General features: G+C 35.9%; 60 protein-coding genes and 1 tRNA gene (2 of these 61 cut by a window edge). 50 read left to right on the top strand and 11 right to left on the bottom strand.

The features are described from left to right. The 12 genes from BUB48_RS06170 to BUB48_RS06115 form a co-directional block, all read left to right on the top strand. Positions 1 to 1,551: the 3' portion of a bifunctional diguanylate cyclase/phosphodiesterase gene (locus BUB48_RS06170; RefSeq protein WP_073025381.1), read on the top strand. 1,110 nt of this gene lie to the left of the window's left edge; the window shows 1,551 of its 2,661 coding nt (coding positions 1,111-2,661); its start codon lies off the left edge, out of view; it ends in the stop codon at positions 1,549 to 1,551. Positions 1,552 to 1,709: 158 nt separating this feature from the next. Further along, positions 1,710 to 2,333 carry a DUF4230 domain-containing protein gene (locus BUB48_RS06165; protein WP_073025380.1) on the top strand — a complete coding sequence of 208 codons (624 nt, stop codon included), beginning with the start codon at positions 1,710 to 1,712 and terminating at the stop codon, positions 2,331 to 2,333. A gap of 261 nt (positions 2,334 to 2,594) precedes the next feature. Beyond that, positions 2,595 to 4,166 carry an ABC transporter substrate-binding protein gene (locus BUB48_RS06160; protein WP_073025379.1) on the top strand — a complete coding sequence of 524 codons (1,572 nt, stop codon included), beginning with the start codon at positions 2,595 to 2,597 and terminating at the stop codon, positions 4,164 to 4,166. A gap of 29 nt (positions 4,167 to 4,195) precedes the next feature. Beyond that, positions 4,196 to 5,206, top strand: coding sequence for an ABC transporter permease (locus tag BUB48_RS06155; RefSeq protein ID WP_073025378.1), 1,011 nt, complete (start codon positions 4,196 to 4,198; stop codon positions 5,204 to 5,206). Between the two features lie 10 nt (positions 5,207 to 5,216). After that, on the top strand, positions 5,217 to 6,113 hold the full coding sequence (nikC, locus tag BUB48_RS06150) for a nickel transporter permease (RefSeq protein WP_073025377.1): 897 nt from the start codon (positions 5,217 to 5,219) through the stop codon (positions 6,111 to 6,113). A 13-nt stretch (positions 6,114 to 6,126) separates the two neighbouring features. Beyond that, positions 6,127 to 7,905, top strand: a complete 1,779-nt coding sequence (locus tag BUB48_RS06145; protein ID WP_073025376.1) for a dipeptide ABC transporter ATP-binding protein — start codon at positions 6,127 to 6,129, stop codon at positions 7,903 to 7,905. An 85-nt stretch (positions 7,906 to 7,990) separates the two neighbouring features. After that, on the top strand, positions 7,991 to 9,094 hold the full coding sequence (locus BUB48_RS06140; RefSeq protein WP_073025375.1) for a DUF917 domain-containing protein: 1,104 nt from the start codon (positions 7,991 to 7,993) through the stop codon (positions 9,092 to 9,094). A gap of 102 nt (positions 9,095 to 9,196) precedes the next feature. Next, complete coding sequence (locus BUB48_RS06135) at positions 9,197 to 10,384, top strand: PucR family transcriptional regulator (protein WP_073025374.1); 1,188 nt, start codon at positions 9,197 to 9,199, stop codon at positions 10,382 to 10,384. A gap of 267 nt (positions 10,385 to 10,651) precedes the next feature. After that, positions 10,652 to 10,727, top strand: a tRNA-Lys gene (locus BUB48_RS06130). 214 nt (positions 10,728 to 10,941) lie between these two features. Continuing rightward, a complete protein-coding gene (gene cheB / locus BUB48_RS06125) occupies positions 10,942 to 12,087 on the top strand; it encodes a chemotaxis-specific protein-glutamate methyltransferase CheB (RefSeq protein ID WP_073025373.1) in 1,146 nt (381 codons plus the stop codon). A 66-nt stretch (positions 12,088 to 12,153) separates the two neighbouring features. Then, positions 12,154 to 14,067, top strand: coding sequence for an anaerobic carbon-monoxide dehydrogenase catalytic subunit (cooS, locus tag BUB48_RS06120; RefSeq protein ID WP_073025372.1), 1,914 nt, complete (start codon positions 12,154 to 12,156; stop codon positions 14,065 to 14,067). 238 nt (positions 14,068 to 14,305) lie between these two features. Then, on the top strand, positions 14,306 to 15,535 hold the full coding sequence (locus tag BUB48_RS06115) for a DUF438 domain-containing protein (protein WP_073025371.1): 1,230 nt from the start codon (positions 14,306 to 14,308) through the stop codon (positions 15,533 to 15,535). A gap of 163 nt (positions 15,536 to 15,698) precedes the next feature. Here the strand turns inward: BUB48_RS06115 and dpaL are convergent, their stop codons facing one another. Continuing rightward, positions 15,699 to 16,910, bottom strand: a complete 1,212-nt coding sequence (dpaL, locus tag BUB48_RS06110; protein ID WP_073025370.1) for a diaminopropionate ammonia-lyase — start codon at positions 16,908 to 16,910, stop codon at positions 15,699 to 15,701. Positions 16,911 to 17,194: 284 nt separating this feature from the next. On the opposite strand from dpaL, the gene aroA reads away from it, so the two are divergent. The 6 genes from aroA (at position 17,195) to BUB48_RS06080 (ending at position 23,309) form a co-directional block, all read left to right on the top strand. Further along, positions 17,195 to 18,487 carry a 3-phosphoshikimate 1-carboxyvinyltransferase gene (gene aroA / locus BUB48_RS06105; protein ID WP_073025369.1) on the top strand — a complete coding sequence of 431 codons (1,293 nt, stop codon included), beginning with the start codon at positions 17,195 to 17,197 and terminating at the stop codon, positions 18,485 to 18,487. An 88-nt stretch (positions 18,488 to 18,575) separates the two neighbouring features. Then, positions 18,576 to 19,655 (top strand): chorismate synthase, encoded by a 1,080-nt coding sequence (gene aroC / locus BUB48_RS06100; protein ID WP_073025368.1) that lies wholly within the window; start codon positions 18,576 to 18,578, stop codon positions 19,653 to 19,655. 2 nt (positions 19,656 to 19,657) lie between these two features. Then, the gene (locus tag BUB48_RS06095; protein WP_073025367.1) at positions 19,658 to 19,939 is read left to right on the top strand and encodes a chorismate mutase; all 282 of its coding nucleotides are present in this window, start codon (positions 19,658 to 19,660) and stop codon (positions 19,937 to 19,939) included. A 255-nt stretch (positions 19,940 to 20,194) separates the two neighbouring features. Beyond that, the gene (locus BUB48_RS06090; protein ID WP_073025366.1) at positions 20,195 to 21,382 is read left to right on the top strand and encodes a glycine C-acetyltransferase; all 1,188 of its coding nucleotides are present in this window, start codon (positions 20,195 to 20,197) and stop codon (positions 21,380 to 21,382) included. Between the two features lie 35 nt (positions 21,383 to 21,417). Then, positions 21,418 to 22,374 (top strand): L-threonine 3-dehydrogenase, encoded by a 957-nt coding sequence (locus BUB48_RS06085; protein ID WP_073025365.1) that lies wholly within the window; start codon positions 21,418 to 21,420, stop codon positions 22,372 to 22,374. A 77-nt stretch (positions 22,375 to 22,451) separates the two neighbouring features. After that, entirely contained in the window at positions 22,452 to 23,309 is an 858-nt protein-coding gene (locus tag BUB48_RS06080) for a DUF4438 domain-containing protein (RefSeq protein ID WP_073025364.1), read from the top strand. Positions 23,310 to 23,464: 155 nt separating this feature from the next. Here the strand turns inward: BUB48_RS06080 and BUB48_RS06075 are convergent, their stop codons facing one another. Both BUB48_RS06075 and BUB48_RS06070 read right to left on the bottom strand, forming a co-directional pair. Then, the gene (locus BUB48_RS06075; RefSeq protein ID WP_073025363.1) at positions 23,465 to 23,935 is read right to left on the bottom strand and encodes a DsrE/DsrF/DrsH-like family protein; all 471 of its coding nucleotides are present in this window, start codon (positions 23,933 to 23,935) and stop codon (positions 23,465 to 23,467) included. Positions 23,936 to 23,985: 50 nt separating this feature from the next. Further along, on the bottom strand, positions 23,986 to 25,317 hold the full coding sequence (locus BUB48_RS06070) for an aminotransferase class V-fold PLP-dependent enzyme (protein ID WP_073025362.1): 1,332 nt from the start codon (positions 25,315 to 25,317) through the stop codon (positions 23,986 to 23,988). A gap of 194 nt (positions 25,318 to 25,511) precedes the next feature. Between BUB48_RS06070 and BUB48_RS06065 the strand changes: the two genes are divergently transcribed. From BUB48_RS06065 to BUB48_RS05990, 16 genes are all read left to right on the top strand, one after another. After that, positions 25,512 to 27,218, top strand: a complete 1,707-nt coding sequence (locus BUB48_RS06065; RefSeq protein WP_073025361.1) for a sigma-54 interaction domain-containing protein — start codon at positions 25,512 to 25,514, stop codon at positions 27,216 to 27,218. 298 nt (positions 27,219 to 27,516) lie between these two features. Beyond that, positions 27,517 to 28,695 (top strand): acetyl-CoA C-acetyltransferase, encoded by a 1,179-nt coding sequence (locus tag BUB48_RS06060; protein WP_073025360.1) that lies wholly within the window; start codon positions 27,517 to 27,519, stop codon positions 28,693 to 28,695. Positions 28,696 to 28,952: 257 nt separating this feature from the next. Next, entirely contained in the window at positions 28,953 to 29,405 is a 453-nt protein-coding gene (locus BUB48_RS06055) for an Hsp20/alpha crystallin family protein (protein ID WP_073025359.1), read from the top strand. Between the two features lie 295 nt (positions 29,406 to 29,700). Further along, positions 29,701 to 30,432 (top strand): LytR/AlgR family response regulator transcription factor, encoded by a 732-nt coding sequence (locus BUB48_RS06050; protein ID WP_073025358.1) that lies wholly within the window; start codon positions 29,701 to 29,703, stop codon positions 30,430 to 30,432. Further along, complete coding sequence (locus BUB48_RS06045) at positions 30,425 to 31,720, top strand: sensor histidine kinase (protein WP_073025357.1); 1,296 nt, start codon at positions 30,425 to 30,427, stop codon at positions 31,718 to 31,720. Before BUB48_RS06050 ends, BUB48_RS06045 begins: the two co-directional genes overlap by 8 nt. Positions 31,721 to 31,907: 187 nt before the next feature. Then, entirely contained in the window at positions 31,908 to 32,141 is a 234-nt protein-coding gene (locus tag BUB48_RS06040; RefSeq protein ID WP_073025356.1) for a hypothetical protein, read from the top strand. 157 nt (positions 32,142 to 32,298) lie between these two features. After that, positions 32,299 to 32,601 (top strand): hypothetical protein, encoded by a 303-nt coding sequence (locus BUB48_RS06035; protein WP_073025355.1) that lies wholly within the window; start codon positions 32,299 to 32,301, stop codon positions 32,599 to 32,601. A 50-nt stretch (positions 32,602 to 32,651) separates the two neighbouring features. Continuing rightward, a complete protein-coding gene (locus BUB48_RS06030) occupies positions 32,652 to 34,502 on the top strand; it encodes a hypothetical protein (RefSeq protein ID WP_073025354.1) in 1,851 nt (616 codons plus the stop codon). Next, positions 34,483 to 35,901: a radical SAM/SPASM domain-containing protein gene (locus tag BUB48_RS06025; protein WP_073025353.1), complete on the top strand. Its 1,419-nt coding sequence runs from the start codon at positions 34,483 to 34,485 to the stop codon at positions 35,899 to 35,901. The genes BUB48_RS06030 and BUB48_RS06025 overlap by 20 nt, the downstream gene beginning before the upstream one ends. 27 nt (positions 35,902 to 35,928) lie before the next feature. Next, positions 35,929 to 37,059 (top strand): hypothetical protein, encoded by a 1,131-nt coding sequence (locus BUB48_RS06020; RefSeq protein WP_073025352.1) that lies wholly within the window; start codon positions 35,929 to 35,931, stop codon positions 37,057 to 37,059. A 49-nt stretch (positions 37,060 to 37,108) separates the two neighbouring features. Beyond that, positions 37,109 to 37,570: an ankyrin repeat domain-containing protein gene (locus BUB48_RS06015; protein WP_073025351.1), complete on the top strand. Its 462-nt coding sequence runs from the start codon at positions 37,109 to 37,111 to the stop codon at positions 37,568 to 37,570. A gap of 197 nt (positions 37,571 to 37,767) precedes the next feature. After that, entirely contained in the window at positions 37,768 to 38,022 is a 255-nt protein-coding gene (locus tag BUB48_RS06010) for a hypothetical protein (protein WP_073025350.1), read from the top strand. 777 nt (positions 38,023 to 38,799) lie between these two features. Next, on the top strand, positions 38,800 to 39,303 hold the full coding sequence (locus BUB48_RS06005; protein ID WP_073025349.1) for a hypothetical protein: 504 nt from the start codon (positions 38,800 to 38,802) through the stop codon (positions 39,301 to 39,303). Between the two features lie 115 nt (positions 39,304 to 39,418). Beyond that, the gene (locus tag BUB48_RS06000; protein WP_073025348.1) at positions 39,419 to 39,562 is read left to right on the top strand and encodes a cyclic lactone autoinducer peptide; all 144 of its coding nucleotides are present in this window, start codon (positions 39,419 to 39,421) and stop codon (positions 39,560 to 39,562) included. Between the two features lie 5 nt (positions 39,563 to 39,567). After that, complete coding sequence (locus tag BUB48_RS05995; protein ID WP_073025347.1) at positions 39,568 to 40,158, top strand: accessory gene regulator B family protein; 591 nt, start codon at positions 39,568 to 39,570, stop codon at positions 40,156 to 40,158. Between the two features lie 65 nt (positions 40,159 to 40,223). Then, positions 40,224 to 40,547 carry a hypothetical protein gene (locus tag BUB48_RS05990; RefSeq protein ID WP_073025346.1) on the top strand — a complete coding sequence of 108 codons (324 nt, stop codon included), beginning with the start codon at positions 40,224 to 40,226 and terminating at the stop codon, positions 40,545 to 40,547. A 561-nt stretch (positions 40,548 to 41,108) separates the two neighbouring features. Here BUB48_RS05990 and BUB48_RS05980 read toward each other — a convergent pair. The 8 genes from BUB48_RS05980 to BUB48_RS05945 all read right to left on the bottom strand — a co-directional run bounded on the left by BUB48_RS05980 (position 41,109) and on the right by BUB48_RS05945 (position 47,650). Beyond that, positions 41,109 to 41,540 (bottom strand): aspartate carbamoyltransferase regulatory subunit, encoded by a 432-nt coding sequence (locus BUB48_RS05980; RefSeq protein WP_073025344.1) that lies wholly within the window; start codon positions 41,538 to 41,540, stop codon positions 41,109 to 41,111. Positions 41,541 to 41,543: 3 nt separating this feature from the next. Then, a complete protein-coding gene (gene pyrB / locus BUB48_RS05975; RefSeq protein ID WP_073025343.1) occupies positions 41,544 to 42,458 on the bottom strand; it encodes an aspartate carbamoyltransferase in 915 nt (304 codons plus the stop codon). Then, positions 42,458 to 43,096 (bottom strand): orotate phosphoribosyltransferase, encoded by a 639-nt coding sequence (pyrE, locus tag BUB48_RS05970; RefSeq protein ID WP_073025342.1) that lies wholly within the window; start codon positions 43,094 to 43,096, stop codon positions 42,458 to 42,460. Before pyrE ends, pyrB begins: the two co-directional genes overlap by 1 nt. Before the next feature lie 12 nt (positions 43,097 to 43,108). After that, positions 43,109 to 43,807: an orotidine-5'-phosphate decarboxylase gene (gene pyrF / locus BUB48_RS05965; protein ID WP_073025341.1), complete on the bottom strand. Its 699-nt coding sequence runs from the start codon at positions 43,805 to 43,807 to the stop codon at positions 43,109 to 43,111. A 1-nt stretch (position 43,808) separates the two neighbouring features. Then, a complete protein-coding gene (locus BUB48_RS05960; protein ID WP_073025340.1) occupies positions 43,809 to 44,723 on the bottom strand; it encodes a dihydroorotate dehydrogenase in 915 nt (304 codons plus the stop codon). Continuing rightward, entirely contained in the window at positions 44,717 to 45,448 is a 732-nt protein-coding gene (locus tag BUB48_RS05955) for a dihydroorotate dehydrogenase electron transfer subunit (RefSeq protein WP_073025339.1), read from the bottom strand. Before BUB48_RS05955 ends, BUB48_RS05960 begins: the two co-directional genes overlap by 7 nt. Further along, positions 45,445 to 46,731 (bottom strand): dihydroorotase, encoded by a 1,287-nt coding sequence (locus BUB48_RS05950; RefSeq protein WP_073025338.1) that lies wholly within the window; start codon positions 46,729 to 46,731, stop codon positions 45,445 to 45,447. The genes BUB48_RS05955 and BUB48_RS05950 overlap by 4 nt, the downstream gene beginning before the upstream one ends. 298 nt (positions 46,732 to 47,029) lie before the next feature. Next, a complete protein-coding gene (locus tag BUB48_RS05945; RefSeq protein WP_073025337.1) occupies positions 47,030 to 47,650 on the bottom strand; it encodes a ribonuclease H1 domain-containing protein in 621 nt (206 codons plus the stop codon). Positions 47,651 to 47,931: 281 nt separating this feature from the next. On the opposite strand from BUB48_RS05945, the gene BUB48_RS05940 reads away from it, so the two are divergent. From BUB48_RS05940 to BUB48_RS05865, 16 genes are all read left to right on the top strand, one after another. Next, positions 47,932 to 49,203, top strand: a complete 1,272-nt coding sequence (locus BUB48_RS05940) for a GHKL domain-containing protein (protein ID WP_073025336.1) — start codon at positions 47,932 to 47,934, stop codon at positions 49,201 to 49,203. A 332-nt stretch (positions 49,204 to 49,535) separates the two neighbouring features. Next, positions 49,536 to 50,096, top strand: a complete 561-nt coding sequence (locus BUB48_RS05935) for a hypothetical protein (protein ID WP_073025335.1) — start codon at positions 49,536 to 49,538, stop codon at positions 50,094 to 50,096. A 12-nt stretch (positions 50,097 to 50,108) separates the two neighbouring features. Continuing rightward, on the top strand, positions 50,109 to 50,291 hold the full coding sequence (locus BUB48_RS05930; RefSeq protein WP_073025334.1) for a hypothetical protein: 183 nt from the start codon (positions 50,109 to 50,111) through the stop codon (positions 50,289 to 50,291). 85 nt (positions 50,292 to 50,376) lie between these two features. Beyond that, complete coding sequence (locus BUB48_RS05925; protein ID WP_073025333.1) at positions 50,377 to 51,186, top strand: ABC transporter substrate-binding protein; 810 nt, start codon at positions 50,377 to 50,379, stop codon at positions 51,184 to 51,186. Between the two features lie 39 nt (positions 51,187 to 51,225). Beyond that, positions 51,226 to 51,558: an extracellular solute-binding protein gene (locus BUB48_RS05920; protein WP_073025332.1), complete on the top strand. Its 333-nt coding sequence runs from the start codon at positions 51,226 to 51,228 to the stop codon at positions 51,556 to 51,558. A 134-nt stretch (positions 51,559 to 51,692) separates the two neighbouring features. Further along, on the top strand, positions 51,693 to 52,151 hold the full coding sequence (locus BUB48_RS05915) for an ankyrin repeat domain-containing protein (protein ID WP_073025331.1): 459 nt from the start codon (positions 51,693 to 51,695) through the stop codon (positions 52,149 to 52,151). Between the two features lie 220 nt (positions 52,152 to 52,371). Beyond that, positions 52,372 to 53,106 carry a LytR/AlgR family response regulator transcription factor gene (locus BUB48_RS05910; RefSeq protein WP_175548374.1) on the top strand — a complete coding sequence of 245 codons (735 nt, stop codon included), beginning with the start codon at positions 52,372 to 52,374 and terminating at the stop codon, positions 53,104 to 53,106. Then, positions 53,090 to 54,349: a sensor histidine kinase gene (locus tag BUB48_RS05905; protein ID WP_073025329.1), complete on the top strand. Its 1,260-nt coding sequence runs from the start codon at positions 53,090 to 53,092 to the stop codon at positions 54,347 to 54,349. The genes BUB48_RS05910 and BUB48_RS05905 overlap by 17 nt, the downstream gene beginning before the upstream one ends. A 170-nt stretch (positions 54,350 to 54,519) precedes the next feature. Further along, positions 54,520 to 55,389, top strand: a complete 870-nt coding sequence (locus BUB48_RS05900) for a CPBP family intramembrane glutamic endopeptidase (RefSeq protein WP_073025328.1) — start codon at positions 54,520 to 54,522, stop codon at positions 55,387 to 55,389. 153 nt (positions 55,390 to 55,542) lie between these two features. Continuing rightward, a complete protein-coding gene (locus BUB48_RS05895) occupies positions 55,543 to 55,914 on the top strand; it encodes a hypothetical protein (protein ID WP_073025327.1) in 372 nt (123 codons plus the stop codon). Then, complete coding sequence (locus tag BUB48_RS05890) at positions 55,914 to 56,237, top strand: hypothetical protein (RefSeq protein WP_073025326.1); 324 nt, start codon at positions 55,914 to 55,916, stop codon at positions 56,235 to 56,237. Before BUB48_RS05895 ends, BUB48_RS05890 begins: the two co-directional genes overlap by 1 nt. Next, positions 56,230 to 56,484 (top strand): hypothetical protein, encoded by a 255-nt coding sequence (locus BUB48_RS05885; protein ID WP_073025325.1) that lies wholly within the window; start codon positions 56,230 to 56,232, stop codon positions 56,482 to 56,484. The genes BUB48_RS05890 and BUB48_RS05885 overlap by 8 nt, the downstream gene beginning before the upstream one ends. Positions 56,485 to 56,607: 123 nt before the next feature. Beyond that, positions 56,608 to 56,931 (top strand): hypothetical protein, encoded by a 324-nt coding sequence (locus BUB48_RS05880; protein WP_139249929.1) that lies wholly within the window; start codon positions 56,608 to 56,610, stop codon positions 56,929 to 56,931. A 13-nt stretch (positions 56,932 to 56,944) separates the two neighbouring features. Beyond that, a complete protein-coding gene (locus BUB48_RS05875) occupies positions 56,945 to 57,244 on the top strand; it encodes a hypothetical protein (RefSeq protein WP_073025323.1) in 300 nt (99 codons plus the stop codon). Between the two features lie 44 nt (positions 57,245 to 57,288). Then, positions 57,289 to 57,480, top strand: coding sequence for a hypothetical protein (locus BUB48_RS05870; RefSeq protein WP_073025322.1), 192 nt, complete (start codon positions 57,289 to 57,291; stop codon positions 57,478 to 57,480). A 123-nt stretch (positions 57,481 to 57,603) separates the two neighbouring features. Continuing rightward, positions 57,604 to 57,671: the start of a type 2 periplasmic-binding domain-containing protein gene (locus BUB48_RS05865; RefSeq protein ID WP_139249928.1), read on the top strand. It continues 592 nt past the right edge of the window; only the first 68 of its 660 coding nucleotides appear in the window; the start codon lies at positions 57,604 to 57,606; its stop codon lies beyond the right edge, outside the window.

Raw genomic sequence — 57,671 nt, 5'->3', positions numbered from 1 at the left:
GATAACTATAACAAACTTATGGAACATATCAATAAGAATGAAGAGTTGGACAGCTTGGAATTATCTTTAAAGAATGCAGAGGGTACTGTAGTATATATGATATGGAGTTTGAATTTCATTGATGATTATGGCGATAAGTATATGGAATTAGTAGGCATGGACATAAGCCAAATAATGAAAGTTGAGAAAGAGCTGGTTGAAAGTCATGAAGAATTGACTTCTCTTTATGAGGAGTTATATGCCTCAGAGGAGACATTAAGACAGCAATATGAAGAATTATCAAGAAAGGAAAAAGAGATTCATAAATTGGCTTACTACGATCATTTGACGGGATTAGCCAACCGTACCAATGTAGAACAGTACTTTGAAGATAATATAAAAGACAGAAAAGATTGTGCAGCATTGCTTTTTATGGATTTGGATAACTTTAAATTTGTAAATGATACCTTCGGCCACTTTGTTGGGGACGAGCTGTTGATCAAAGTGGCAGAAAATATCAAGTCTGTCATAAATGAAAATCAAGTAGCAGCAAGACTTGGCGGAGATGAATTTATGATAGTGATGGATGAGTATAGAAATCTGCAAGAAGTTGAGGACTTAGCGGAAAAATTACTGAAATCCTTCGAAAGCAGTTTTAAAATAAATGATTCAATGATTAGCATATCCACCAGCATCGGTATTGCTTTGTATCCTGATAATGGAGATAATTTCAGAGAACTGTTGAAATGTTCCGATATAGCTATGTATGATGCAAAAGCATCAGGCAAAAACACCTATGCTTTCTTCGATGAGAAGATAAATGAAAAAATTGTGAGAAAGATGAAAATCCAGAACAGCATGAAAGATGCCATAAAGAATAATGAGTTTATGCTGTATTATCAACCTCAGTATTATATTTCAACAGGCAGGATTAAAGGCTTTGAGGCTTTATTAAGATGGAACAGCTCTCAACATGGATTTGTATCTCCTTCAGAGTTTATTGGAATTGCAGAAACTTCTGGGTTGATTATTCCTTTAGGTTATTGGGTACTGAATGAAGCTTGCAGTTTTATAAAAAGGGTTATTGATATGGGCTACGAAGATGTAAGCATTTCTGTAAATGTTTCTGTAATACAGCTTATGCAGGATGATTTTGTGGAAAACGTGAATAATGTATTGAGACAATATGGATTGAAGCCATCAAATCTTCAACTTGAAATAACAGAGAGTATATTGATGGAGAACATAGATTTCAATCTTAAGAGAATAAGAGAATTGAGGAGATTGGGAGTGGGATTATCCCTTGATGACTTTGGAAAAGGATATTCTTCTCTTACATATTTAAGGGATTTGCCTATAGATATTTTGAAAATAGATAAAACATTTATAGACAATATACTGGAGTCTAATGAGAAAAGTTGCTTGACAGGCAACATAATTACCCTTGCTCATGATTTGGGACTCTCTGTAGTGGCAGAAGGAGTTGAAGAAGAAGAGCAATTGAAGTATCTAAAATGTTATAATTGTGATATGGTGCAGGGATACCTGTTTAGCAAGCCATTGCCAAGATAGGAAGCAATAGAATTGCTGGTATCAGCATCTTCTAGTGATGAGAGGAGCTGTTAGGGTGTAAAAGTTACTGTAATCATAGTAAATGCAGAGATAATGTGGGGGGTATTGTAATATTATTTACTAAAATATATGTAGCATTTGTGAGGAGTTTTGAACAGATGAATTTAAAAAATATGACATTTGCGAAGATCGTAATAATTTTGGCTTTAATTTTGGCGATACTGTTTTTCGCTTATAAAATAGTTGATATACAGAGAATCCAAGAACCTGTTGTAACAATTGAGAACCAAGCAATTCAAGACTCTACGGTCATAATGGAAAGAGTTGAAAGACTCTGGGAAATAGCATCAAATAAATACTTTTACAGTAATGTGCTGGCATTTAAGGATAATGTGAAAATCAAAGATTTCCAAGTACCTTTTACGGAAAAATCATTTTTGATAAAATATGATGGATATTTGAAAGCCGGCATAAATGCTGAGGACATGGAGATATTGACTAATGAGGGAAAAACTATAAAATTAAAGCTGAAAAATTCAAAGATACTTGACCATGTAATAGATGAGAAAAGCATATATGTATATGATGAAAAGAATTCAATATTCAACAACCTAAGTATAAAGGATATTTTTGATCAACTTTCAGAGGAAAAGGCAAATATTGAATCTAAGCTTATAGAAAAAGGGTTTCTCACAGATACAAACAATAATATTAAGATGTTTTTGGAAGAGTTTTTGAGAAACCTTGGTTATGAAAAAATAGAAATAGAGTTTGAAGATTAAACGTGATATTTGGCAATTTGTTTGTTTAGACTTGTTAAATCGAAACTGAATAGACGATTCCAATGTAAAAAAATAAGGCAAAAACACAAAAGAATGTGTTTTTGCCTTATTTTATAAGTAAAAATATGCGCAAATATGAATAAATATAATAGAAAATTGTAAATATTACAAAGCTGAATGTATGATTTTGTAATATTTACAATTATTTGTTCAGAATTTTGTGATAATATAAAAATAATAATTATGAGAGGAGGAAAAATAATGAAAAAAACTATATGTATTGCACTCCTGGTATGCATTATGGGAGCGATTATTGCAGGATGTTCTGGTAATGGAAATGCTCAGAATACAGAAAAAAAGCTGAAGATAGCGTATTATGCTTATAACACAGAACCATACATTGATTTTGATCCAAGTGTTGAATACTCAAATGGAATAATTGTTCTTAACAATATTTACGAAACATTGACAAGATACGATATAAATACGGAAAAGATAGAACCTCTTTTGGCAGAAGAATGGACATCCAATGAAGATGGTACTGTATGGACCTTCAAAATAAGGAAGGGTGTTAAATTTCATGATGGAGCAGAGCTAAATGCAGACGCAGTGAAAAAGTCCATAGAAAGAACAATGGGCTTGAAGATGGGAGCAGCATATATTTGGGATTGTGTAAAGGAAATAAAAGTTATTGATGATTATACAGTGGAGTTTGATTTGAGTTATCCAGCACCTTTAGACTTAATCGCCAGCGCTGGGTACGCAGCTTTCATTATTTCTCCCAATGCCATAGACAAGGATAGTACATGGTTTAATGAAGGAAATGAAGCCGGTTCCGGTCCATATAAGGTTCAGCAGGTTACAAAAGGTGAGGAAGTTATATTGGCAAAATTTGATGATTATTGGAGAGGTTGGAATGATAATCAATATGAGAGAGTCATTATTAAGAAGATACCGGAAAGTTCATCAAGGAGGCAGCTGATTGAAAAAGGAGAGGCTCAAATAACTACAAGCCTTTCAGTGACTGATATCAAAGCATTAAGGGAAAATGCGGCAGTCAATGTAATTGAGGGTCCGAGCTGGAAGAATATAATAGGCTTTTATAACACAGAAAAAAAACCTCTCGATAATGTTGATTTCAGGCGAGCTTTAAGCTATGCATTTCCATATGACGAAGTCGTAAATGATGTTAAAGAAGGCATGGCATATAAATCATTCGGTTTAATACCTAAAGGATTATGGGGACATGATGAAAGCCTTATGCAATATGAAATGGATCTTCAAAAAGCAGAGGAATACTTGAAAAAATCAGGAGTGAACCCGGAAGGCATAAAGCTGGAAGTTACATTTACATCAGGTAGTGAGGCGCTAAGAAATGCTGCTCAGTTATATCAAGTGAATTTGAAAAAACTAGGCATAGAATTGCAGATACATGAGATGAACTGGGACAATGTATGGGAAAAATCTAAGAATACAAATCCGGAAGACAGGCAGGATATATTGTTTATGAATTGGTGGCCGGATTATGCAAGTCCTATGAGTTGGTTGTTCAGCTTGGTGCACTCGGAAGAAACAATACTCTTTAACTTATCTTATATTAAGGATAAAAATCTTGATGGGATAATTGAAAAAGCAGACAAGCTTAGCGCGATAGATAGAGCAGAAGCGGAAAAATCAGTTATTGAAGTTCAGAGGGATGTCTTAGATAAAGCATATTTTATACATGCATTCGATGATAAATCAGTATGGGCAGCAGATGCACATTTTAAAGGTTTTAAACCTAATCCTGCATATGAAGGCGTAGTTTTCTTCTATGATACATTTTATGAGTAAAGACGAAATTTAGTTTTGTGGAGGTTACTATGATATCCTATATTTTTAAAAGATTAGTATTAGGGATAGTAGTATTGTTTGGAGTTATCACAATAACATTTACAATCGCCAGAGTCATTCCTTCGGATCCTGCTGCCAAATGGGCAGGACCGAGGGCAACACAAGAGCAATTGCAAAAAGCCAGAGAGGAATTAGGTTTGGACAAGCCATTGATTGTTCAATTTGGAAAATATCTTAAGAATTGCCTAAAGGGGGATTTGGGCTATTCCCTTCGCACCCATCAGCCTATTACAGAGGAATTAAAAACATTTATTCCTGCAACTTTGGAACTGGTTATTATAGCATTTGTTTTTGCAACAATAGTCGGCATACCCTTAGGCATTTACTCTGCAAAAATGAAGGATCATCTATTGGATCATGTAAGTAGGCTCTTCTCAATAGGCTCAGTTTCTTTACCTACATTTTGGGTAGCTTTATTTCTTCAACTTATATTCTATAATTGGCTTGAGTTATTACCTATTGGAGGGCAAATTGGTACTGATATAAAAATTATGTATGAAGTTCCAAGAGTAACGGGTATGCTTCTTTTAGATTGTATTCTAACATCAAATTGGACCATATTTGGAGATGCATTGAAACACTATATCTTGCCATGTTTTACCATATCCCTTTACCCAATCGGTCTTGTAGCAAGGATGACAAGGTCAGCGCTCCTTGAAGTGCTTAATGAAGATTATATAACCGCTGCCAAATCATATGGACTAAAGGACAGAAAGATACTTTGGGTATATGCCCTAAAAAATACACTGGGACCTACTGCTATAGTTCTTACACTGTCCCTTGGATATACTTTGGTAAATACATTCCTGGTGGAAACAATATTTAGCTGGCCAGGCCTGGGTAGTTATGTAACTACTGCCGTTACTACCCTTGATTATCCGGCAATTATTGGAGTAACCATATTTTCAGCAGCCTGCTATGTGATACTCAATTTAATAGCAGATATAATAATAGCTTTAGATCCGAGAGTAAGGCTTTAGGGGGTGGATTATGATTCTGAAATCGAGCAATCTGACAGAAATAATTAAACCTAGAATAAAAGAGGTGGGTCTTTCCTTTTATCTCTTAAAGAAGAATAAGCTTACTTTGGCAGCCTTTTATGTAATTATTGCTATTATTGTACTTGCCATACTAGCACCTTTTATTGTTCCTTACCCTTCACATATAAGCGAAGAGGCAAATGCTGCAAATAAACTGTTACCTCCATCCCAGGAATTCATATTCGGGACAGATGAACTTGGAAGAGATATATTCAGCAGAGTCATTTATGGCACAAGAATATCATTGACTACTGCAGTTTTAGCAGTTGGTCTTGCTCTCCTTATAGGAGTGCCTATGGGAGCTATAGCCGGAACCATTGGGGGATGGGTTGATGAAACCATTATGAGGATTACTGATATTTTCTTGAGCTTTCCTCCTTTGCTTTTGGCAATAGCAATAGTATCTATTGTAGGACCGAGCCTCAATAATGCAGTAATTGCCATAGCTTTGTCATGGTGGCCTTGGTATACAAGGCTTGTAAGAGGACAAGCTGTTTCCCTTAAAGAGAGAAAGTTTATACAAGCGGCAGAAGCCATTGGAACATCGAAATGGAAGATTATATTTAGTCATGTAGTACCTAATACTATATCTCCTGTCATAGTTCAAGCTTCTATGGATATGGGAGGAGTTATACTCACAATTGCTTCACTCAGCTTTTTAGGCTTAGGAGCTCAGGCACCGACACCTGAATGGGGTCTTATGATAAGCACAAGCAGGAACTATTTCCTCAATGCATGGTGGTATAGCATATTTCCCGGTATTGCAATATTTATCACCGTGCTTGCATTTAATCTCCTGGGTGACGGTTTTAGAGAAATAATGGATCCTAAGACTAGAAAGAATTAGGGAGGTAATAGTTTTGAGTGCATATTTTGAAATCAGAAACCTTAAGGTTGATTATAGAACCTATGAAAAGCAGCAAACCGTATTGGACATAAAAAGAATAGCCATCGAAAGAGGAAAGACTTATGGAATAGTAGGAGAAAGCGGTTCCGGTAAAACGGTTCTGGCGTTAACCATAATGGGATTGCTGCAGTGTCCACCCGGAATAATTCAAGGCGGAGAGATAATCTTTGACGGACAGGATTTGTTGAAGAAAAACGGCAAAGAAATGGCAGAAAATTATAGAGGCAATAGGATTGCCATGATATTTCAAGATCCAATGTCAACATTGAACCCGGTTTTTACAGTAGGGTATCAGATGATACAGATCATTAAGCAAAACCAAAAGCTTCATAAAAAAGATGCTTACAAAAAGGCAGTTGAAATGATGCAAGTTGTCAAGTTGCCGGATGCTGAAGATATCATGCAGAAATATCCCCATCAACTAAGCGGTGGCCAGAGGCAGAGAATAATAATTGCGATGGCTTTAGCATGTGGAGCAGAATTCTTAATCGCCGATGAGCCTACTCGAAATCTTGATGTTACAATACAGGCAAGCATACTTAAGCTTATGAAAGAACTACAACATAAGTTCGGAGTGACAGTGCTTTTTATAGCAAATAATTTAAGCCTTGTGTCTGCTTTTTGCGATGAAATTGGCATTCTCCATGATGGCAGAATTGTAGAACAAGGGCCAGTTGAGAATGTAATCAGATCACCGCAGAACCTATATACTAAGATGCTTATTGATTCTATAACCAAAGGAGAAAATGCCAGAAAAAAGAAGCAGGAAAATGATGAAGTTCTGCTTGAAGTAAGATCATTGAAAAAGTATTTTCCTGTAAGGAAAAAGACATCTGAAAAGCTTTTTGTTAAGGCGGTAGATGATGTAAACCTGATAGTTAATAAAGGAGAAGTCCTCGGTATAGTAGGAGAGTCAGGATGTGGCAAATCCACATTGGTGAATACAATATTGAATTTGCATGAACCTACTTCGGGACAAGTGCTGTTTGAAGGCAAGAATATATTTGAGTTGGATAGAAGCCAACTGCGCAAAACAAGAAAGGATATACAAATAGTTTTTCAAGATCCCTATTGGTCTCTTAACCCAAGATGGCTTGTTAAAGATATCATTTCAGAACCTATTAAGGTTCATGAAAAGCTAGACGGTATAAGCATATTAAAAAGAGTGGAAGGATTACTGGAACTTGTAGGACTTCCGAAAAACAGCGCTTTTAAATATCCCCATGAGTTCAGCGGTGGTCAAAGACAGCGTATTGCTATAGCAAGAGCTCTTGCTGTAAATCCGAAGCTTGTAGTTTTGGACGAGCCTACATCATCCATTGATGTAATATCACAATCACAGATTTTGGAATTATTGGAGGGTCTCAGAGAAAAGCTTGGTTTGACCAATATTCTCATATCTCATGATCTAAGCGTTGTGAATTATATGGCAGATAAAATAATTGTTATGTATTTGGGAAAAGTTGTTGAATATGGAGATTCTGCCGAAGTATTTAAGAACCCGCTACATCCATATACAAAAGCACTTTTTAATTCAATACCGTCTTTGGAAGTCAACGGCATAGAGTCTTTAACAACATTGGAAGGCAATGTGCCAAGTGCGATTAATCCACCATCTGGATGCAGATTTCATACAAGGTGCAGCATGGCCAGTGAAAGATGCAGCAAAGAGGTGCCTACTATGAAAGTGCACAGCGATAATCACAGTACAGCTTGCTTTTTATATGAGTAACTAGAAAGTGAACTATACCATATTTCATTCTGTCAAGAATCTGGGTAATTAATATGCTTAAAATTTATATTTAAGGAGGAAGATTATGATAAAGCTTAACAAAAAAGATCTATTTGATATATTATATGGATGCGCTATTTTGGGAACCGGCGGTGGAGGTAGCCTTGAAAGAGGATTGGAAAAAGTCTATAAAGCTTTTGAGGAAGGAAAAGAATTTATATTAGTAGATTTTGATGAGTTAAAAGACGAGGATCTTATAGCGACTCCCTATTCTTGTGGAGCTATATCGCCTGAAACAGAGGAAGAACGAAAAAAATACCAAAGACTGCCTTTGCTGAAGGAATCTCCCCATGTTGCCGCTTTGCTGAAAATGGAGGAGTATTTGGGCAGAGAAATAAAAGCTGTCATATCTACTGAGTTGGGTGGAGGTAATACAGCTGCAGCCTTTGAAGTTGCAGCTCAAGCAGGGAAGTATATTGTTGACGGAGACCCTGCCGGCAGATCTGTGCCGGAGCTACAGCATAGCACATATTATCTTAACAATATTCCTATTCAGCCTATTTCCCTTGTAAATATCTTTGGGGAATCTGCTATCATAACTGATGTTGTGGATGATAGCAGAGCGGAAGATTTGGTTAGGGCTATGGCTGTAGCAAGTAAAAATACTATAGCGGTAGTAGATCATGTGAATACATCTAAAGTGTTAAAGAATGCTGTAATCAGAGGAGCCATATCCTATGCATGGAAGATAGGAAAAGCCTTTAATTCAGCAAAAGTTGAGGGGTACAATGTAGTGGATGCAGTGATAAAAGCAGGTGATGGAGTGAGGCTTTTCAGCGGCGTAGTGGAAAAAAATGAATGGGGCACTGTAAAAGGCTTTACGGTAGGAGAAGTTGAAATTGCCGGAGAAGATGAATACAAAGGGCATAAATATAAAATATGGTATAAAAATGAGAATATAATCGCATGGCGCGATGAAAAAGTTGATGTAACCGTCCCGGATTTAATCTGTGCAATGGATATGTCAAAGCAAGAACCAATATTGAATCCATATTTTGAAAAAGGAATGGATGTTGCGATTTATGCGTTACCTGCACCGGCAGAATGGACTACTAAAAGAGGCTTGGAGGTATTCGGACCAAGGAGCTTCGGATTTGAGACAGATTGGTTATCCCCCTTTGAGAAATAAATTAAGTGGCTTTAATTAAAGCCACTTAATTTGCTTTTGCAATCATTTTTTATATAATAAAATGAATAATATTATATTTTTATTGATGAGGGGATGTGATCTATGTTTATTACAGTAGAAGATGCACTTAAACTACCATCATTTAGTACTGCAAGCGTTATTGCAGGGGCAAAAGGCTTGAATCGCAGAATATACAGAGTCAGTGTGGTAGAATGTCCTGAATTTCCTATCGATGTAAGTATTGCAGGGAGAAATAACCTGCTTTTTATGGATGGTGATTTTCTTATAACCAGCTTTTATGCTATAAAAGACAGTATTGGAGATATGCTTGAGACAATAAAGTTATATAATCAGTTCAATTCAAGCGGTATATGCATTGTTAGAAGATATATAGAAGAAATTCCTCAAGAAGTTATAGATTATGCCAATGAAAATGCATATCCGGTTTTATTTATTAGTAAAGAAGTGGCCTATGCAAGCATGATAAGCGATATAATGAGATCTATTTATGGACAATACAATCAGCAGGCCGTGTTTGAACTTATGGATAAAATATTATCAGGCAGCTATCATGGCGATGAGCTTAAAAAGCTGGCTTATTCATTATATTCGGGATTTAAAAACCATATTATGGCCTTTTGTATAAAAATATTGAAAGATGAAGATGTTAAACATGGAAACTATCTAATCAGAAGGATAAACAGCAATCAGTTGTTTTATTGTGTGAGATACTATGATAAGATAATTGCCTTTTCAACCCAAGCAAAAAAGTTCAAAGATTCTTTAAAAGACAGCATAAAAAATGAGATCACAGAAATCATTGATGCATGTAAGCTGGATTATTGCATGGGAATCAGTGGCCCGTATAATGGTCTCCATAACATAAAAAAAGTTATAGAAAGCGCTATAGATGCATGTGATATGTCTGGTATACTTGAACAGAAAATAGTTAATTATGAAGATATTGGAATGTACAAATTGATTATGAAGGTTAAAGATAAAGATTTCCTGTTGGAATTGTTCGAAGGTCTGATTAAGCCCATTACTGAATATGACAGAAAAAATAACTCAAATCTTCTTGAAACTTTGATATGCTTTGTAAAAAATGATGCAAGTATTAACAATACAGCTAAAGAATTGTACCAGCATAGCAATACTATAAGATATAGAGTTGATAAGATTAGGGAATTGTTGGGTGTAAAGGATAATAATATAAAATTTTATGAAGATATCAATATGATATACAAACTTTACATAATGTATAACAGAGAAGAGAAATTATTGATCTAAATAAGATGATTAGTCGGAAAGAGAATTCACCAGTATATCATATCATTTTGAAAAGCTGATACATCTGTGAACTTAAAACATTGACTTCTACTTACCTTTTTCTCGTAATCTGCAAAACTAAATTCCACTATCTGCATATTTGGGGTGGAATTTGCTTTTTAAATTAACCCAATGAAAAATTTTATAAAAATGTTTTTTATACAGTTGACATATTATTATCTATTTTGTATAATGTAAGAGTCGGTTGCGACAAGATGAAATTTAAATGCGCCATTAGCTCAGCTGGTAGAGCAACTGACTCTTAATCAGTGGGTCCTGGGTTCGAATCCCCGATGGCGCACCATATGGTTACATAGCTGCAAGTAGTTGCAGCTTTTTTGTTTTGTAAGAGTATGATTCATAAAGAAAAAAGAATGCAACCCACTAAGTAGTGTTCATAGGATGGAAAAATCTGAAGATTAGAATATAGTGCTTCTTTGTGAAAAAGAGTTGCAAAGTGGCCTTTTTTGTTTTATGTTTAATATAAAATCACAATATATAAGCAGGTGTAGTAAGATATGAAAAAGTTAAATGTAATGATAGTTGATGATTCTGCTCTGTTTCGTAAATTTTTAAGTGATGCAGTGGAGAAAACCGGTATAGCAGAAGTTCAGTCAGCAGTTGCCAATGGAAATGAATGTTTGAGTATCCTTAAACAAAACACTCCCGATGTGGTTTTGCTGGATATAAATATGCCGGGCATGAATGGCTTAGATGTTTTGCGAAGCATAAAAGAAAATTATGAAAACACTAAAGTAATAATGATAAGCTCTGCTGACAATTCTGACAATGTGCTTACCGTTACGGCTTTGGAAATTGGAGCGATAGACTTTATATCAAAACCTAAAGGAAATGACTGGCAAAGAAATATGCTTAGCATATCCAGTTATTTGAAGGTGCTTTTTAACTATATAATTATCAACAAGTATTATAGAAGAAGCAGTAAGGAAACAGCTGCAACCGCTGCAAAAAGCAAAGTTGAGAGGGAGAGTCCAACAACTCCGAAGCAATCCAATATTGAAAAGGAAACAGAGTCGGCTCCTACAACTCCCAATATAGAAAGACAGGCAGCAAGGTTCAAAACCGATTTGGTGCTTATAGCTTCTTCTACAGGAGGGCCTAAAGCTTTATATGATGTTTGCAGCAAACTGCCTGCTGATTTGGGCGTTCCTGTTCTCATTGTCCAGCATATGCCCGCCGATTTTACAAAGATCTTTGCCAACTCACTGAACAATATTTCCAAACTGGAGGTATCTGAAGCCAAAGATGGTGATATACCCAAAGCAGGTCATATTTATATTGCAAAGGGTGGCAAGCACATGATAGTGACCAAATCTTCTTCAAATACAATGACCATAAAGTTGGAAGATGGTCCTACAGTAAATGGAGTTCGTCCTGCCGCCGATATTTTGTTCGCATCCGTAGCCGATGAATTTCCCAATCTAAGCATGTTGGCGGTAGTCCTGACAGGCATGGGCAAGGACGGTACGGAAGGTATAAGAAAGCTAAAGGAAAAGACCAAATGCTATGTTATAACCCAGAGTGAAAAAACCTGTGCAGTATATGGCATGCCTAAGAGCGTTTATGAGGCAAATTTATCTGATGAGGTGTTGGACATACAGGATATTGCTGGAGGTATAGTTCGCAGAGTCAAGAATAAATAAGAATTAGAATAAGAAAACCCCTTTATTGGTAAACTTATGTTGAATACTAATGAAAGGGGTTTTTTTATGGGCGAAACAATATTGGAAAAAACTGAGGGTAGAGTCAGCTATCATGATTCTGTAGAGGAGATGTTAATTAGGATCAGAGAAGATGGTCTATCAAATGTTTTTGACCGCTATGCATTGCAGGAGAAAATACGCTGTAAATTCTGCCTGGAAGGATTAAGCTGCAAGCTTTGCTCTCAAGGTCCCTGCAGGATAAGCGAAAAAGGAGGCCAGACAAGAGGGGTCTGCGGTATAGGTCCCGATGCCATGGCCATGAGAGAATTTCTATTGCATAACATTATGGGAGCAGGTACTTATGGTCATCATGCATATCAGGCATTCAGAACATTAAAGGCTACGGCTAACGGAGAAACTCCTTTTAAAATAACCGATGTTGAGAAGCTCAGATGGATGTGCAAGATGCTGGATATCGACACAAATCTGGATACAAATAAGATGGCAATAAAGCTTTCTGACTTGCTTCTGGAAGAACTTCATACAGATTATGACAGACCTAACAGGATGGTGGAGGTCTTTGCGCCAAGAAAGAGAAAAGAGGTATGGAAGAGCCTGGATATATATCCCGCAGGAGTCATATATGAGGTACAGGATTGTGTAGCCAGCTGCTTGACTAATGTTGATGGAGATTATGTATCTCTAGCTACAAAAGCCTTGAGGCTCGGCTTATCTACCATATACAATGCCCAGATAGGTCTTGAGATGGTACAGGATATCCTATTTGGTACCCCCAAACCCCATGAAGTTGAGGTTGATTTGGGCATAATGGATCCGGATTATATAAATATTGTTTTCAACGGACATCAGCCATGGCTTGGAGTAGCTACAATGCAGAAAGCAAAAAGCCAGGAAGTTCAGCAAAGAGCCCGAGAGGCGGGGGCAAAGGGACTGCGCATAGTAGGATCTATAGAGACAGGGCAGGAATTGCTCCAAAGGTTCGATATGGACGATGTGTTTGTAGGGCTCATAGGAAATTGGCTGGCAATAGAACCACTGTTGGCGACGGGTACTGTGGATGTATTTGCCATGGAAGAAAACTGCTCACCACCGCACATAGACACATATGCAGAAAAGTATCAATGTACTTTGGTAAGTGTAAACGATATTGTGAGAATACCAGGTTTGAAATACGGATTTGATTATAATCCAAAAGAAGTAGATACGGTTTCCGATTCATTAATCAATTTGGCAATAGAAAACTTCAGGAAGAGGCACGGCAAGATACAGCCAAAAGTTCCAAATGTGAAACAGAAAGCCATAGCTGGATTCTCTACAGAAGCTGTATTAAATGCGCTGGGTAACAATCTTGATGCCCTTGTGAAGGTTATCGGCGAAGGAAAGCTTAAGGGAATTGTCGCATTAGCAAATTGCACGACTTTAAGAAATGGACCACACGACTGGAACACAGTAAACCTTACAAAGGAACTTATAAGGAGGAATATATTGGTAGTAAGCGGCGGTTGTGGAAATCATGGTTTGGAAGTGGCAGGTCTATGTAATCTGGATGCAATCAAGCTTGCCGGTGACGGATTGGCTGAGGTTTGCAGCATGCTCAAGATTCCTCCCGTATTAAGCTTTGGTACCTGCACAGATACTGGAAGAATCTCCATGCTGGTGACAGCATTGGCGGATCATATGGATCTGGATATACCAGAGCTTCCTATAGCTGTTACAGCACCTGAATGGATGGAACAGAAGGCTACAATAGATGGTGTATTTGCCATAGCCTATGGAACCTATACTCATTTGTCTCCGGTACCCTTCATAACAGGCGCTCCGGCTCTTGTCAAGCTCCTTACAGAGGATGTGGAAGCCATGACAGGAGGTAAGGTTGGGTTGGGAGATAATCCAAAGGAAGCCGCCGATGGCATTGAAACTCATATAATGAAAAAAAGGAAGGCTCTTGGATTGAAGTAGTGATTTTTGAGGCTGTTGCAAAGTTCATTTCATTTATCATTCTGAATATGTAAATTACTGATGGTTTTTCCCAGAGTTCAGTACGTAAAAGTTGAAATGTGGCAACAGCCTCTCTAAATGGTAACATATGTTACTGAAAAATGATTTTCCATGGGATACTATATAATTAACATAATTGGCCGGCAGTTATTGAACACCAATAAATCTGTTAATGAAAAATATGATGGGAGGGTTACAAATGAGCGAAATCATCAACAACAGAGAGTACAGAAAGAAAGTTCTTAAGGAATTGATAATGGAACTGCATGATGGGAAAAGCGTAGAAGAGGTAAGAGAAAGGTTTGCAGAGCTAATAAAGGGTGTATCGGCCAGTGAAATATCTGAGATGGAAGCAGCTTTAATTGCTGAAGGCATGCCGGTACAGGAGGTCCAGAGGCTATGTGATGTCCATGCTGCAGTATTTAAAGGCTCCATAGAAGATATACATAAGGAAGATATACAAGAAATTGAGAGAACTCCTGGGCATCCTTTGCATACCTTTATGCTGGAAAACAGAGAAATAGAAAAGTTGCTGAATGGTAAAATGAGTGAAGCATGGGAAGTCTTTAAAGCTGATGATAGCAACAGCAATATTGAAAAGCTCGTTGAAGCATTTAATTTACTATGGGAAATAGACAAGCATTACAGCAGAAAAGAAAACCTCATATTTCCCTATCTGGAGAAGTACGGCATAACAGCTCCCCCAAAAGTCATGTGGGGTGTAGATGATGAAATAAGGGCTGAGATAAAGGGTATAAAGATTGAACTGGAAAAGTATAAGGGTAACAAGGATGAAATCATAAAGAGAACAGAAACTTTGATGAACAAAGTCATCGAAATGATTTTCAAGGAAGAGAATATATTATTCCCTATGTGCAAAGATACTCTTACAGAGGATGAGTGGTTGACCATTGCAGAAGAAAGCGGGGAAATAGGATTTTGCCTCACTGAACCTGCCGGAGTGTGGAAGCCCAAGAGGGTAAATCTGGAGAAAAAGGAAGCAATTAAAGCATCAACGGAAGCAACTGGCTATGTGAAGCTTGAAACAGGCATCCTGAAGCTGGAAGAACTGGAGGCAATGCTGAATACCCTGCCTTTTGACATAACATTTGTTGATAAAAATGATGTGGTGAAGTATTTCTCCCAAGGCAGAGAGAGGATATTTGCAAGGACAAGGGCGGTAATAGGAAGATCCGTTCAGAATTGTCATCCACCGGCAAGTGTTCATGTTGTGGAAAAGATAGTTCAGGATTTCAAAGCAGGGGCAAAGGATCATGAAGATTTCTGGATCAAGATGGGTGATGTATATGCATTGATCAGGTACTTTGCAGTGAGAGACGGTGAAGGCAACTACCTTGGTACTCTGGAGGTTACTCAGAACATAAAGCCAATCCAAGAGATAGAAGGAGAAAAGAGGCTAATGAGCTGACATTTCAATTGATGAAGATGAGCATGGAAGCCATGAATTGGTTTCCATACTCATTTTTAAAATAATCATTGCTTATGGTATATGAAAAATGTTTGCAATATCAATTCTAAATCCCGCTTCACTGTGTTTTTTGTAATCAATATGAAGCTTTTCTTATATTTTACTAATAGGATGGATATTCCCCGTCCCATACTATGCTGCGATACTTATCTGGATCTGTGTCTCCTTCGGTACTGAATAAAAGCACTCTGGAATTCTCATCAAGCTTTAAGGCTTCTCTCATATCCTTCAGTTCAGCTCTGGTCATTATTGCTGCAACCAATCCGAGAGTTACAGCACCAGATTCACCAGAAATAACCCTTTCATCCCCTTTCAAAGGATTGCCCAGCATCCTCATTCCCTTTGCCGCAACCCAGTCAGGACATGAAGCGAACATGCTGCTGTAGGATTTAAGGACTTCCCAGGCTATGATATTTGGCTCACCGCAGGCCAGACCTGCCACTATAGTGGGCATATCACCAGTTACTATTTGTGGTCTGCCATCGCCTTGGAGTGCTGATTTATACAGACATGCTGCCTCATCTGCTTCTACAATGACAGTTGTGGGGCAAGCATTTTTGAAAACAGAGGTGAAATATCCTTGTACTGCTCCTGCAAAAGATCCAACTCCTGCCTGAACAAATATATGTGTAGGCTTTTCAATACCCAAGGAATTCAATTGTTCCAAGGCTTCTGAAGCCATAGTTCCATATCCCTGCATAATCCATGCAGGAATATCCTCATAACCTTCCCATGCAGTATCCTGAACCACAACCCAGCCATAATTTTTAGCGTTTTCAGCTGCAAGCCTTACAGCGTCATCATAGTTCATATCGGTTATGGAAGCTTCTGCCCCTTCTTTTCTGATATTCTCCAATCTGGTGAGAGACGAGCCCTTTGGCATATAAACAACGGATTTTTGCTTTAACTGAGTTGCTGTCCATGCAACGCCTCTGCCATGGTTGCCATCAGTTGCTGTAACAAAGGTGATCTCACCCAGTTGTTTTCTTGTTTTTTCCGAGGTCAGTTTTTCATAATCCAGTTCTGAAATATCCTTTCCAAGTTTTTGGGCAAGATATTTTGACATGGCATAGGAACCCCCAAGAACCTTGAAAGCATTAAGGCCGAATCTGTAGGATTCATCTTTTACATATATGCCTTCAAGTCCAAGTTTTTTTGATAAGTTATCCAGGCTGACAAGAGGAGTTTTTGTATATTGAGGAAAGCTTTCATGAAATTTTCTCGCCTTTTCTATTTCACTTTGGCTTAAGAAATCTATATCTGCCTTTTTATCAACCTTTATGGTATTAAGTTTCCATAGTATTTTATTGCTCATCCTTTATATATCCCCTTCCTTACAGCATTTGCCCTTATGGCTTATTATACCAAACTATATATTTCTATTGTGACAGAATGACCTATATATTCATAAAATATCATCTACGGAATGTATTGGTGTATTTTTTTGCAAAAAGCTAATGCTATAAAAAGGTAAATGAACAGATGTTGAAGAATTATTATCACAATACAGGATTGAGTTGAAATAGCAGCAATTACAACATCAAAAATGTTCAAACACAAGGTAATTTAAAACTGTTCATAAAGAGGATGATATGATAAATGGCTATAGAGATTTTACCAAAGGAACTTAACGGCACTGTACATATACCACCGTCAAAAAGCATAAGCCATAGAGCCATAATAGCGGGCGCTCTGTCTCAGGGGAGAAGCACAGTTGGAAATGTGATGCTTTCTGCAGACATAAAGGCTACATGCAATGCATTGATATCTCTAGGTATACATATGGAAATTCAAAAATATGAAGGTAACAGGTATCAAATCATAATATGTGGCAAAGAAAACATGGAACCAGTTGAGACTACCATTGACTGCATTGAATCAGGGTCTACATTGCGATTTATGATACCCATAGCAGCACTGGCAGGTGGCAGAGTTACTTTCCAAGGCAGGGGAAAACTTGTGGAAAGGCCACTGAATATATATTATGAAATATTTAAAAAACAGGGTATTGAGTATAGAAACCATGATGGAAAGCTGCCTCTAACTATATGTGGCGGGCTTAAGCCGGATAATTTCTATATCAGAGGAGATATAAGCTCCCAGTTTATATCAGGCCTTATGTTTGTTTTGCCCCTTTTGAAGGAAGACTCTGCCATAATTATGAAAACTCCTCTGGAATCAAAGGGTTATGTGGATTTAACAATAGATGTATTGAAAAGCTTTGGTGTTCATGTGGAGAATAACAACTACAACAGCTTTCATATCAAAGGAAATCAAAGATATATCCCTACAACCTTCAAGGTGGAAGGGGACTTTTCTCAGGCTGCCTTCTGGCTTGCAGCAGGAGCATTATCCGGCAGAGTTGCCTCCAGGGGGTTAAACCTAAACTCATTGCAGGGAGATAAGGATATATTGAGAATAATACAAGCCATGGGAGGGAGGCTGGAAATAGGGGATGACACAATAATTGCCCATAAAAGCAGCCTGAAGGCACTAGATGTGGATGCTTCCCAAATACCGGATCTGGTACCCATAATTGCTGTAATGGCGGCTTTAAGTAAAGGCACAACAACCATAAAAAATGCAGGCAGATTGAGGATAAAGGAATCCGATAGGCTTAAAGCCATAGCAACGGAACTGAATAAAATAGGAGGAAAAGTATCGGAATTGAATGATGGCCTCAACATAGAAGGCGTGGAAAACTTTACGGGAGGTATTGTAGATTGCTGGAATGACCACAGAATAGCAATGGCTTTAGCCATTGCAGCTACCAGATGCAATAAACCCCTGATTATAATGGGAGAAGAAGCTGTAAATAAGTCTTATCCGGATTTTTGGAAGGACTATGAGACACTGGGGGGAGTTCTTGGTGTCTCATCAGACGGAAAATGAAGTATCGAGGACGGTTCTCCATGTCTCATTAGGTGAAAACTGAGACAGAGATAAGCGTCCACAGTGTCTCAATATGGAGGTGGAAGCAATGAGCGGAATTTGGGGAAATAGGTTAAAGGTATCAATTTTCGGTGAATCTCATGGGGAAGCCATAGGAGCCGTTATAGACGGGTTGCCGCCGGGAATAAAGCTGGACTTGGAAGCCGTAAGATCCCAGATGAAAAGGAGAGCACCGGGGCAAGGTGGCATCACTACTGCAAGAAGGGAAGAAGACGAATTTCAAATATTGAGCGGGTTTTTCAATGGTTACACCACAGGCACTCCTTTGGCTTTCATAATAAAAAACAATGATACCAGATCCAGTGACTATGAATATTTGAAAAATGTTCCACGGCCTGGACATGGGGATTATACTGGAAAAATAAAATATAGAGGTTATAATGACTATAGAGGAGGAGGTCACTTTTCCGGAAGAATTACTGCTCCAATTGTATTCGTTGGAGCAATATGCAGGCAATTTTTGGAGGAAAAAGGAATATATATAGGATCTCATATTAAGAATATAGGCAAGGCAGATGATGATAGCTTTGATGCTGTACATATTGACAAAGATTTAATTTTTAAGCTGAATGTTATGAGACTGCCTTTAATAGCAGAGGAAAAAATAAAAGATATGGAATCAGAAATAATGTTGGCTAAAGCTGACGGGGACTCCATAGGAGGAAGTGTCGAATGTGCTGTCATAGGTCTTGGCGCAGGTTTAGGAGAACCGTTTTTTGATTCTGTAGAGAGCAGGCTTGCCCATATTCTTTTTTCCATACCTGGAGTAAAGGGAGTAGAGTTTGGTTCAGGCTTCAGTAGCGTAAGGATGAGAGGTTCAGAAGTCAATGATGAGTTTTACATACAAGATGGAGAAATAAAGACCAAAACCAATCATTGCGGCGGTATCCTTGGAGGTATCACCAATGGAATGCCTATAATATTCAGGGTGGCTATAAAGCCCACGCCATCTATAGCAAAAAACCAGAAAAGTGTTGATATGACCAAAATGGAAACGGTGGACCTTAATATAAAAGGAAGACATGATCCATGTATAGTGCCAAGAGCAGTGCCTGTTGTGGAAGCTGCTGCTGCCATTGGAATTATAGATTTTGTTTTGGAGGAATGAATTTGAAAGAATTAGAGCTTTTGAGAAAGGAAATTGATGATATAGATGAACAACTGGTAAGACTTTTCGAAAAAAGGATGGAGCTTGCTGTAAAAATAGGAGCCATTAAAAAGAAAATGGATATGGCGGTTCTCGACTCTAGAAGGGAAGAAGAAGTGATAGAAAAGGCGATAGATAGGCTGAAGGATAAAAAATTGTCTGAAGAACTGGAACTTTTTTTCAGAAACATTATGGATTTAAGCAAAAAAATTCAGTATGATAGGATGCAAAAAGCTGAAGACTAAGTATAGTGCTTCAGCTTTTTGCATAAAGCTTCGAATATTATTTCCAGCTTTACATTGGGAGATACTTTTCTAAATTATAAACATAGTAAAAAGACAAAATAGCAAGAATGTAGTTGTTTGGCGGACTAATTGACTAAAATATTCAAAAAAATGACTTGTTAGCGATTTGAATAGCAAATTTTACTTATATATAATTATAATAGAATAAATTTAGGTAAATACTTATACTGATTCTATTTTTAGGGAGGTTGTAATATGGGTATTCATGATCTAGACTTTATAACCCAGAGGATAGATGAACTTAAAGAACAAGGCGTATATAGAAAGTTGGCGGTACTGGAGAGCCCTTCAGGACCAAGAAGTGTTATTAATGGCAAGAGTGTAATTAACCTTTCTTCAAACAACTATCTAGGCCTTGCAAACCATCCAAGATTGAAGAAGGCTGCTATGGAAGCCCTGGAAAAATGGGGTGTTGGTGCAGGCGCAGTAAGGACTATCATTGGAAACATGACTATACATGAAGAATTGGAAAGAAAGCTTGCAGAGTTTAAGCATGTAGAAGCAGTGCTGGTATTTCAATCCGGATTCACTGCCAATGCAGGTGTAATTCCGGCAGTAGTTGACAAAGGCGACGTAATAATCAGTGATGAGCTGAACCATGCCAGCATAATAGACGGATGCCGTCTAAGCCGTGCTGATGTTGTAAGATATAAGCACAGCGATATGGAAGACTTGGAGAGAGTTATCAAAGAAGTAAAAGATAAGTACAATACGAAGCTTATCATTACCGACGGTGTATTCAGCATGGATGGAGACATAGCAAAATTGCCTGAAATCGTAGAACTTGCAGAAAAATATGGTTGTCTCACATATGTAGACGATGCTCATGCCAGCGGAGTATTAGGCAGGAGCGGAAGAGGTTCTGCGGATCACTTTGACCTTCATGGCAGAGTAGATATACAAATAGGCACATTGTCTAAAGCCATCGGCGTGGTTGGAGGATATGTAGCAGGAAGAAGAAACCTTATAGAATGGTTGAACCACAGAGGAAGACCATTCCTATTCAGCACAGCTGCTCCACCAGCAATAGCAGCAGCATGCTTGGAAGCAATAAACATCTTATCTGAAAGCTCCGAACTTACAGATAAACTATGGGATAACGCAAGATACCTGAAAAAGGGCTTGAATGACTTAGGATTCAATACAGGAAAGAGTGAAACACCTATTACTCCTGTAATTACTGGAGAAGATAGAACTGCTATTGAATTGAGTAAGAGACTTTTCGAGGAAGGCGTATTTGCCCAGAGCATAGTATATCCTACAGTTCCAAAGGATGGAGCAAGAGTAAGAACAATAGTAACGGCTGCTCATACAAAAGAAGATTTGGATGAAGCCTTAAGAGCATTTGAAAAGGTTGGCAAAGAATTAAATTTGATTAAATAAAATAGTAGGTAGCTAATAAAGCAGGAGGTATATCAATGAAAAGAATTTTAATAACCGGTTCCTTGGGGCAAATTGGCTCGGAATTGACCGTACTTTTGAGAAGCATCTATGGTAACGATAATGTAGTTTCATCAGATTTAAGAAAGGTAGAAGGCTCTAAAGTAATTGAAGGTGGACCCTTTGAATTGATAAATGTAGAGCATGCCCATGAGATAGCTGAAGCAGTAAAAAAATATAAGATTGATACAATAATACATCTTGCAGCATTGCTGTCAGCAACTGGAGAGAAAGATCCTGTTAAAGCATGGAATGTAAATATGGGCGGATTGTTCAATGTGCTTGAAGTTGCAAGAGAGCTTGGATGCTCTGTGTTTACACCTAGCTCAATAGCTGCCTTTGGTCCTAACTCAAAGAAAGTGAAAACTCCACAGGATGATGTTCAGAGGCCAACTACTATGTACGGTGTAACCAAGGTATCCGGTGAGCTATTGTGTGACTACTATCATATGAGATTTGGCGTAGATACTAGAGGAGTAAGATACCCTGGTCTCATATCCTATGAGACACTGCCAGGTGGAGGAACTACTGACTACGCAGTTCACATCTTCTATGAAGCATTGAAGAATAAGAAGTATGACTCATATATAGCAGCAGGTACCTATATGGATATGATGTATATGCCCGATGCTTTGAATGCAATAGTAACATTGATGGAAGCCGACCCATCAAAACTGAAACACAGGAATGCATTTAATATAACAGCAATGAGCTTTGCACCAGAGCATATTGCTGCTGAAATAAAGAAGCACATACCTGAATTTGAAATGGGTTATGATGTAGATCCTGTAAGGCAGGCCATTGCAGAATCATGGCCAGATTCTTTGGATGATAGCGCCGCAAGAGAAGAATGGGGCTGGAATCCAAAATATGATTTAGCTGCAATGACAACAGACATGTTGGCTAAATTAAGAGAAAAGCTTGATATAAAATAGTAAATCCATTGAATACTCCACTTCATAGAGATAGAATATGAGGTGGAGTATATTATTTTATTGAAGGAGATGTAATTATGTTGAAGACCAATCAGGATAAACTAGTCATGCAGTCAGTGCAGGGGAAGATACATCATCCTGTATCTAATTATCCCTATAGAATAAGTTACCTTGGAGAACCTAGAGTTTTGCCTGCCACAGGAGGAATTACTTATAATGTGAAGGTAGGAGATCCTGCCATGGGTTGGGCAGGTGATCATGTAGAACCAGGAGTGTCCATAAGAAATGATAATGAAGGTGAAAATGGGGGCTTAAATCTGCTATCCTGTATTGGAAATATGGCAAAGGTAGTAAGCGGTGATGCAAAAGGGGCATTGGGATATGTAACAGGAAAACATGGCGGAGTTGAACATGTGTTGGTATATTTTAAAGAAGAAGATCTGGACAAGATGAGCGTTGATGATAAGATACTGATTAAAGCTTGGGGACAGGGATTGGAGCTTGTTGACTATCCTCAAGTGAAGATTATGAACATAGATCCAGAGCTTTTTAACAAGCTGGGCATCAGGGAAAGGAATGGGAAGTTGATAGTTCCAATAGCTGCCGAGGTTCCTGCATATCTTATGGGTTCCGGTACCGGCTCTACTTCAGCATATAGCGGAGATTATGATATCATGACCAGTGATGATAATGTAATCAGGGAATATGGTCTTGATAAACTGAGGTTTGGGGATATAGTTCTAATAAGGGATCATGATAACGGCTTTGGCAGGACTTATTCAAAAAATGCGGTTTCAATTGGTGTGGTTATTCACAGTGACTGCATAAAAGCGGGACATGGACCTGGAATAACAACAATAATGTCCTGCAGAGAGCCAATTATTGAAGGAGTAAAGCAGGACAAGGCCAATATAGCTGACTATTTGGGAATATAATAGGAAATTAAAAGATGCAGAAAATCCTTATAATATGCTGAAAGGTCCAAATTTTGATTCTTCTCATATCATATTTAATCGTAGAAAAAAACCTCACAATCCTCACAATATAGAATAAGCATATGTCCAAATTAGCATATGCTTATTCTATTCATTCATACAAACAGTTGTATATCAGATTCCAATGCATCCTTTAGATATTGCTGAGCATCCATAATTTCCACTTCGGGTATGAGTTCATTTTTGTCAATACCCATGATCTCCATTGAAAGTTTGCAACTGTAAAATTTGACTCCCTTTTTCCGGGCACTGTTTAAAAAGTCAATGAGCTTTGGAGCTTCATTATCATCCATCATCTCAAGCATCATGGCTTTGCCTATACCGCTGAAGTTCATTTTGGATAATGGCAGATCTTCAGGTCCTTTGGGGGTCATAGCAGACAAGAGCTTTTCATAAAAGCTTTTTCCTTTCATATTGCTGTCATTTCTCAGAATGCAAAGCCCCCAGAATGCGAAAAACATTGTTACATCAATACCCATTTGCCTTGCGGTGTTTGCCAATATCAATGCTGCCAATGCTTTGTCATACTCACCGCTAAACATAAGTATATTGAGCTTTTTAGCCAAATTAATACCTCCTTTGTACTTCCTTTATAAAACACTGATAATATTCTGTCCTAGGATTCCAAAGGATATTCTCTCATGTAGTGTTCTTTATTATCTACAATCTTTTTTAGTATTCCAATCAGTGCATCTATTTCTTCGATTGTATTGTAAAGACCAAAGCTTAATCTTACAAAACCGGGGCGGATTTTCAAGTTGCCCTTTTTCCTTTCGTCTATTTCTTCATTGCTGACATTCAGTAGTTTTTGTATATAAGGCTGAGCGCAGAAACAACCATTTCTTACGCCTATGCCAGCTTCTTCAGAAAGGATTTCCGCAACCTGACTATGGTGTAAACCTTTTATATTGAATGGAACAATTGATACTCTGTCATTGCTGTTTTTATGAAAGTTATATAGGTCTATGTCAGGTATCTTTGATAAATGGTCATAGGTATACTGAGCCAGGCTCCTTTCATATCTATCCAAATACTCCATACTGATTGAGTTTAATATGTTTATGGATTCCAATAAAGCTACAACGCCCATCACATTAGGTGTACCAGCCTCTTCTTTGTCCGGAAGTTCAGCCCATTTGATATAATCATGTGTTACCACATCAATGGTACCTCCACCCTTATAATCGGGAGAGCATTGATCAAAGATTGAGTTAGGTCCTATGAGCACTCCTATGCCAAAGGGTGCATACATCTTGTGAGCCGAAAAAGCCAGATAATCTATATGTTCAGGTGAAGAATGAGGTTTCATATCAACAGCGCAATGAGGAACCAATTGGGCTCCGTCTACGAGAATCTTGGCCCCATATTTATGAGCTAATCGGGCAATTTGATGAATAGGATTTTTGTACCCTGTCACATTGGAAGCACCTGTGACGGTTACCAGACGAACCATTCCCCTATATGCCTGCAATTTCTTTTCTAGATCTTCCAAATCAAGTCTTCCCTCTTGATCTATATTTACATAATCAACATGAAATTTGTACCTCCAGGGCAGATCGTTGGAATGATGTTCCATAGAAGTTGATAATATGACACCTGTACCATATATTTCTTTATACATGTTCGACAACTTGTTAATAGCTTCAGTAGTATTTTTTACATATATCACACAGTCTTTTCCACATGTACCTCCAACAAAGTCAAGAATAGCTTTTCTCGAAGAGTCATATATCTCCGAAGAAAGTTTGGATTTGTATCCAGTTCCTCTGTGTATAGAGGAATACCATTGTGAAAAGTCAACAATTCTGTTTACTACAGATATAAAAGGAGGGGTAGTGGCTGCGTTGTCAAAATTTATATAGGTTGTAAAATTTCCGCCTTTTAAAGGCACTATTGTGTTGACGCCGGCAATCAGGTTTCTATAAGGATTTGATTCATTTCCGAACATCTAAATCACCCTCAAGCAAATATATATAATCATTTTATTCACAGCTAAAGCTTTGGTGACAAAACTTTTCTCATCAACACTGGCAGAAAAGATTGTCTGATGGTTGTCATTGAAATATGAAACCAAGTTATTTAAAATAGTATTAAGCATGATACACTAAGGTTATATCAAATATAAACGGTAGGTGATTTAGAATGGTAAACAGTTATCTTTCAAATTTGCATAGCCTATTGGATGAGTTATCAGAAGGAGTACTGGTATACCATTCTGAAGATAAAATAACAATAAATAATCACTTAATGCATATATTTGATATAAAAAATAATGAATCCCATATTATAATGGCTCAATTGAAGAAATATGGACTAGAAGAAATGCTGAAGGAAGATAACCATATAGATAAGGATATTCTAATAGGGGATAGAAAATTAAAAGTTAAAAAAAGAAAGTTATCCTTTTCAGAAGAATATAATTTTCACATTCTGATTTTTAAAGATTTGAAAAACGGTGACAGATATTCTAAGATGGAAGAACTGATACGAAGTCTTGATGCCATGAAAGATATAGTAGATAATGTGTATCAAGGCATGGTCCTGGTTGATAAAGAAGGAAGGGTACTCAAGTGGTGTTACGAAAAGCTGCTAGGAATAAAGGAAGAAGACGTGTTGGGAAAACATGTTGATGAAGCTATAGAAAACACCAGACTTCATGTTGTTGTAAAGACAGGACAAAAAGAATTATGTGAAATCCAGAGAATACAGGGACGTGACATGCTGGCAAACAGAATTCCCATAATTGAAGATGGCGAAGTCATAGGGGCAATAGGCACTGTGCTTTTTAGAAATATTGAGGAGTTAAGAGCAATTACCAAGAAGGTGGAAATGCTGGAGAAGACTGTTAATAAGTATAGGAATGAAATAAGCAAGATGTATAGTGCAAAGTACACCTTTGAAAATATAATAACTCAAAATGTTGACATGATTGAACTTAAAGAGTTTGCTGCCAGGGTTGCTAATTCGGATTCAACTGTATTAATTCAGGGAGAAAGCGGTACAGGCAAAGAGTTTTTTGCCCATGCTATACATAATGCCAGCAACAGGAGATATGCTCCTTTTGTGCAGATAAACTGCGCAGCAATACCCCATGAGTTGTTGGAATCAGAACTTTTTGGATATGAAGGAGGAGCATTTACCGGTGCCAAAAAGGAAGGGAAAATAGGGAAGTTGGAGCTTGCTAACGGAGGGACAGTATTGATGGATGAGATTTCCTCCATGCCTATGAGTATGCAGGCAAAGCTTCTCAGGGTATTGGAAGAAAGGGAAATAGAAAGAATAGGCGGAAACACAAAGGTAAAGATAGATGTTAGGATTATTGCTTGTACCAATGAAAACCTGAAGACGGCAGTAAAACAAGGAAAATTTAGAAATGACTTGTTCTATAGGCTTAACGTGGTGGAGATAAACATTCCGCCTTTGAGAGAAAGAATGGATGATATACCTGTATTGTGCGATGAAATATTAAGTCAGTTGGTAAGGAATATGGGTTTTACCTATAAAACCGTTACTGATAGGGCGGTGGAAGCCTTGAAATTGCATAGTTGGCCAGGTAATGTGAGAGAGTTGCGAAATGTGCTTGAGAGAGCGGCAAATATGTCTTCAGGTAATCTCATCACTCTGGAGGATTTGCCGGATTATATAAAGAGCAATGTTAAAGACAGAGTTTCAAAAGCTGATAAATCCTGTCTGAAGACTAGAGTTATCGATACAGAGCTTGACGCAATTATTGAAGCGCTGGAAAAAACAAACGGAAATAGGACAGAAGCAGCAAAGCTTCTAGGGATCCATAGGACGGGTCTTTACAAGAAAATAAAAAAATATGGAATCAATATAAAGAACATATGATGTAGAATAATTTCTACACTAGAAAATATGTAGAAAATATTATACAATGTGAAGATTTGCTATATTTAAAGATGTTCCATTGGTTTTATTAAGCAGAGCAACTATAAATATGTAGATTATTATCTACATATTTATAGTTAGTTTGTTTACATAATATTTGATGTATGATATAATTACAGATGCCTATGTACTGAAATTACTTGGCTAGGTAATATGGCATAATATTAGGAACATATGGCACGTTATTTGCAATAGTAATAATTCAAAATAAAACATTTTAGGAAAGGGGACTAATAACTTGAGAGAAGTCGTTATAGTTAGTGCTGTAAGAACTGCTATTGGAACTTTTGGAGGAAGTTTTAAAGATGTATCTCCGATAAAATTAGGAGCAACAGTTGTAAAAGAAGCAATGGCTAGAGCTAATGTTAAACCTGAAATGGTGGATGAAGTCATATTCGGCAGCGTGCTTCAGGCTGGTCTCGGTCAGAATGTAGCAAGACAAGTATCAATTGCTGCAGGAATACCCGCTGAAGTGCCATCTATGACTATAAATAAGGTATGTGGCTCGGGTTTGAAAACAGTAAGCCTTGGTGCTCAGGCTATTATGTTGGGAGAAGCTGATGTGGTTGTAGCAGGAGGTACTGAGAACATGAGTATGGCTCCCTATCTGTTGAAGAATGCAAGATGGGGTCATAGAATGGGAGACGGAGCTGTTGTTGATTACATGGTATATGATGGTCTTACTGATGTATTCAACAATTATCATATGGGAATTACCGCAGAGAACATAGCAGAAAAATGGAACATAACAAGAGAAGACCAGGATAAGTTCGCCTTAGAGAGCCAGTTGAAAGCAGAGAAGGCTATAAAGAGCGGAAGATTTAAGGATGAGATAGTGCCCGTTGAAATCCCACAGAAAAAAGGAGATCCTGTTATAGTTGATACAGATGAGCATCCTCGCTTTGGTACAACATTAGAGGCATTGGCAAAACTGAAACCTGCTTTCAAGAAAGATGGAACAGTTACAGCAGGAAATGCTTCAGGAATAAATGACGGAGCAGCTGCAGTAGTGCTCATGTCAAAAGAAAAAGCAGAAGAGCTTGGAATCACGCCTATGGCAACAATAGTATCCTTTGCTTCAGCAGGCGTTGATCCAACAATCATGGGATATGGACCTGTACCAGCTTCCAGAAAGGCACTAGAAAAAGCAAATATGACTATTGATGACATAGATTTGGTAGAAGCTAATGAAGCTTTTGCAGCTCAATCCATAGCTGTTGTAAGAGATCTTGGATTGGATCCTGAGAAAACTAACGTAAACGGTGGAGCAATAGCTTTGGGTCATCCTATCGGATGCTCCGGAACGAGAATATTGGTAACATTGCTTCATGAAATGGTAAAGAGAGATGCTAAGACTGGTCTTGCAACTCTTTGCATAGGCGGAGGCCAAGGTACTTCATTAATAGTAAAGAGATAACAGCATTGACAACCATAATATGAACTGATGAAAAAGAAGATCCTGACTTTTATGGGTCTTCTTTTTATGTTATCAAATAAAATGAAAGTCTAATGAAAAATATTGAGAAAATAAGAGATAAATTCAAATATTTAGATATAAACACAAATTTTTATATAATATTAAGCATATCACTAATTGATATTAAGACACAATGGTGCAATAATATGATTGAAGGTCAAAGAAAGTCAAAGTCAAATTAGTTGGAGGTGTTTCATATGTTTCTAATTCCATATGGCAGAAGAAATAAATCACTGGCTAACAAAAGCAGAGATATTTTCGACATAGATAATTTATTTGACGATTTCTTCAATGATTCCTTTATGCCAGCTTGGTTCATGGAGAACACTCAGATGAGAGTGGATGTAAAGGAAAATGATAGGGAATACATTGTAGAAGCAGATTTGCCAGGAGTAAACAAGGAAAATATAAACATTGAACTTGACAATGACAGGCTTACCATTGCTGTAGAAAGAAACGAGGAAATAAATGTGGAAAAGGAGAACTACATTAGAAGAGAAAGAAGAAGCGGCAGCTTCTGCAGAAGCTTCTATGTAGAAAATGTAATCGAAGACAAGGTTACTGCAAAGTTTGAAAACGGAGTCCTAACAATAGTGCTGCCTAAAAAGGAACCAACTCCAAAGAAGAGAAACAGAATAGAGATCAAATAGTATTAATAGGGGCTGATGGATAACTGACAAGCAGTCAGTTATCCATCAGCCTTCTTAATTTATCCAAGATCAATTAACCAGAGAGGGATGAAGAAAATGTTCTCCTTGTTTTTTTGTTAGTGTTGCATTTGAGTTGCTAGCTTGAAGCATTTCACTATCATCCTACTTTGTCCCTATTTTACCAAATACAAGTTGAGATATGGACAGGTTTTATGCTATAATTATACAAATTAAATAAAATATGTTAAATAAAGGTTTAGTTTTCTATAATATCCTTTTAAAGGAGGTGTCCTATATGATTAATGTAGCTATATGTGATGATGAGAAAGCTATATGTGCCTACATGGAAAATGTATTATTGGAAATAGGACAGACCTTTTGCGAGGAAATATCTGTAGAGACATTCTATTCTGGAGAAAAATTATGCCAGTCATTACATGAAGGAGTGTATTATGATGTAATATTTTTAGATATTGACCTAAAGACCATGAATGGAATAAGAATTGGTAAACTCATAAGAGAAGTAATAGCTAATGATATCACCCATATAGTTTATGTGTCAGGAAAAGACAGCTATGCCATGGAACTTTTCGATATAAGGCCTCTCAATTTCCTAATAAAACCTCTTACATATGAGAAAATCCAGAAAGTATTTATGACAGCCTTAAGACTTTTACGTAATAATGGCATTATTTTTGAATATCAAAAGGGTCATTGTTTTTATAGAATACCGATAAATAATATTTTATATTTTGAAAGTATGGGTAAAAAAATCCGCATTATTATGAAAGATACCATAGAGGAATATTATTCCAAATTGTCAATAATACAAAGGCAGATTAGAGGAGCGCCTTTCATATCCATTCATAAATCATATCTGGTAAATTATGATCACATAGTTGAAGTGCAATATGATAAAGTTAGGATATCCAATAATGTGATACTGCCCATTAGCCAACATAACAGAAAGGCTGTGAGAGACAAGCTTTTGCAGATGAGACAGAAAGAGGTTAATAACAATGCTTGATAATTACGATATTATTTATCTTCTGTCAAATATCTTTGGTACTTATATAATTTTCAAATTTATGACTTTTTTCTTTGAAAATGATGCAGTCAGCAAAAATTTTGAATTCATATCTTATATACTTTATTATCTATCTATAGCTATTATTTACATTATGTTTAACAATCCAGGTGTTAATTTAATTTCAAATCTTATTCTATTTTTCTTGCTAACGTTTAATTATCCAGCTTCATTGAAGTCAAGACTTATTGCAACGATTTACATATATGCAATATTGCTGTCTGTTGAAGCTTTAACAGTGTATGGGTTAAAATCTATGAACTTAAATCAATTAAGCGATGATGCCAATGTAGAATTAATAGCTGCACTAATTAGTACAAAGATAATTTCATATATGATCATGCTTGCTTTATCAAATTTCAAAATGATAAAAAATGATATAAACATTTCTCCTATGCATTGGATTGCAATAATTTTAATACCTGTAGGAACTCTCTTTTCCACCTTTATTTTGATAACTATAGAAGCTCAATACAAATTGTATTTTATTTTGATAAGTATATCAATATTATTCATTATTAATGTTTTTGTATTTTATTTATATGATGCTTTGATAAGATCTTATAACGAAAAAATAGAAAAAGAATTGCTGCACCAGCAGAATAATGCTTATATAAAACAACTTGACATTATTAATCAATCTAATGAGAATATAAAGATTCTCAGACATGATATAAAAAATCATATCTCAGTTTTACAGGTCCTAATAGAAAAAAACGACAATAAAGGTGCTTTGGAATATTTACATAGAATTTTTGATTTAATCGGAGAATCAAACAATCATATCAAATCCGGCAATATGCCGGTAGATAGTATATTGAATTATAAGATAAATGAGGCAAAAAAGCTTGGCATAGAAGTGGATTTGGAATTGAACATGCCTGAGAAATTAGATATCCAGCCTTTTGATTTGAGCATAATTCTTGGCAATTTGTTTGATAATGCTATAGAGGCGGTATCAAAATTGGAAAGGGATAAAACCATTAAAGCTTCTATCAAGCTAGATAGAAATGTTCTTTATATTAGCATCTCAAATCCCTTTGACGGAAATCTTGTCTATGAAAACAGCGATCTTAAGACGACTCATAGAGATAAAGAAAATCATGGATTTGGTTTAAAGAGTGTAAAAAAGGCCATTGGCAAATATAATGGAGCGATAACCATACAACATACAGACTCTATGTTTTATGCAGATGTTCTTTTATATAATTTTTGTCATAGTTTTTAGAAATAAGAAATCCAAGCTGAAGGCCTTACTACAAATATATTTCCTAAACAAACATAATTTTAAATTTTACCAAAAATGTGTATAAGTTTTACCACTTTCCCCCATTAGGGGGCTTTTTTATTATAAGCTAAAAATAGCTATCAATAAATAACGCATGAAGTAAAACAGAAATAAAGGAGGTGAAATTATGGAAAACAAAGGCATATTGAACTCAATTAACCTAAATTCAGTTGAGAATTTAAGTATTACTGAAATGGAGAACAGACTTGAATTCAGCTTTATCTTTGCTGGTGTTCCGGATTATTATGATGGTAGAATATGTGATGCTATTGTATGTGATAAGATATGTGACTGCATCTCCGCAGTATGTGATGCAATATGTGATCAAATATGTGGACAAATATGCGATGCAATTTGGTAGCAATTTGATTTTGCAAAATAATTAAGGTTACATACTCAAACTCATCTTTGGCTGGGGCAAAGATGAGTTTGAGTAATCCTCAATTAGTTCTTTCGGATGTTTATTAGACAGGTTATGCAAATTGAATAATGTGAAAATATAACTTGGGGGAATGTTTATGAATAATATTATTAGAACTATTAACCTGTTCAATGAAGACAATCTAATATTGGAAAAATCTGAAGAAAGAATTGTCTATTCGATTATGGACATATCAATTTTAGATATAATCCGCCCTGAGTGTACAACCGGTGTATGTGATGTAATTTGCAGTCCTATTTGTGATAAAGTATGCGATAAGATTTGTGGGGATATCTGTGACAAGATATGTGATAAAGTTTGTGATGTTTTTTGTGACACAATATATCCATGCGATGTAAATTTCGTTTGCGGAAGATTCTGTGACAAGGTCATCTGGTAGACTGATGATGGAAATAACATGATATTAAAGCGAAAGAAAGGATAAATGTTATGATACAAGAATATCATAAAATTGTTAAAGAACTGTCCAGATTGCATATTGTTCCCTTTCATAAATGGAATGAAACGACGAAAGCTATTTTAGCTTCTATATTAGGAAACATACCTTTTTTTATTACAAGGAACGGTAATATTTTTTTAGGAGAGGATTCCCAAGAAAAAATAAAAAATAATAGGATATGCTTTCAGGCTCATCTCGATCATCCTGGAGGAAGGCTTTACTATAGTCAAGATGAGGAATATATGTACTCAAAATTGTACGGACATAGAACTTCAAAATATTTAGTGGGCAGAAATTTTGGAGTGTTTTTGCCGGGAATGTATGAAAGTATAGATCAACTTGAGGTAGAGCATTGTCATAGAAGTGGCATGGATGGCGTCACATTGTTTTTTAAAGCTCATAATGATTTGATAAAAACTTATGATTCAGGTGAACTTGTCATCCATTATGATGGGTCTCCTGTATTAAAAAATGATACTTTGACAAATTGGAACTTAGATAATATATTGAATGCTGCTCTTATCATATATCTGATGAAATATGAAAACTATGCTGATAAGTATTACGGACTTTTGACGCTTAATGAAGAGGTAAGTCATTCAGGATTGTATGAGTTTTTAAACATAATTTATGATAGGGATCTATATTTTATATCTATGGATGCCATAGACTCATCGATAAACAGCAATAATGGCTTCGGTATACGCACAAAACAAAATGGTGTAGAGCTGGATAAGTTTATCCCTGAAGGAGTTATGCATCAGTTAGATGAAAAGTATAAAGCGGAAATTCCCTTTGGAGTATGCGAAGGTGTAACTCTGGTAAAAGAAAACAGACCAAGCATAAGCCTGTTTATTAAGATTAATCATTTTCACAATGGCATTCCTTTTAGTAAATTTGGAGCGGAGGAAATTGATTTATCACTTTTGAAAGAATATACTGAATTTATAAAAACTATTGCTTTTAAAATTGAAAGTGAAATAACAAATGAGCCCATATCTGCAAATATAAAAACATCCATTAAGGAACCTGATATTAATATCACAAATCACTCAGATCATATAAGGAACATCATTTTAAGCTGCGATAATTATGTTGATTATTTAACCCGAGGCCTTCCAGAGTTGAGAAAAATATTTTCAACTTACAGCTTGGACATGCCTAATCTGGATAGTAACTCATATTACAGATATAAAGAATTTTTGTCAAGTAAAAAAATAACCCCAATAGAAAAAAAAGATATAATAGATATCCGTGAATATTTATCCGGTGAAATTGAAACTTTGTTCGGTATTAACAAAGATGTTTTTCTTAAAGATATTGATAACATTGAGATAGTGCGCATATTATTAGGTAATTTCAATGCATGCAATTGCTTTAACCCAAACCGTGTTATAATGCTCTCTGATGACAGGATTGATGAGCAAGATATATTAAGACTCATCACCCATGAGCTAACACATTTCATGACTGCTGGCATATGGCGTAGCATGAATATGCCACATGAGTTAATAAAGTATTATGATGAAGGGCTTGCAGTTTATCTGTCTGCCAAGAAATTTGACATAGATATCAGACAAAGCTTGGGCTTTTCAAATGAAGTATATGAAAGATTTTTAGAACAAAAGCCGCAGTTGGAAAAATGGTTCTCCGATTTTTATAAAGGCAACTTTTATAAGATTCATAAAGGCAATATTCATGAATATTTCATAAAAAATGATGTGCCTCATCCATTTTATGCTAACGGAAGCAATGTGTCCCGTTATGGATATTTTTTATCTGCATTGGATACAAAAAGGTTCATAGAGGAAGGAGTTTATTATGAAAAACTATTATGTTAGCAAATATCTAAATATAATACCTCTTAAAGACACATATCTGTTATTTAATGGATTCAATGGATGTATAGATGAGGTTTCTAAAGAGATGGGCCAACTTCTAAGCAATAAGGATAAAGTGGTATCTTCCCAGGATATTGCCGATGTGGAAATTGAATTCCTGCAAAGAAGAGGGCATGTAACAAATCTTACTCCTGAAGAAGAAAAGAAAGAGTTTGTTAAGTTTGTTAAGAAAATAGATGAGTTTAATTTAAAAAATGATTTTTCAGAGTGCAACTTGATGTTGCTACTATCATATGCATGTAATCTAAATTGCTATTACTGTTATCAGAAGCCAATTAGAGGAAAAAAAGAAAATAAGGTTATGACGAAAGAATTTGTGGATCAATTGTTTGGCATATATTTTGAAAAGTTATATAGAGATGTTTCAAGAGAAGACCTGGACATTACCTTATATGGAGGAGAACCTTTTTTAAAAAGGAATAGGGATGTGGTAGAAAGGGTATTGGAGTATTCCAATAAATATTCAATCAATGTAGGTGCCATATCCAATTGTACTCAATTGGAACATTACCTGGATTTGGTTGGTCCTCTGCCGGGCCAAATAAACTTCATACAAGTATCAATAGACGGCAACCAAGAAGATCACGATACAAGTAGAGTTTCAGAGCCTGGAAAGCCAACATTTGATACAATAGTAAGGAATATCCATTTAATGCTGGATAGGAAAGTAAAGTTGAATATAAGAATAAATATTGATGCCAATTCTTTGGAAAAACTGGCATTCTTGTACGATTTTCTTGAAAAGGAAGAAATTTTAAATCATCCATACGCATATATTTATCTGCATCCTTTGCACAATCACTTCAAGCAAACAGATGACAGTTCTTTTGTAGGACATATGGAAGCCGCTGCAACAATAGAATCAATCAATATAAAAAGCAAAATCAGACATCCCATAAGAAGAAAAGCAGAGGGATTGGCATATCTTATGAAAATTCAAAGGGGCATACCATTCAGAAAAACAAGATTTTGCATGCAAAATATACCCAATAACTTTCTCATTGACCCATATGGAGACATATACGGCTGCTATGAGGAAGCAGGCAGGGATGATTATAAAATAGGATACCTGAAAAATGGAGAGGTTTATTTTAACTCATTGAGAGAAGATTACCTAAACAGAAATCTGCTTAATCTTGATAAGTGTTTGGAATGTTCCATCTCACTGCTTTGTGCCGGAGAATGCGGCGTTCAGGCTAGAGAAAACAATGGAAGTATATATAACCCATATTGCAGCACAAGGAAAGATGAAATTTATGAAGCCATCAAATATATATATACTGAGCGAGAACAGGATGATCGCATAGATAGTTTAAATTTCCTATTTCCTCATCTGTAATTATGCAAAACAAAAGCGAGTGATAATATGAGAGCTGGCTCAGAATATGTTAATGTATTTAAAAATGAATATATGCCGGATTATAAAAATGGGAATTTAATAATCAACAAGACATCTTGCTATAAGGTAAGTAAAGAAGTGGCTTATCTCATATCCGTTCTGCCTGAAAAAGGTGATAAAGAAGAGTATTTAAGGCATTTAACATCTTTAAATATAGAAAACAGTCAGGTTATATTTGACAAATTGATTGATCTTGGAGTGTTAAAGGAAAGACAGTATGAAAGTTTCAATAAAAAATTTAAGCATATAATACGCAAAATATTTAATCCTCAAATTCAGGTGCTTTCAAGCAGTATTCAAGAAAAGCTTTTTGGTCACAGCTTTTTATATAATTTAAGGGAAAATACCATGCTTAAACTTGTGTCTATCTCTGTTCTGCTGGTGGCTGTTTTAGGATTGCCTTTTAATAGTTTTTTTTCAGCCTATCAAAAAGAAGATAATTTTTACATATCAGATTTCTTTGCTTTATTATTGATTATTATAATTGGCATCATGTTTCATGAACTTGGACATTCATACATGTGCAGCTACTGCGGCATAGGATTAAGACCTATCAGTTTTTCCGTATATTTGATATATCCAGTTATGTTTACGAATGTATCAGGGATAGATGAACTTGATTTGAAACAAAGAATTTTGGTTAATATTGCAGGATTGTTTGCGCAAGGCATATATATGGTTTTATTAATTATTTTATATATAGTAACTAAATACAGCATTTTTCTAATATGTATAAATATGCTTTTTTATACTTTTTATTTTAATTTTCATCCTTTCATGAGAACAGATGGATATTGGTTTTTCAGAGATGTTTTGCAGTATTATGAGAATAATAAAATAGGTAAAGTTGCAAACAACATTTACTACTTCTTATATTTTTTATTCACAATAATTTTAATTAAAAAAGGTGCTTTGATTGTAAAATTCATAGTGTCATACTTTAGGGATTTCAGTAATATTAAACTTAATGTGAGACTTTTAATGAATTTATTTTATATGTATTTAGTAATAATTCTTTTTAGAGCTATCACAAATAGGTTTTTAGAGTTCTATAATCGCTTTATAAGAAAAAAAGAGGTTGATAATTGTGCTCAATAGCATCATTAAGGGTGTTAAAAAATAAAATAGAATAAGGAGGAGATATTATATGCTAAATAAAGGTTCGAGAGCAACAATGGTTTTAGCAGCAGTATTTGTGTCAGTGATCATGTTACTGAACTTCAACAACATCGTTTTATCTGCTGATTCAAAGACAACAGACGGGCTTCAGGAAGAGAATTCTGTGATTCTTAAATCTGATGATGAGAAAAGGGTTAGTAATATGGAATTTACGATTGATATGTTAACACAGGCAGTATTGGAGAACAACATTGCATTAGTTAAGAGGATATTAGCCAGTGGAACAGTTGATATAAACAGTCAGGATTCAGAAGGGCAATATCCTATTGAGATGGTGCTGGTAATGGGAAATTGCGATATGGCTAAAATATTGCTGGAAGCCGGAGCAGATCCTTATGTTATAACATCCAGTGGAAAGTCAGTGTATGATCTTGTAATGGAAGGAGATAACACCTACCTGAAGAAGATTTTTAAGCAATATGCCAAATAAAACTCCCTTCACCAAACAGGTGAGGGGAGTTTTCATTTTACGAGACATTCCTTCCAACCAAAGCAGAACTTTAAATTTTACCCAAAATATATGTAAATTTTACCATATTAACCCATTAGGGACTTTTTTTATTGTAAGATAAAATTAGCAATTAATCCAAACATTAAGCATCAGATTAAAATAAAGGAGGTGAAATTATGGATAACAAAGGTATATTGAATTCAATTAATTTGAATTCCGTTGAAAATTTGAGCATTACTGAGATGGAAAACAGACTTGAATTCAGCTTTATCGTTGCCGGTATTCCAGATCCCGGTGAAGTCGTAATATGTGATGGTATAGTATGCGATAAGATATGTGATTGTGTTGCTTCAGTATGTGATGGAATATGTGATGGAATATGCGATAAAATTTGTGATGCATTTCGTGATCCAGAGGAACGACTGATGTGATGCAAATTTTGTTTGCGGAAGAATTTGTGACAAAGTTGCCTTTTAAAAAACAGCAGAGGAGCTTCAAGAGAAAAATTTTGTGATACTGAAATCTGATGATGAGAAGCTTTTTAAGCAATATGCCAAATAAAGCTCCCTTCACCAAACAGGTACCGGAAATTTTCATTTTACAAGACATTTCTGCTAATCAATTCAAAATTTTAAATTTTACCAGAAACACATATAAGTTTTGCTATTCAATTCCTTAAAGGATATCTTTTAAGGTAGAGACATTTTTATATGTGATACTTGTTTTCCATGAGGATTTTATAAAGATAAACTAAATTTAATTATCATTTGCTTCAACATATACTGATTGATTTTTAAGATGCTGTAATGTGTACATTGTATATATTTTTCTGAAAAAGTGTTAGGTTATTGGAAAAACATGTATAAATTTTTAATTTGTACTTTCCGTAATAGGTTTCAAGAAAGGCTACCTAGATAAATATAAACACTTTTATAGTAAGCCTTTCTTATTTTAAAATGAAGCGAAAAATAATGTTAGTTAGGAGATATTTTACACAAAATTTGCTTATAAATAGAGAAAGCACAGATTTAAGAGTTTTGAAGTGATTATATATGGAACAATGTGTATGCAGACCTATAAAAGATTTTAGTCTCTTTTCATGCTGTTAAGCAAAATGATGATCAATGTAACATTGATATGATATATTTAAAAAGTATAATTCATATTATGAACTGGGCCAAGAAATACTTGGGAGGAGCTAGATAATAATGGAAATTACAGATAAGTCAATCAGTATTTTGATAGTAATTATATTGTTAATATATGTTGCATGTAATTATTATTATATGTCTCCCAAATCAATAAACACTACTTTATACGGACTTAAGTTCAGGATGGTAAATAGGGAAGATGTGGTACCCATTACCATATCAATTAATGGAACATATAGGCCATCAAAAGACGGGGGAATTGCATTTGAAGGCACTATTGATGTAGAAGACCAACGATTTGACTTTACTAAAATGACATTGATAATAAATAAAGATAGAATGGCAGGCTTAAAGAATAGCGATACAGTTCTGCATGCTTATTTTGGAGATAAGTTAGAAAAGATTATGATTAAAATATTTGAGCCCAATGAATCAGGTGTATATAGTTTTAGTTCTGCTGATGGATGGATGATTTCTGCGCCATCTAAAGATTGGAATGAGGCAGTACAATTAGCTAATGAACTTCTTCCCAAGAATCAAAGATTTGCTAATACTTTTTAAGAAAAAAACTGTAAGTTTTGCCAAAAACATATATAAGTTTTACCATCTAATCGCTTAAATGATATCTTTGATGTAATATAAAACTAAATGAAAAGATTTATGGGAGGTAATGGTAATGAAAAAAGCTTTAATAAAGTTGAGTAGTTTGATTGCCAGTTTTGCCTTGTTTATAACAACAATGAACGTAAATACAACATGTATATGCTTAATTCACCAACCAAAACTGCCTAAAGGTGCAGAGAATTTGCGCAAATTCTGATTGATATGGACTTGATTAATAAAATTGCGGATGGGCTCATTGCCAATGGAGCCATAAAAGTTGAAGACAGAGACTTATATGAGTATGGTTTAAAACAGGGATTATTAATAATTGTGAATATCCTTACAACAATAGCAATAGGCCTTTTGTTCAATATGGTTTGGCAAAGCCTTCTGTTTATGATTGCATACATTCCGTTGAGGTCATTTGCAGGAGGTTATCATGCAAGGACACAATCAAAATGTTACTTTTTTTCCATATTATTAACTATGTCAGTGCTTTTGGCAATAAAACTTATTCCTTGTACAAGGTTTAATATTGTATGTATAGCAATGATTGCAGCAATAATCATCTATGCCCTTGCTCCTGTGGAGGATGCCAACAAGCCCTTGGATAAAATGGAAGAGGAAGTATATAAAAAGCGAGCAAGAAAAATTCTTGCAGTAGAATTATGTGCTATGCTACTGGCCATGGGGCTGAGAGTGAGCTGGGTTTCGTTTTGCATATCTGTATCGATACTTGCATTAAGTATTTTGATAATTATTGGAAAGGTGAAGAATTTTAGAAGTGGAGGTTGTTGCACAACTAATAAATAGTTAGTTGGGCGGCAGCCTTCTTAAATTTATAAAAAACGAGAAATGGGCAAGTTGTAAGAAGTGATATGTTAAAAAACAATATGGCAAAGGCACAACAAGATAATTATGTATTGAGCAGGATTTTTGCTGGAAATCTAAAATACAGACTAAGGGATTTATTATATGCAGAACTGGGGCTTGTGGTGCGGAGTATCAATGCTTTTATACTTTTTATGTATGTAGCAGTCATCGGATTATATTTGCTTTTGTCATTTGATTCGGTGAAGGGCCCCATAATATCAATTTTATGGATAATGCCTTTAAGCATCATATCAGAAATAAACACAAGGAACATTTATTATAGTACTAGAGAGGTGATTCAGAGTACATCATATTTCAATAGGATGTAGATTTTAACGCATTATATTTGCGGAGTCCTTATAGTGTTTTTGCCCAATGTGCCATTGATTTGCAAAGGGCTATTGCTAAGGCAGCATATTGATATTACTATGATAATGGCAGGGAGCATATTTATCCCTTCTTTGGCCTTATTTTTAAGCGCATGGAGTAGAAGTCCAAATTTGTTTCAAATGATATATTTATTCATTCATTTGGTATACAGGTATTAGCTAGAATAATTATATCTTAAATTTTACGGGGCTATGCAATGTTGGAACAGATGTGGGCACGAGCATATTGATTGGTTATTCAGCTTTGAGTCTAATATTGTTGGCTGGCACGTATATTATAAGACTGATTGAACTAAAGACTGGATGATTATTTTAACATTAAGCTTAACAAAAAATGGACACAACGATACCATAACTGGTTTTGAGTATCGCTCCAGTGTCCATTTTTGATGTGTCAGGTCACAAGCAGGTTGGATGATTGTCTTGTTTGTTACTAAACCCCGATATTCATTGCTTTGAGGTTAGAGCTGTAAATGTATTTTTATATTAATGTTTCTTGATTTATAAAAAGCTTTGGGGTTCTGCTTTTGTATCGCAGTATATGCAGCGATAAATTCTGTTTTCTCTGTCTGTCAGCTTGAATACGTGCTTTAACCCTTGTTCTGTGGATACGATGCAGCGAGGGTTTTTGCATTTTATTACTCCTGTAATGGTGTTTGGCAATTGAGGATGGATCTTTTGAACCCTGACACCGTCTTTAATGATATTGACAGTAATCTGTGGTGCAATATATCCAAGTATATCAAAGTTTAAGTCGATGACTTCATTGACTTTCAGAATATCCTTTTTACCATGCTTCTCACTGAAGGCATTTTTTATGAGAGCTACTTCACATTGAAGCTCTTCCAGATTCAAATAGCGGTAAAGTTCCATGCCTCTGCCGGCAGGAATGTGGTCTATGACAACTCCGTTTACTATGCTTCCTATAATCATTGTTTAATTCACCCCCAAAAGATTAAGTATAAGTGCCATGCGGATATATTTACCACAAAGAACTTGTTTGAAATAGCAAGCTCGTGGATCAGAGTCTATTTCCACCGAAATTTCGTTTACCCTTGGCAGTGGATGGAGGATGGAGAGATCTTTTTTTGCATTTGAAAGTTTGTCAGGAGTAAGTATATAGCTGTCCTTGAGACGGACATAATCAGCTTCATTGAAGAAACGCTCGCGCTGGACTCGAGTCATGTACAGTATATCAAGTTTTGGCATTGCTTCTTCCAATGAGGTTGTTTCTGTAAATGGAATGTTGTTTTTTATAAGAACATCAGTGCGAAGATGCTCAGGAATCATCAGTTCTTCAGGAGAGATTAACACAAATTCTACATTATCATACCTTGACATGGCAGAGATAAGAGAATGAACTGTACGTCCGAATTTAAGATCTCCACAGCATCCAATTGTAAGATGGTCCAATCTTCCTTTTTCACGCTTTATTGTAAGGAGATCCGTCAAGGTCTGTGTAGGATGGTTATGGCTGCCATCTCCTGCATTGATGACTGGTATAGAAACACTTTGAGCAGCTACCAGGGGAGCTCCTTCCTTGGGATGTCTCATGGCTATTATGTCTGCAAAGCATTCCACCGTCCTTGCTGTGTCTGCAACGCTTTCGCCTTTAGCTGCGGAACTGCTGCCGGCCTCAGAAAAGCCTATGACATTGCCACCTAGCTCATACATGGCAGATTCAAAACTAAGTCTTGTACGGGTAGATGGCTCATAAAACAATGTGGCCAGTTTCTTTCCGCGGCACTTTTCACTATATTTTGCCGGGTTTTCTATTATGTCTTCAGCAACGGAGATGAGTTCGTCAATTTCTTCTTTTGAAAGATCAAGAATGTCTATAAGATGTTTCATTACTTTATACCTCCTATCCAACTTTCATCTGATGGATTATCTCTGAATGAGAGAAGCCTCTTTATATCATCTTCCTCAATATATTTTTCCTTTGCTGCTACCTCAACAATGGTGTCAAAGTCTGTGAGGCTTATGTTTTTTACATTAGCTTTTGAAAGTTTATCCATGCTTTCTTTCATGCCATAGGTAAATATGCTTGCGATACCAAGGATTTCAGCCCCTGCTTCCTTAAGCACATTTACAACCTCAATGGCACTTCCTCCCGTGGATATAAGGTCTTCTACGACCACAACCTTCTGACCGGGTATCAGTTTACCTTCAATCTTATTCTTTCGTCCGTGATCTTTTGCACTGGAACGAACATAGCCCATGGGAAGATTTAAAAGATGTGCCGTAATGGCTGCGTGGGCAATGCCTGCCGTACTGGTACCCATAAGAACTTCAGCTTCGGGATAATGGGTTTTTATAATATTTGCAAGGCCTGTTTCCACATCCATTCGCACTTCAGGATCAGAAAGTGTAAGACGGTTGTCGCAGTATATAGGGCTTTTTATGCCACTGGCCCAGATGAAAGGTTCATTAGGTCTGAGAAATACAGCTTTAATTTTAAGCAGATCCTTTGCAATTTTTACTTTCATTTACATCGCCTCCTATACTAGAAAATCTTTTATACATCTATGGTATGCAGACACTGGATCTTCAGATTGTGTTATAGGTCTTCCAACCACTATGTAATCTGAGCCTAACTCCTTTGCTTGTGCAGGTGTAGTAACCCTCACCTGATCGCTTTTGTCACCATCAGGGAAGCGAATGCCCGGTGTTACGGTGATAAAATTATTGCCGCATTTCTCATGAATGATTTGAGATTCCAAGGGGGAGCATACCACACCGTCCAGTCCGGCGGATTTGGCATTGGCAGCATAGGCAAGAACAGTATTTTTGAGAGATTCATTGATAAGAAGTTCATTATGCAACTGTTCTTCACTGATGCTGGTCAACTGGGTGACAGCTATCACCAATGGACGTGAACCATCATATTTAATCACTCCTTCCATGGCAGCCTCCATCATGGAGCTTGTTCCGGCGGCGTGAAGGTTTATCATATCAACATTGAGTGAGGAAAGTATCCTCATGGTTCTTTTTACAGTATTGGGAATATCATGAAGCTTCAAGTCAAGGAATATTTTGTGACCGCGTACTTTCAACTCCCTAACGATAGTCGGTCCCTCGGCATAATATAGTTCCATGCCAATTTTCACATAAGGCCGAATCGATCCGAATTGTTCAAGAAACTTGAGGGTTTCTGATGTGCTGCTGAAATCGCAGGCAATAATCACGTCTTTTCCCATGTTAATGTCCTCCTCCTATAATTGATTTAAGACTTTTTATCCCATACCGCTCCATTGCGGAGGGAAGATCTTCTATGATTTTTTTGCAGGCATAGGGATTTTTCAGATTTGCAGCACCCACCTGTACTGCAGTTGCTCCGGCCAGCATCATTTCAATCACATCATCTGCCGTTGATATTCCTCCTATGCCAATTATGGGTATTCGGACTGCCTCATATACCTGCCATACCATGCGAAGGGCGATGGGAAACACTGCCGGACCCGAAAGCCCCCCTGTTACATTGGCGAGTATTGGTTTTTTCTTTTTTATATCAATGCGCATGGCAAGGAAAGTATTGATGAGGCTGATACCATCGGCACCTGCTTCCTCACAGGATTTTGCAATGGCTGCTATGTCCATTGCGTTGGGAGAAAGTTTGATATAGACGGGTTTATTGTGTACGATGGTTTTCACAGCTTTTGTAATCTCTCCGGCAGACTCCGGTGAAGTGCCGAAACTCATGCCACCGTTATGAACATTGGGGCAACTGATATTTACTTCAATTATATCTACCAAAGGGGACTCATCAGCTTTAGCACAGCAATACACATACTCATCTTTACTAAAACCGCTGATATTTGCAATAATGGGTTGATGATATATATGTCGCAGTTTTGGAAGTTCCTCGTCTAATACTTTATGGATGCCTGGATTTTCAAGTCCTACAGCGTTAAGTATCCCTGAAGGCCCTTCTGCAATTCGGGGGCAGTCATTTCCAAATCGAGGTTCCTTGGTGGTTCCTTTAATGCATATGGCTCCTAAACAATTGATGTCATACCAATGGGCAAATTCATAGCCATAACCAAAGGTTCCGCTGGCAGGGATTACCGGATTCTGAAATTTGATTCCGTTCAATTCCACAGATGTGTCTACCATATGATTTCCTCCTTTCTGAGCACCGGACCATCTTTGCAAATGCGCTTATTGCCGTATTTTGTTCTGCAAGTGCAGCCCATACAGGCACCAAAGCCGCAACCCATCCGTTCTTCAAAGCTGAACTCGCCGGACGATATGGATTTCTCATAGACAGCCTTTAGCATAGCCTCTGGACCACAGGTATATATGTAGGAATAATTTTTATCTGCCATAGCATCTGTGACAAAACCTTTTGTGCCATGACTGCCGTCTGCTGTTGTTATTGTTGTTTTGATTCCTAGGTTCTGGAATTCTTCCACAAGGAACATTTCCATATATGTATTGAAACCGAGGATGACCTCAGGTTGTTTCCTTTCTTCAATAAGTCTCTTAGCCAAGCCAAAGAGGGGAGGAATGCCGGCTCCACCGCCAATGAGCAATGGCCTGTCTCCACTGGCTGCCAGATTATACCCATTGCCAAGACCGATGAGCACATCAAGACTTTCACAGGGTTTCATGCAGCTCATTTCTGCTGTTCCTTTTCCCACCACTTTATAATATATGGTCAGCTTATAATCCTCCCAGTCGCATACGGAAAAAGGCCTGCGGAGGAAATAGCCTTGGAGTTCTATATTTATAAACTGGCCAGGTGCAGTAATTGCCGAGGTATCCCCTGAAAGTTCCATTTTGAAAATGTTTTCTGCAGCAATGTCATTGCTTATAATTTCAAACAGCTCTTTTTTCATTTGATAACCTCCTTTAGACTGTTGTCTTTCCAGACGATTTCTCCATTGCACATTGTAAGTAGGCACTTGCCAAAAGAATATATACCGTCAAATGGTGAACTTTTGCCAAGAGAAAGAAAATCTTTTGAATCAATCTTGTATTCTTCTTTTAAATCATAAATGGTAAAGGATGCAGGTTCACCTACTGCAATGGAAGATCCTATGCCAAATCGTCTGGAAGGGTTCCTGTACATAAGGTCTATGAGCTTTTCCAAAGGAATGATTCCTTTGCATACAAGACCTGTATACAATACAGGGAATGCAGTTTCCAAACCTGTTATTCCATTGAGGCTCTCACGTAAACCTCCTGATTTTTCCTGGACCGAATGTGGTGCATGATCTGTTGCAATCATATCTATGGTGTTGTCACAGATCCCTTCAATAAGGGCCTGTCGGTCTGCTTCGCTGCGAATAGGAGGATTCATTTTGAAACGCCCATCATCTTTCAATTGCATGTCATTAAGCAGCAAATAATGGGGAGCCGTCTCACATGTAACATCAACACCCCGCATCTTTGCATTACGGATGAGTGATACGCTTTCTTTGCATGAAACATGGCATACATGATAGGCACAGCCTGTTTGCTCTGCCAAGCGGAGGTCTCTTTCTATATGCCGCCATTCGCTTTCACTGGGGATACCTCTATGATTGTAAAGGCTGGCATAGACACCCTGGTGAATATAGCCGCCATTTAGCAGGCTGTTGTCCTCGCAATGGGCAGCGATTATCTTGCCCAGAGTTTTAGCCTTTTTCATAGCAGCAAGCATGATTTCTTCATCTTGTATACCTTTTCCGTCATCTGAAAAACCTATTACCTTGTCTGATAATCCATCCATGTCTGCCAAAACTATTCCACCTTCATTAACTGTTATGGCACCGTATGGATAGACATTAATGACAGCATCTCTATCTATTATTTCCTTCTGAATATTCAGATGTTCAATGCTATCGGGAACAGGATTGACATTTGGCATGGTACAGACAGAAGTAAAGCCTCCGTGCGCTGCGGCCAAGGTTCCGTTTTTGATTGTTTCTTTATATGAAAAACCCGGTTCACGCAGATGCACATGGACATCAACAAAACCGGGAAAAAGGAAACAATCATTAAGTTCAAAAACGGGCTTATCTTCGATAGCGATATCAATAAATGAAATAGTGGCAATACGACCATTGTCAACGACTATGGTCCCTTTTTTGAATGCACCTTCCTGATAGATGTTTACATTCTTAAACACATATTTCATAGTCCATTTCTCCTTACTGGGCGGTGCAGAGAAGTGTCATTTCATAGTGCAACAAAGATGAGAAGTATTATTTCAGAGTCTAATGGCAAGCAAAAAGTCTTGCGGATACCGCAAGACTATAGAATGGCCCAATATGTAAGCACACCAATTCCTACAATATTGACTTCTAATCTTGTCGGCATCTCTGTACCGCATTTAAAGATTTTTATAATAGTAACATAATCATATGAACCTGTCAAGTATCATATTACTTTTTCTGTTAATAAAATTATAGATTGATTTATGGTATATCATACAGCTAAATTTTGGATTCCATCAATGCCTTCTTTGCCAGTTCATCTGCCATTTCGTTATATTTGTCTCCTGAATGGGCTGTAACCTTTTGAAAGGAGATATTCATAGCATTTCTATATTTACCCATGTATTCAATATATTTTTTTGCGCAATAGGAGTTGGCCTTCCATTGGCCTGTGAACCACTTGGCTATTCCTTCATAGTCATGCCTTATCAATATGCTATAATAGCCATTGCTGTATGCCCATCTTACTGCAAACATGGTACCCATCAGTTCTCCTGCCACATTTCTGCTGGTCAAAGCTTCAGGATCTTCATTGGAACCCTTTTCGCATATTATTTTTCCCTGGGGGGTGATTATGACGCATCCAAAGGAGTATCTTTTTTGACTGCCATCATAACTGCCGTCCACATAGGCAATAACGGAATTTGATTCTGCAGCCGTCTGTATATGTATATTTGAAATATCTATACCCTTTGCAAAGGCATCAGCTTCCTCGAAGGTAGGAAAGGCCTTATATTTTACACTCTTCACTCCTTCAATGCTGCTTTTGCATTCTTCCCAGGTTTCAAACACACCTGTGATATTTTCGCTTCTCACTCCATAATACTTCTTCTTTGACATAGCCTACCTCCAATAATGATGTCAGTCAAATGCTACTATATGATGCTGCATTTGTCAATCATGGAGGAGTAATTAGGCTATGTATTTTTATGACGCAATTAGTAGAAATTGAGAAGATTTTTTAGCTTTGATATACTATAATTAGTCGATATTTACTAATAAGCCCATTAGAATTCTACAGGTCAAATGATGCTGGTGAGATAATCGCTAAGTTTTTTGCCATAGGTCATGATATAGCAATTGTTGTCCTTTATCTATGGTCTATAGAAAGGAGATTATCCATGTATATAATTGCTGATGTTATTTTAGCATCTATAATGTCTTTTTTGTCCTATGCTTCAGTAGTGAAATTTTCATCTTTAAAGTTTTCAAAAATAAAATTTATACTTTATATCTGTTGTGTAACTTCACTTACAGTTATAAATAAAACTTATGATTATAGCACTGATATGTCCAATATAAGGTTCATAGGGAATTTTTTTATTGTTGCTTTTTCAATTTACTTCATTTTGCTTCGAAACTTGGTTAAATCTGTTTATTATACGTTGACTTTGTATACTTTGATAATGATCAATGATTCTTTAGTGGTATTTATTTTTGTAAAAGTTATGGGATACACTTTTGAAAAACATCATTCCAGTTTTATGATATGTTTTTTAACAAACATTGGAATATCTATTCTAACTTATACTGAAATAATCCTTATTAAAGTAATGTGTGACAAGAAAAAAATAGCTGATGTGACAAATAGAAATGCGGCTCATATGGCATTTGCGTTGATGACATTCATAGTTGCCGCCATTAATATAATGGTTTATAGCAAATATATGGATTTGATAGATAGAAGATTAATGCTCATAAGCATACACATAATGACAGGTTACTTTATACTTACTATGGCGGTATATAGAGTATATAGCAATTTAGTGGTGAATGAAAAGGAAAATGAACAACTTAGAGTATATATAAACATGGTGGATGAATTGATAGATGAGTATAGAAGGGTGAGGCATAATACATATAATATCATTGAAGCTGCATCAGCTTTTTTAGAAGAAGATGATATGGAAGGCTTAAAGGAGCATTTCAGCGGAGTAATTGAAAGGCAAAGAAGTATTAAGAAAAGCAATATAGCATCTTTATATAAGATAGCTCATCCAGGGATAAAGAGCCTTTTATCCTCAAAACTTGGCAGGATAGAGGCATTGTCATTGAACCTGAATCTAGAAATAACCACTGATTTGGAAGGAGTTAAAGCAAATATATCGGACCTTTGTGAGATACTTGGAGCCTTCTTGGATAGAGCGATAGAGTCAGCTGCATTGACTAATGAGAAATATATGGAGTTTTGCATCTTTGAAGATGACCAATACTATATAATCATCATCAAGAATTCTTATGACCCCAGTCATGAAAAAAAAGACGCAGCGATAGGATTAAAGACAGCAGACAGCATAATAAGGAAATATAGTTTGATGCTTAATAATACTATAACAGAGAAAAATTACCATATCCAGGAGCTGGTGATTAAAAAACAAACTGATAATTTTTGAAAAAATGCATTTTGTACCTAAAAGTCTACCTCTTATCCCATTTATATGGATTTTTTATTTTATTCTGGTATATTTAAACTAGGGCCTAGTAATTACTCTATTGCAGCCCAAATTTAAAATTGATAGTATGATTTTTCTTTTAATTCATTGATCAATTAAATTAGTTGTGGGTGTTAACGATGCTATAGAAAAGTACGCAATTATTGTAGGTTTAAAATGTGCAATATTGTGTACTTTTTGCCCTTTATATTTGTAAACTTGTTTTAATTATTCCATATTTGAGTTCTGCAATGACAGAGTAAAGTTAATTGATAAGTTGTTAGGGAGTTAGAATGAAGCGCATAATCCTGTTTATCATGGCCATAAGCTTAATATTTGCTACAGGCTGCGGAGCAAATCCTACAACCAGCATAGGCAATGAGCAGAACCAATTCAACTATGAAGCCAAAGAAATATATTCGGCCGATGGAAGCAGAGGGATATCATCCATTGCCATGGGAAGAAACGGAGAACTGGCTGTATTCAAATATCATGAAAAGAAGATATACATATTTGATAAAAACGGCGCCAAAACCGGAGAATTAAAAGCAGAAGAAAACTGGGATGGAGCATTGTACTTTGACAAGGACAACAAGCTTTATGCCCTTCTCCAATACCGTGTAAAGAATAATAACAATGATTACGTTTTGCTGGAAAGACAGCTAAGGATGTATGATATTCAGAAAAGTACCCTTGAAGAACAAAGCGATATAGTGGAAATCAAGAGTGATAACATTATTGGAGAAGTAGTAGAGAAAATTGAAGTAGACAGTCAGGGGAATATATACTGCCTAAAGGCAAATGAAGAAGTGGAAGTATCGGACAAGAAACCAAAAAGTATTAAGACCATTTAAGGGAGAAAGTTTATGGACATAGCCATAGATGAAGAAGACAACATGATAGGATCATGCTATGACAGCAGCTCCAAGTTATATATAGAAAAAATGTCGGATAAAAATCACAAAACTATATGGAAGAAGGAATATGACAGCAAAGGAGCGGCCAAATTATATACTATAATGAGACTACCAAACCCTGTATGGATTTAAAGAAAAAGGTCTATTCAAATATGATGGCAAAGGCAATGTAAAGGGATACATAGCAGATATCGCTCAGTTATCAGGGTTGGAAAGCATGAACAGACTTATCGTAGATGAAAAAGAAAAGATATATACCTATGGGAAGGACGGCAGTAAAAGCAAGCTGCTGGTATATGAAAAGACGGAAAAAAAGGAGATAATGCTATATTCCTATTGTCCTAGAAACGATCATATACATCAAAGCATGGTAAATGTGATAAGAAAGTTTGAGCAGAAATATCTGAATATAAAAATAAAGTTCGTTGCTCATGACAACTTACAGCAAATCAATACGGAGCTTTTGACAGGAAAAGGCGCCGATATAATATGTGGAATATATCCGGCCATGGAGTACATCACAAAAGGCGTGTTTCTTGATTTAAACCGGATGATAGATGCAGACAGCAAATTCAATAAAGAAGACTATAATGAAGCGGTCATAGAGGGCTCCAGATATGGAGAGGCTCTGTATATAATGCCAATAACATATGTTAAGCAATTTTATGCAGGAAATAAAAATCTGCTGGAGGATAATAACATAAAAACAGATATTGAATGGACTTGGAGAGATTTATATGAAATCATGAACAAAGTGAAGTCAAAAGGCATATATGCGACTTCTACATGCCCGCAAGAAGAAAATTTGCTTTTAATGGTTAAGGATGCTTTGGACTACTATATAGATTGGGAGAATAAGCAGGCCAGATTTAATTCAAAAGAATTCAGAGAAACCTTGGAGCTTTTTAAGGTCATAAAAAGCGGGAACTTTGAACATCTTGAGGCCGAGCCATATCCTAGAAACGGAAGAAAATTTGAGCTTCTCCTAAACAACACCTTGTTCTATCCTGATTTTCATTCAGGATAGTATGAATCTGTATATATTCATAGTCCCTATTCAGATATTATGCTTCTTCTAAGGCCCAGACCTGAATATGGCGATACCAAAGCATTTAGAGCATATAATGCAGGAATAAACAGCAAATCAATATACAAGGATGAGGCTTGGAAATTCATAAAGTATCTTTTAAGTGACGATATTCAATTATACATTGGAGAAAAAGATATTCCGGTGAATAAGAGAGCTGGACAAAAGGTACTGGAAAACCAATTAGAGCGAATGACAGAACATGGCTTTGATGCAAATGCTAATTTGCAAGTCTTTAAAGATATAAATAGTACTTTGAATAAAAACGCAGCTTTACAAGTGCCTGATGAATTGCTCAATACCACCTGGTAGGAAATTAAGCTATATCTTTCTGGCAGCAAGAGCCAGGATGAGAGCGTTAAGGCCATACAGAACAAGGTAATGCTGTATCTCAATGAGTAGGTATATTGATGTTTGATGATAAAATAAGGTTTGGAGGATATTATATGCTAAATAAGGGATTCAAAGCACTTGTTGCTATAGTTCTGTTGGCAGCGGTAATCATATTCCTGAGTTTTGACAGCAGTATTTCATCTGCTGAACCTAAGGCAGTAGATGTGCTCAAGCAACAAGATGATGTAACTATTAAAACTGATGATGAGAAAAGGGAGAATCATATGGAAATTACAGTTGATAAGTTAACGCAGGCAGTATTGGAGAATGACATTACGTCAGTCAAAAGTATTATAACCAGCGGAATAGTTGATATAAACAGTGAAGATTCAGAAGGAGAGTATCCTATTGAAACGGTGCTGGTAATGGGAAATTGTGACATGGCTAAAATATTGTTGGAAGCAGGAGCAAATCCATATGTTATGACATCCAGCGGAAAATCTGTATATGATCTTGTGATGGAAGGAGATAACACTTACCTGAAGAAGATTTTTGAACAATATGCTGAATAGAAAGTTAAGGAATACTATGTGTATCATAAAAATTCCTTCACCAAACTGGTGGGGGATTTTTATATGCGTATATTTTAAACGGAGCCTTTGTGGTTAATGGAAAAGTTAAATTTCTTGTAGAAGTTGAGAAGATATTGTTAATCTGATATACTATCATTATCCAATAATTACTAATATTTATAATGATTATATATTTTTCAAATGAGTGCGGGTGAGGATCTTGTTGAACGTTGTAATATGCGACGATACCCATTCGGAGAGTATTAGAGATGCCGTTGAACCCATAATAAATGAGCTAAGTATAGGCAAGATAGTTATGGTTGAGAAAAGTCCTGATAAGGTGTTGGAGTACATAAACTATAATAAAGCTCCTACCGTATACTTTCTGGACATTGAATTAAATTCATATATTAATGGAATTCATATGGCAAGATTAATAAGAGAGAAAGATTCTTTTTCATATATAGTATTTATAACAGCCCATGAGGAGTTTGCCTTTTTGACTTATAAATACAAACTGAATGTATTGGATTATATAGTTAAGCCTGTTAACAATGAGGATATTAAGTATTGCATTGAGTCAATCTGCAAGTTGGAAAATCAAAAGAAAGTCAAAGAAGATGATGCTCAAAAGGATTATATATTGAATATAAAATCCGGATGGAAGCAGTACAGGATAGATGTAAGAGATATCACATACATAGAGGTCATAAAGAATAAAATAATAATTCATGTTGAAACAGGACAAATAAGTTTCTTTTCTACATTAAAGGATTTTAGGGACAAGCTATCCTCTGTGGGCTTTAAAAGCATAGTGGTTTGCCATAAGTCTTATATGGTAAATTTAAAGAAGGTAAGCTGCATAGATAAGAATAATATCATAATGAAAAATGGTGATCGCTGCCCAATATCAAGAAGGTACAAAAGGGTGATTATGGATGCTTTTAATAGCTAATTTTTTTGTGTCTCTGATCACAGGTGCCATGTTTTATATATCAGCAATTAGGCTATTGAGCTGTGATTTTAATAAAAGAAAGGCTATTCTCTTTATATCTTGTTATGCTTTTTGCAATGCATTAATAAGAAGTAACAAGTATTATGATAATATAACTTCTTTAATGAAATTATTTTTTGTAATGACTGTGGTAGTACTTTTAACCAATGCTTTTATAATAAGGGATATCATCAAATCCTTCTACTATACAGTTCTTGTATATACAGTTGCATTAATCAATGAATCTGTTGTTGTTTTTTTAATGGTCAAGATTTTTGACATTTCATTGAAAGCGATGCAGAACCATATTCTATATATGACTATAGCAAGCTTATCAGTTTTTTGGATGACTTATATTGCCATAATAGCCATGAAATATCTGTGGGATAAGAAAAAAAATATTGCCAAATCAATAAAAAATGGAGCTTATATTATATTTGCGCTTCTAACCTTCATGGTAACTGCCGCAAACATATTGGTTTACAACAAATATATGGAAATGATAGACAGTAGGCTTATATTTATCAATATACTTATAACATTTTTATATTTTCTGCTTACTATAGCAGTTTACAGAATATACAGTAACTTGGCCATCAATGAACAGGAAAATAAGCAGTTAAAGGCATATATAAATATGGCGGAAGAGTTAATAGATGAGTATAGAAGGATAAGGCATAATACTCATAATATTATTGAATCGGCATCAGCATTTATTGAAGCCAACGATATGGAAGGATTAAAGGAACATTTAAGCAGTGTAATTGAGAGACAAAATAGAATTAATAAAAACAATATTGCCTCTTTATATAAGATAGCCCATCCAGGAGTTAAAGGCCTTTTATATTCTAAAATAGGAAAGATGGAAGAATTGTCGCTGAACATAAATGTTGAAATAACTACAGACATGGAGCATATTAATGTAAATGTATCAGATTTATGTGAGATACTGGGGGTGTTCTTAGATAATTCAATAGAAGCGGCGAGACTGACAAAAGATAAATATGTTGAACTTTGCATTTTTGAAGATAATGAATGCTATACAATAGTCATAAAAAATTCTTATGATATGAACCAGAAAAAGGATGGAAACGGCATAGGTCTTAAAACGGTAAAAAGCATATTGAAAAAATATCCTAATATGCTAAATAACACTATAATAGATGAGAAATATTATACTCAAGAACTCCTCATAAAAAAGTAAAATAGAAATCACAATTCATGCTATTTTACCTCTTGTCCCATATCTATTTTTTTTCATTTTGCTTTGATATATTTAAATCAGATGATAAAACATCTGAAATTGTTTATATTGTTATATGCTGACCCTAAATTTCGGACTCATAGGCCTAGTTATGTTTAGGGGGTATATTCATGGACAAAATAAAAATCAGAGATGTAAATCTTCTTTTGCTCATTGTACTTATGCTTACGTTTATCGTTAAGCATCCTTACAGTCATATATTAACATTAATTATTACTCAGGCTTGGGCTGGAAGAAATGATTTAAAATTGAGAGATTTTCTATATCTTAACAGACCAATAGTTTCGATAGTGCTGCTTTCTATGATAATCGGTGTTTTATTGGCCCTTATGAATGTTTTTAACTATTTCTATTTTCGATTTAGTATAGAATCAATTGGAGAAGATAAATTCTCATTATCAATGTCAACTTTTTGGTTTTTATTTAGTATCTGTTTTTTCGGACCTTTGGTTGAGGAGTTATTTTTTAGAGGATTTTTATATAACTTTTATAAAAAGAAAGGTATATTAACTGCTGTTACATTAAGTAGTATGTTTTTTTCAATTTTTCATTTCAATTTGCATGGAATAATTATGATATTTATTTTAGGTGTATTTTTGGCATTGTTGTACGAGATAACCCAATGTTTCTGGATACCTGTATTGATTCATTGTAGTATAAATGCTGTTGGTACTCTTTTATTATCCGAACCAATGATAGGATCATTAAATGACTTTTTATTCTGGTTGCATGGAGACAATGTGTGGTTTTTCAGGATTAAGCTTTTGTTTGTATCTATTATGTTATGCATATTTACCATATTAGTTATGTTTTTAGTTATGCGCATTAGCGGTAACAACATATTTGAAGGGAGAAAAATAAAAGACTTGATATCAATAAATAAAAATGATGATGAGCCATTGATAGATAAATATTTTATATCGGTTTTTATTATTTTCATTGGCATTATAGTATGGGCTTTATTTTTCATGCAGTCTTAATCGGTGGGATAGGTTCATTTGTCATTGTAAGTCCTTTATAAGCTAGACACAAAAGTATTGTAGTTTTATTTTAGAGGGAAAGCAAGTTTATATGAAATGGGGAAATTCCAATGGATATGGTATATTGACTTATTTATTAGTCACAAATGACAGATGGGTTACAGGACTGACAATACTAGCTGGTCTGAAGTAGTTACTACAGCGTCTGGTTCTGCAAAACTTTCTCATTCGTACAGTTATATTGATAAGCTAGGTTATGTATATAATGAACCATTGAAAGAATGGATTTTAAAAGTTGATATACAAAAAAGACAATGGTTCAGGCATGAATACGCTTCTTTCAAATGTACCGATGGATATACTCGTTCAGGAACGGCAGACTGTATTCCTACAAATGGCTATTCTCCAATAAAAGAAGATATGAAATACAATTATAATAATGACAGTTATATTAAAGCTGAAGCATCATATAGATATAAATACAACCTAGGGCCATATAGAGATGTTTTTGTGCCGTTATATTAATGATTATGATAAATAATGATTCAATAAAAACATATAAATTTATATTATTTGCTTTTCTTCTTTTATTACCATTGATGCTTTGGTTATTTAGCATAAATAAGGATATGAAATCAAACAATATTATTATGCACGATGAAAAAGAAGTCGATGAGAATCTGCTTATTGATAGCAATAAAAGCGATAATTTTGATTATCATTTATATGTTTATTTGAAAAAAGAAAAAGATGAACATGGTTTTATGAATGTTATTTATAAGTTAAGAATTACTCCAAAGGCTGGTAAAGTTTATAATAATGTAATGGTTACTGCTTTTTTTGGATGAGTCATTAAAAAGTGCATTTACAGTTCAGAACTTCCTTGGTTTCGGAACCGACGTATCTGAGAATATAACATTTGGTTCTTTAAATAAAGGTCTTGAAGTCGGACGTTCAACATTGCTGACAGACTATTATGATATCGAGATTTTGAAGTGCCTTTTGATTAAAGATATTAAGGTTAAAGTTATATGGAAGACCGGGGAAGAATATGTTATACTTTCACCAGAAAATGTTGAATTAATTTGCGATTAGTAGATATGTTAGTGCTTAATCAAGTACCTATTTATATTAGTGTATAACAAAACAACTTTTACACTATTATAAATAGGGGCTTTTTATATGTTCATGTGTTTAAGGAACCTTTGTGGTTAAGTGGTGAGCCACATTTTGTTTTCCATGACAGGCTGTAGGGCTGTTGGTACATCAAATTCCAAGGATGGCATGGAAGAAAGAGCATATTATTATGAGGCCTTTGACTTAAGCAATGCCATGAATTTGAAATACTTCTCCAGTCCATGCATCAACAGCAAAGGAGAGATAGCGGTGTTTGATGAAGAAAAGGAGAAAATACGCATATTTGATAAAAAAGGAGCATTGCTGCGAGAAATACCTGATACCTATAAAGGAATCATGTCTCTTGCATACGATAGAGAGGACAAGCTATATACTTTTTTACAGAATCAAAAAAATAGACGGTAATGAAGTGACCGGAATGATATTTAAGCTGGTAATCTATGACCAACGGGATCAGACATTATTGGACAAGATTGAAAAGGAAATAAAGGGTGATTTTGAGTCTCTAAAAGAAAAGTACATAGTCAAGATGATGGTGGATAAAAAAGGAGACATCTACGTGCGTAGAAATGATGGAACAGTTGAAGTGCTCGACAAAAATCTTAATGCCATAAGAACTTGGGGCAGATCTAAATATACAGACTTTGCCATAGATGATAAGGATAATATCATATTGCTGCAAGAAATGCAGGTAGTAAAAGTTATATACAAAAATTAAACCTCCAAAATGATAAAGTTGTATGGAAAAAAGAACTCAGAAATGTGGATGCACCGGAATGCATACATTACAACAGGAATACAGACAAGCTATATGGTATCCAAAACGGCATTGTTTCCAGATACAGCCCCAGCAGAGATATTGAAGGAAGACTTTTGGATATCAAAGAGTTGGTAGCATTTAATCATATAGATGGATTCATTGTAGATGATGAGATGTATGTCCAAGGCTATTAGGATGAAAAATCAAGCATCATCCGATTTATAAAGCAGGATGAAAGCCAGAGGAGTGCCTCAGAGGAAAATAATAAGAAACTTACTATATACGTGGTTTATTATGATGATAAGGACTTATCAAATGTGGCTCTACAATATGAGAAAGAGTGTCCGAATGTAGATATTATAATCAATGATATCATCCAAATATC

The organism is Lutispora thermophila DSM 19022, assembly GCF_900142105.1.
Classification (GTDB): Bacteria; Bacillota; Clostridia; order Lutisporales; family Lutisporaceae; genus Lutispora; species Lutispora thermophila.
The sequence above is the reverse complement of the archived record's forward strand: the minus strand, read 5'-3'. Positions and strand labels throughout refer to the sequence as shown.

Coding starts and splice junctions, on each gene's coding strand:
- BUB48_RS05940 (WP_073025336.1), top strand. CDS start 47,932: ATGTATATAATTGCTGATGTTATTTTAGCATCTATAATGTCTTTTTTG.
- BUB48_RS06080 (WP_073025364.1), top strand. CDS start 22,452: ATGTTGAAGACCAATCAGGATAAACTAGTCATGCAGTCAGTGCAGGGG.
- BUB48_RS05945 (WP_073025337.1), bottom strand. CDS start 47,650: ATGTCAAAGAAGAAGTATTATGGAGTGAGAAGCGAAAATATCACAGGT.
- BUB48_RS06140 (WP_073025375.1), top strand. CDS start 7,991: ATGATAAAGCTTAACAAAAAAGATCTATTTGATATATTATATGGATGC.
- BUB48_RS06115 (WP_073025371.1), top strand. CDS start 14,306: ATGAGCGAAATCATCAACAACAGAGAGTACAGAAAGAAAGTTCTTAAG.
- BUB48_RS06035 (WP_073025355.1), top strand. CDS start 32,299: ATGAATAATATTATTAGAACTATTAACCTGTTCAATGAAGACAATCTA.
- BUB48_RS05905 (WP_073025329.1), top strand. CDS start 53,090: ATGCTTTTAATAGCTAATTTTTTTGTGTCTCTGATCACAGGTGCCATG.
- BUB48_RS06025 (WP_073025353.1), top strand. CDS start 34,483: ATGAAAAACTATTATGTTAGCAAATATCTAAATATAATACCTCTTAAA.
- BUB48_RS05930 (WP_073025334.1), top strand. CDS start 50,109: ATGGACATAGCCATAGATGAAGAAGACAACATGATAGGATCATGCTAT.
- BUB48_RS05955 (WP_073025339.1), bottom strand. CDS start 45,448: ATGAAAAAAGAGCTGTTTGAAATTATAAGCAATGACATTGCTGCAGAA.
- BUB48_RS06155 (WP_073025378.1), top strand. CDS start 4,196: ATGATATCCTATATTTTTAAAAGATTAGTATTAGGGATAGTAGTATTG.
- BUB48_RS05950 (WP_073025338.1), bottom strand. CDS start 46,731: ATGAAATATGTGTTTAAGAATGTAAACATCTATCAGGAAGGTGCATTC.
- BUB48_RS06015 (WP_073025351.1), top strand. CDS start 37,109: ATGCTAAATAAAGGTTCGAGAGCAACAATGGTTTTAGCAGCAGTATTT.
- BUB48_RS06030 (WP_073025354.1), top strand. CDS start 32,652: ATGATACAAGAATATCATAAAATTGTTAAAGAACTGTCCAGATTGCAT.
- BUB48_RS06000 (WP_073025348.1), top strand. CDS start 39,419: ATGAAAAAAGCTTTAATAAAGTTGAGTAGTTTGATTGCCAGTTTTGCC.
- BUB48_RS05960 (WP_073025340.1), bottom strand. CDS start 44,723: ATGGTAGACACATCTGTGGAATTGAACGGAATCAAATTTCAGAATCCG.
- BUB48_RS06010 (WP_073025350.1), top strand. CDS start 37,768: ATGGATAACAAAGGTATATTGAATTCAATTAATTTGAATTCCGTTGAA.
- aroA (WP_073025369.1), top strand. CDS start 17,195: ATGGCTATAGAGATTTTACCAAAGGAACTTAACGGCACTGTACATATA.
- BUB48_RS06065 (WP_073025361.1), top strand. CDS start 25,512: ATGGTAAACAGTTATCTTTCAAATTTGCATAGCCTATTGGATGAGTTA.
- pyrE (WP_073025342.1), bottom strand. CDS start 43,096: ATGAAAGTAAAAATTGCAAAGGATCTGCTTAAAATTAAAGCTGTATTT.
- nikC (WP_073025377.1), top strand. CDS start 5,217: ATGATTCTGAAATCGAGCAATCTGACAGAAATAATTAAACCTAGAATA.
- BUB48_RS06050 (WP_073025358.1), top strand. CDS start 29,701: ATGATTAATGTAGCTATATGTGATGATGAGAAAGCTATATGTGCCTAC.
- BUB48_RS06005 (WP_073025349.1), top strand. CDS start 38,800: ATGGAAATTACAGATAAGTCAATCAGTATTTTGATAGTAATTATATTG.
- cheB (WP_073025373.1), top strand. CDS start 10,942: ATGAAAAAGTTAAATGTAATGATAGTTGATGATTCTGCTCTGTTTCGT.
- BUB48_RS05935 (WP_073025335.1), top strand. CDS start 49,536: ATGAAGCGCATAATCCTGTTTATCATGGCCATAAGCTTAATATTTGCT.
- BUB48_RS06165 (WP_073025380.1), top strand. CDS start 1,710: ATGAATTTAAAAAATATGACATTTGCGAAGATCGTAATAATTTTGGCT.
- BUB48_RS06090 (WP_073025366.1), top strand. CDS start 20,195: ATGGGTATTCATGATCTAGACTTTATAACCCAGAGGATAGATGAACTT.
- BUB48_RS05980 (WP_073025344.1), bottom strand. CDS start 41,540: ATGATTATAGGAAGCATAGTAAACGGAGTTGTCATAGACCACATTCCT.
- BUB48_RS05915 (WP_073025331.1), top strand. CDS start 51,693: ATGCTAAATAAGGGATTCAAAGCACTTGTTGCTATAGTTCTGTTGGCA.
- BUB48_RS06055 (WP_073025359.1), top strand. CDS start 28,953: ATGTTTCTAATTCCATATGGCAGAAGAAATAAATCACTGGCTAACAAA.
- BUB48_RS05990 (WP_073025346.1), top strand. CDS start 40,224: ATGTTAAAAAACAATATGGCAAAGGCACAACAAGATAATTATGTATTG.
- BUB48_RS05875 (WP_073025323.1), top strand. CDS start 56,945: ATGATATTTAAGCTGGTAATCTATGACCAACGGGATCAGACATTATTG.
- BUB48_RS05920 (WP_073025332.1), top strand. CDS start 51,226: ATGCTTCTTCTAAGGCCCAGACCTGAATATGGCGATACCAAAGCATTT.
- dpaL (WP_073025370.1), bottom strand. CDS start 16,910: ATGAGCAATAAAATACTATGGAAACTTAATACCATAAAGGTTGATAAA.
- BUB48_RS05890 (WP_073025326.1), top strand. CDS start 55,914: ATGATTATGATAAATAATGATTCAATAAAAACATATAAATTTATATTA.
- BUB48_RS05895 (WP_073025327.1), top strand. CDS start 55,543: ATGGGTTACAGGACTGACAATACTAGCTGGTCTGAAGTAGTTACTACA.
- BUB48_RS06085 (WP_073025365.1), top strand. CDS start 21,418: ATGAAAAGAATTTTAATAACCGGTTCCTTGGGGCAAATTGGCTCGGAA.
- BUB48_RS06070 (WP_073025362.1), bottom strand. CDS start 25,317: ATGTTCGGAAATGAATCAAATCCTTATAGAAACCTGATTGCCGGCGTC.
- cooS (WP_073025372.1), top strand. CDS start 12,154: ATGGGCGAAACAATATTGGAAAAAACTGAGGGTAGAGTCAGCTATCAT.
- BUB48_RS06160 (WP_073025379.1), top strand. CDS start 2,595: ATGAAAAAAACTATATGTATTGCACTCCTGGTATGCATTATGGGAGCG.
- BUB48_RS06135 (WP_073025374.1), top strand. CDS start 9,197: ATGTTTATTACAGTAGAAGATGCACTTAAACTACCATCATTTAGTACT.
- pyrB (WP_073025343.1), bottom strand. CDS start 42,458: ATGAAACATCTTATAGACATTCTTGATCTTTCAAAAGAAGAAATTGAC.
- aroC (WP_073025368.1), top strand. CDS start 18,576: ATGAGCGGAATTTGGGGAAATAGGTTAAAGGTATCAATTTTCGGTGAA.
- pyrF (WP_073025341.1), bottom strand. CDS start 43,807: ATGGGAAAAGACGTGATTATTGCCTGCGATTTCAGCAGCACATCAGAA.
- BUB48_RS05925 (WP_073025333.1), top strand. CDS start 50,377: ATGAACAGACTTATCGTAGATGAAAAAGAAAAGATATATACCTATGGG.
- BUB48_RS06045 (WP_073025357.1), top strand. CDS start 30,425: ATGCTTGATAATTACGATATTATTTATCTTCTGTCAAATATCTTTGGT.
- BUB48_RS06020 (WP_073025352.1), top strand. CDS start 35,929: ATGAGAGCTGGCTCAGAATATGTTAATGTATTTAAAAATGAATATATG.
- BUB48_RS05900 (WP_073025328.1), top strand. CDS start 54,520: ATGGACAAAATAAAAATCAGAGATGTAAATCTTCTTTTGCTCATTGTA.
- BUB48_RS05995 (WP_073025347.1), top strand. CDS start 39,568: ATGGACTTGATTAATAAAATTGCGGATGGGCTCATTGCCAATGGAGCC.
- BUB48_RS06040 (WP_073025356.1), top strand. CDS start 31,908: ATGGAAAACAAAGGCATATTGAACTCAATTAACCTAAATTCAGTTGAG.